Source organism: Pseudonocardia aurantiaca (assembly GCF_039526725.1).
GTDB classification, from domain to species: Bacteria; Actinomycetota; Actinomycetes; order Mycobacteriales; family Pseudonocardiaceae; genus Pseudonocardia; species Pseudonocardia aurantiaca.
This window is the reverse complement of record NZ_BAAAJG010000015.1, coordinates 400034-457704: the sequence shown is the minus strand read 5'-3', so window position 1 is coordinate 457704 and position 57671 is coordinate 400034. Positions and strand designations below refer to the sequence as shown.

Here is a 57671-nt window from a genome sequence, read left to right as displayed (position 1 = left end):
GGAACCAGCTTGAGCGTCACTCCGGGGAGCGGGACGCCGATGCAACCGCAGCGGGCGCCTCCCCAGTGGGCCGAGGTGGCGGCGGGAGCGGTCTCGGTGGTCCCCCATGAGGAGGTGCACGGCACCTCGTGGTCGGCGTGGCGCTCTGCGAGCCGTTCCAGCCGGTCCCACAACGCTTCCGGCAGGGCTGCCGCGGCGTAGAACAGCAGCCGCAGCCTGGAGAAGAAGTGGCGGGCGAGACCAGGGTCGGCCTCCAGGCGCGGGACGAGCATGGCGTAGCCCGCCGGCACGTTGACGTAGATCGTCGGTGCGATCTCCCGGAGCGCGGCTATGGTGTGTTCGAACAGTTCCGGGGCGGGTCGGCCGGAGTCGACGTGAATCGTTCCGCCGTTGGTCAGCGCCATGCCCACGTTGTGGCTGCCGCCGAAGGTGTGGCTCCACGGCAGCCAGTCGACGAGCACCGGCGGCTCCCCTGCCAGGAAGGGCCAGGCCTGCCGCATCATCTGCTGGTTGCTGGTCAGCATCCGCTGGGTCGTCAGCACCCCCTTGGGCCGCCCGGTCGAGCCCGAGGTGAACAGAATCTTCGCGACGGTGTCGGGGGTGATCGCGGCATAGGCCGATGCCGCCTCGGCACCTGCCACAGTGCGCGCCAGCTCCTCGAAGGTCGTCGCACCGGGTCGCCCACCGCGCACGACCGTCTCGTGCACGTCGGGTGTCGTGTCGCGTACGGCGTCGAGTGCCGGTCCGAACTGCCGTGGGTCGGCGGCGAAGACGACGCCCGGCCGGACCAGTTCGGCCATCGCGCGCAGCTGCGCGTGGTCGGACGTGGCGCGTGAGTACGCCACGCTGGCCGGCACCGCCGGGACACCGGCCAGGTAGCAGGCGAGGGTGAGCTGCAGGTGCTCGAGAGAGTTCCCCGACAGCAGCATGACCGGCCGATCGGGTCGCGCACCCCGTTCGAGCAGCCCTTGTGCGAGCGCCTCGGCAGTGGCCCAGGCATCACCGTAGGTCAGCGCCCGTCGTCCGTCCGGCGACGGTTCGGTCACGAGGACCGCGTCCGGCGTCTGCTCGGCGTAGCGGCGCAGCTCCTGACCGAGGTGCTCGGCGTGGGCGCCGAGGGGTTCGGTGGGTCGGAGCAGGACGCTCCCGTCCGCGCGCTGCTCACCGACGATCCGGGGTGGCGCGAAGGTGTCGCGGGTCATGTCAGTCCGCCACCTCGACCACGAGCGCGGCGCCGGTGTCGCCTGCGGCGCACCCGGTGAACAGCCCGACGCCGCCGCCGCGCAGGCGCAGCGTCTCGATCAGCTCGGTGATCGACCGCAGACCGGTCGGGGCCTGCGGGTGCCCGAAGACGAGGCTGCAGCCGTAGGCGTTCATCCTCTCGACGGGGAAGCCGGTCTCGGCGGCGAAGTAGAGGTCGTTGACCGCGAACGGGTTGTGGGTGGTGACCGCCGCGACGTCGGCGATCTCCTTGCCCGCCGAGGCGAGGGCGGCGCGGGCGGCCGGGACGGGAGCCTGCGGCATCCGGCTCTTGCCGACCCGGGCGAACCCGCTGCCGAGCAGGCGCGCCACCCCTTGCCCGCCGGAGATCTCGCGCGCGACCTCGACAGTCGTCACGACGGCCCCCGCGCACCCGTCTGCGGGATGGGTCTGGCTGGCGAAGGTGTGCACGCTGTCGGGGGTGGCCGGGGGCAGCTTGCCGATCGTGTCCCGCTCCTTCGGGCGGACCCCTTCATCCGCATCGAGCGACACGCTGTTCTTCTTCCGCACGATCTCGACCGGCACCAGGTAGCGCTTCTGAAAAGCCCGGTCGTCGGCGAGGGCCGTGGTGTACTGCTGCCACCGCAGGGCGGTCAGGTCGTCGATCTCGTCCCGCGTCACGCCGAGCTCCTCCGCGGCGGCTTCGCCCGCGGCGATCATCGAGGCACCGGCCCAGGGGTCCTTCTCGAAGCTGTGCAGCACCCAGTGCTCCGTCAGCGGTGCGCCGCCCATGCCCGACGGGGAGGGCCAGGACAGTGACGGCCCGTTCGACGTCCGGTCGCTCGTCACGACGAGCTGCGTGCCCGCCCCCGCCGTGACGGCCCCCGCGGCGGCGTGCAGCGCCGCCACGCTGGTCGCGCAGGCCTGGGCGACCATCGGGCCGGAGATGCCCGCCCCGCCGATGCGGGCGGCCAGCGTCGGAGCGCCGTAGAAGATCTCTGGTTGCGGAACCGTCCAGCCCAGGACGATGCCGTCGAGCTGGCCGGGGTGGACATTGCGGTCGGCCAGGGCACGGGTGGTGACCGCGACAGCGAGGTCGAGGCTGGACACCTCGCTCAGCGAACCCTGCCACCGCGCGAACGGCGAGGACCAGGCGTGGCCAAGCGGGATGGCGACATCGGTGTACTGCATGGTGGCATGACCTTCGTTCGTGGAGTCGCGGCGCGGGCTCAGCCGCGGACGCGGGTGACCCAGTCCTGCACCAGAGGCACGCCCGCGCCCGCGGGCACCTCGCCGTCCGTCAGCACCAGGCCCGACTTGGCAACGGGGGCGTCCAGCGGGACCGTCTCGGCGCCGGGCAGCCCCGAGCTGTCGGCACCGAGGACGTGCGCCATGGCGCGGTGAAACCGGGTGATGTTGCCGATCGTGCGGGCCTCCCCAGCCGGGAGCCGACCATCGAGGACGACACCGTCGAGACCGGCGTCGAGGAAGGCCCGTACGGTGTCGACCAGTCCGGGACCGGGCGCCAGGACGGCGACGAGCACCGCGTCATCGCGGACGGTGGCCCGGAGCCTGCGGGTGGCCTCGAGCGCGGCCTCGAGGCGCGCGCCGGCGTCGTCGGCGAGGACTTCCGGCAGCGTGACGACGACGCCGTCGGGCTGCACGGCCTGGAGCAGATCTCCGAGACCGTTGGCCAGCTGAGTGGGGTCGGTGAGGAACGCCTCCCACGGGCGTTCCCCGATCTTGGCGGCGAGGCGCAGGGCGAGCGGGACGGCCAGCGTGTGCTGGCCGCCCCGCCGCGCCGCTATCGCCTGCGCACGAGCACGGGGCGCGAGGCTCATGACGGCGACATCACCGCGGTCACATCCGCATCAGCGGGGTGACGACGGCACCGTCCGGCCAGGAGCCGTAGAGGCCGAGGACCTCCTCGGGCGGCTTCCGCTGCGACCAGCCCTCGTGGAACTCGTCCCAGTTCTTGCCGCGGGCCTTGCGCTCCTCGAGGGTCTGACGCCGGAGCTCGGCCGTGGCCTCCTTGTCGACGCGGCCGGTCCGCTCGTTGAACCGGACCGCGTAGACGTTCGCGGCCGACCAGTCGGAGATGAGGCCGTCGACGACGTCCTTCTCCACGGCATCGGGGTCGCGGTCGAGCGGGTCGCCGTAGCCGGCCCCGCCGGTGGAGATGCCAAGGGTGATGACCTGGTCGGCCATCACCGGCCGCGCGGTGCGGGCGTAGGTGTCGGAGACGATCCGGCCCCCGTACTTGCCCGCGAGCAGGCTGGCCAGGTCGAGGGCGCCCTCGTCGCCCGCGCGCAGCAGCTCCGGGATGTCGACGCCCTCCAGGGACAGCCCGGGGCACGTGCACATGGTGTAGCCGCCGAAGAGCGGCTGCGGGGTCTGCACGATCGAGTTGTCGGCGATGGACATGAAGATGACGTAGGGCACGTGGTGGGTGACCCACAGCTGCGCGGTGCCCACCCCGCCGCGGTGCTTGCCGGCACCGCCGGAGTCCGGCCAGTGCTGGGAGAAGGGCACGAGCATGGGCAGCTCGTTCTCCATGTTCTCCACGTCCGGGGCGCGGCCGAAGGCGCACCACGGGAAGCCGTAGGCGTTGATTCCGTCGGAGTGCGAGCGCGCGCCCTGCCCCTCGGTGTTGATCGTGTACGCGAGCATGTCCGCGAAGGGCATGCCCCACTGCGAGACGCCGGCGAGGACGGAGGCGTTGCCGCCGTTGCCGAGGGAGGCGGTGACCTGGCGCCACTCGGTCGTGCCGAACCGAGCCCGGCCCACGCAGTTGGCGATGGAGCTCATCGCGCCGGTGGCGGCCATGACGGCGCAGCTCGTGGCCGCGTTCGGAGCCGGCGAGAGCATCGAGTTCGGCGGGAACGTGAAGTCGATCGGCTGGAAGGTCGCCGACGAGATCGGCAGGTCGTGGAAGACGTACTCGTAGATGTAGTTGGCCAGGTGCCCGATGACGGCCTGGGGGTGGGCGTTGTAGGAGGAGCCGTTCTCCGGGCTGGTGCCGGTGAAGTCGAGGTGGAGGGTGTCGTCCTTTTTCGTCATGGTCATGAAGCAGTTGCGCATCAGACCGTGCTCGGTGCCGGCCGAGTCCGAGAAGGTCGCGCACCGGTAGACGCCGTCCGGCCAGGATGCGAGGCGCTTGCGGGCGCCCTGCTCGGCCTCGGTGAGCATCCGGCGGAAGAGCCCGGTGACGAAGTCCTTGCCCTCGCGTTCGAACATCTCCAGCAGCCGGACCCGCACCCGGTCGGCCGTGGTGCACCGCGCGCGCAGGTCGACGGTGACGCTGGTCTCCGAGCGGAGGCCGAACGCCGCGAACATCTCGATCACGTCATGCCGCAGGACGTGGTTGTGGCCGATCTTCATCGGGGGCAGGTTCATGCCTTCGTCGAAGCGCGACTTGGCCGACACCGGCATCCCGCCGGGCTCGCACGCACCCGTCTCGGTGGTGTGCGACAGCGCCGCGGTCCACGCCACCAGCTCGCCCTCGAAGTAGACGGGCATGATCGCGACCTGGTCCGGGTTGTGGATACCGCCGTAGAGCGCGTCGTTGGTGTACCAGATGTCGCCGTCCGCGATGCCGGGGTTCTCGGCGAAGTTCTTCAGGATGTACTTGATCACGATCGGCGGGATGACCGCGTGCAGGTAGGTGCCGGCCGAGGCGTTGACCAGGTCGCCCTGGGCGGTGAATATCGCGACGATCGAGTCCCCCGCGACTCCCATCTGGGAGCGCGAGCTGCGCATGAACACCTCGTAGCCCTCATCGAGGATGTCCGCGGTGCGTTGCACGCCGATCTCGTAGGCGCCGGTCCCGACCTTGTCGAGGCAGGCCGTCTCGTACTCAGTGGGCTCGCAGACCTTGAGGGCTGCGAGCTTCTCTTCGAGGCTGGGGTAGCTCATGCGCTCGCTCCTCCGAGAGCCGCCTGCGGCGTGTCCGCCCCGGCGGCGTCCGCGTTCTGCAGCAGCCCGAGGCCGTGCCTGTCGATGGACAGGCTCTTGCCGGGTGGGATGACGATGGTGGTGAAGTGGGCCTCGACGAGCGCCGGGCCCTCGATCCGGTTGCCGGGGGTCAGCTGGTCGAACGCGAACACCGGGGTGTCGGTGCGCTCGCCGAGCTCGGGCCAGTAGGCGTTGCGGCTGCCCGTCCGCGCGGCCGACGGATCCGCAGCCCCGAGCTCGTACACCGGCAGCTCGAGCTTCTCGGTCGGCACCGTGGCCTTGACGACGATGTTCTCGATGTAGGCCCCGCCGGGCTTGTTGACCACGTGCGGGCTGAACGCCTCGGAGTACTCCTTCTCGAAATCGTCGTACACGCGTTGGGCGTCCTCGACCGAGTTGATCTGCAGGAGCGGGGAGGCGACCCGCTTCACCTGCACCTGGCCGCCGTAGAGCATGTCCAGCTCGACGGTGAACACCGCGGTCTCGGCGTCGAGTCCCTCGGAGGTCAGGTCGGCCTTGGCCTGGGCGACCATCTCGCGGATCGGCGCGTTGTAGGCCTCGTAGTCCTCGGTGAACTGCTGGGTCATGCCGTTGAGGAACAGCAGGCGCCTGGACTGCTCGTACACGTGCATGATGTCCATGACCGAGCTGCCCAAGGCCGAGAACACCGGCGCCTGCGGGAAGATCACCGAGGTCGGGATGTCCGCGCCGTAGCCGGCGACGTGCGTCGGGCCGCCCCCGCCGAAGGCGAAGAGCACGAAGTCCTCGGGGTGGTAGCCGCGCAGGTGGACCTCGCGTTTGATCGCCGAGGCCATGTTCTGCTCCACGATCCGGCGGATCAGGGCCGCGGCCTCGTCTGTGGTCAGCCCGAGGGGCTTGGCGATCTTGGTCTCGATCGCGTCGACCGCCTTCTTGCTGTTCAGCGGCATCCGGCCGTCGAAGTAGCCGTCCGGGGAGATGTAGCCGAGGACGACGTCGGCGTCGGTCGTGGTGGGCTCGCTGCCGCCGAGGTCGTAGCAGACCGGACCGGGGTACGAGCCCGCCGACCGGGGGCCGACCTCGAGGCGGCCGCCCAACAGCTCGTTGATCCAGGCGATGGACCCCCCGCCGGCACCCATCGTCGTGGACTGCAGCATCGAGATCCCGACCATCCACTTGTCGATGATGGGACGGAACTCGTAGGAGCGGACCGACGCGTCGACGACCATTCCGAGGTCGAAGCTGGTGCCGCCGACGTCAGAGGCGATGACGTTGCGGTACCCGAGCGCCTTGCCGATGTGGTAGCTGCCCATCAGCCCCGAGATGGGGCCACCGTTGTAGGTGCGCGACGCGGTGGTCTTGAAGATCTCGGCAGAACCGCCGGTGTTGTGCGTGAGCAGAAAACTGCCGCGGTAGCCGTGCTCGCGCAGCTGATCCCAGGTCGTCTCCATCTCGGCCTTGATGGAACTCTGCAGGTAGGCGTCGAGGATCGCGGTCATGGTGCGCTCGTACTCGCCGACCTTGCCGACCACCTCGTGGGAGAGAACGACGGGCAGGTAGCCCACGTGGTAGCTGCGGTACTCCTCGCGGATGATCTCGCGGATGCGGCGCTCGTGTGCGGGGTTGGCGAAGCTCCACAGCAGGGACACCGCGATCGCGCGCGCCCCGCCGTCGACCAGCTTGCGCAGCTTGCGACGGACGTCGTCATCGTCGAGCGGACGCAGTACCTGCCCGAACGAGTCGACCCGCTCCCGCACCCCGGCAATCATGTCCCTGGTGACCAGCGGGGCCGGCTTGTTCTGCACCGCGACGTTGCGTCGCTCGGAGATCCGGGTGCCGTCCGTCCACTGAGCGCCGCGGCCGATCAGGATCGCGTCCTCGTGGCCCTCGGTGGTGAGCAGGCCCAGTCGCGGCCCCTTGCGCTCGATGAGCCGGTTCATCGCAACCGTCGTCGAGTAGCGGACCAGCTCGATCTGCGGCAGCAGCTCGTCGATGCTCATCGCCAGCTGCTCGGCGCCGTCGCCGAGCACGTCGAGGAACCCGACCGACAGATCGTAGGGAGTGGTGGGCGCCTTTGCGGTGATCCGCCGGTCGCTCCAGGTCAGGACCAGGTCGGTGAAGGTCCCACCCACGTCGATGTCGATCGACTTCCGTCTCGCGGCGCTCACGTGGTCACCTCCAGCTTGCCGTGCTCGTCGACGCGCAGCTCACCGGCGGCGAGCTTCTGCTTGAGGCTGTCCAGATCGATCTCGGTGTCGTGAGTGACAGGGTGGCCGGGCGGCAGGTACTCGGTCTCGACCTGGCGGCCGCACCCGGGGCAGTAGAACTCGAGAATCCGGATCCACTCCGGATTGGGCGCGAAGGTGTACTCCCCCTCGATCAGGGGCGGATGGACCTCACCGGGGTCGCGCTCGTAGATGAGCAGGCCCTTCTTGTAGTTGTCCCGGGCGTCGCCGATGTCGTGCCCGCAGGAGTGGCAGGACCAGCGCTCTGACTCGACGTCGAGGTCCAGGTACTCCGCCAGGTGGATCTTCGCCATCAACGTTCTCCTCTGGTCGCGACGGCGTCGCCGTGCGGGTCGACCTCCAGTGACCAGCCTTCTCCGACGAGCCAGGTGAAGCTGCCGCCGTCGACGAGCGCAGGGCCGGGCACCGTCGAGCCCGCCACCGAAGCCCAGCTGTGGGTCGGGATACCGCCACGCTCTCCCGTCTCCGCACGCTCAGCGGGGGACCCGGCCTCGACCTTGGCCAGGCTGGGTAGGGGTGAGCGCGCGGTGAGCCGCACGAGGCTGCTGTGGCCGCGGAGTGCGGCGTCGACCGCACCCTCGGCGGTGGCGCGCGAGCCGTCTGACCCGCGGACCTCCCAGTGCAGGATGGCGGTGTCGGGGTCGAAGCCCTCGCCGCGCAGGTCCCGGCGGGCCTCCTCGGTCAGCCGTTCCGCCGCGGCCCGTGCCGCGTCGTCGGAGTTCACCGCCGACTCGTAGACGTGCACGACGTCGGAGATCGCCGAGCCGTAGGCGGACAGCACGTGCCCGAAGCCGAACAACCGCACGGTCCGGGCGCCGATGCGGTCCGCCACCCCGGTGGCGAACAGCGGGCCGTTGCCGCCGAAGGCGTATAGCGCGGTGTCGGCCGGATCCCAACCCATCTCGGCCGCGGTCTCCCGGGCGAGCTCGGCCGTCATGTCGAATGCGGCGTCGACGATGCGCCTCGCGGCGTCCTCCACCGAGATGCCGAGTGGGTCGCCGACGGCGCGGGCGATCGCGTCGCGGGCCGCGTCGAGGTCGAGCGTGCGGCGCCCGTCGAGGAAGGCGGTCGGCGACAGGTAGCCGAGCAGGACGAACGCGTCGGTGGTGGTGGCGCCCCGCCCGCCAAGGCCGTAGCAGGCCGGGCCGGGTGCCGCACCCATCGAGTCCGGGCCCAGGGTGACCGTGCCGTCCTTGGCGCGGGCGACCGACCCGCCGCCGAGGGCGATCGAGCGGAGCAGCGGAAGGTTGGTGCGGACGGGGATGCCGAACAGATGTCCCTCGTCCCGGTCGACGACCCGTCCCGCGTCGACGGCCGAGGCCTTCGCGGTGGTGCCGCCGACGTCGATCGCAAGGACGCGGGCGTCGCCCAACCGGCTCGCCTCGTGCGCGCTGGCGTGCGTACCGAACAGCGGTCCGGACTCGATGGTGTCGAACGCGGTGGTCTTGCCGATCCGTGCCACACCGCCGTTGATGTGACCGACCAGGACGTTGCCCCGCCACGAATGCTCCTGCCTGAGCGACTCCTCGGCCCGGTAGAGCGTGGTGGCCAGCGACGGGTGCACGTAGGCGTTGATCAGGGAGACGAACGTCCGGGTGGCGTCGTCCGGGCGCAGCAGGATCTCACTGGCCGGCAGGGCGGGGATCGAGCCCAGGTAGTGGTCCGGGTACTGGGCGTCGATCATCGAGACGATCTTGTGTTCGCGGGAGTTGTCCTCGAACGCTCCCTGCAGCGAGATGTTGATACGCCGGATGCCCTTGTCGAACAGGCCCTTGACCGCGACCCGGACCTCATCGTCGTCGGCGTCGGCGCTGATCCCGGTGATGTTCTCCCGGTCGATCAGCGGGCCGACGACCGTGGCCGCCTCGTCGGCCGTCGTGTATAGGTCGTCCTCGTGGCCGGCGCTGACCAGCAGCCCCAGCTTGGGGCCGCTCTTCTGCGCGAGCACGTTCGAGGTGATAGTCGAGGACCACCGGATCAGCGCCACCTCGTCGAGGAGGTCGCGCAGGGTCGCCGCGCCGACCCGTTCGCGCGCGGCCTCGAGCACGTTCATGAACGCGATCGTCACGTCATGCGGGGTGGTCTCCACCTTGACCGAGAACACCATGCCGTCGCCGCTCACCAGGCCGTCGGTCATGGTTCCGCCGGTGTCGATGTCGAAGTTCAGCACGTCCTCATCACCTCCTTCAGCACGCCGACCTCCTTCTCCTGACCAACTGGGCCTTCATCTCCCATCGAGGGAGGGCGTTGGGTGGCACGAGTTCCACCGCGGCCTTGACGACCAACTTGTCCCGCAGCGCCTGCTCGACCGCGGTCCGCAGGCCGTCGAGGTCCTCCTCGTCGGGCCCGTACTCGACCTGCACCCGCAGCGGCGGACGGACCAGGGGCCCGGCGTCGGGCAGCAGGATCTGCATGGCCCCGGTCGTCCGGGGCTGCATGGACGTCACGACGTCCTTGATCGCGCTCGGCCAGACGTTCACGCCGGCGACGAACAGCAGGTCGTCGGTCCGGCCGACGCAGTACAGGCGCGGACTCGACCGGCCACACGGGCACGGATCGGTCCGTACCAGCACCCGGTCACGCACGCGGAAGCGGACCAGGGGCACGCACTCGCGGTGCAGGTGAGTGACGACGAGTTCGCCCTCCGCACCGTCGAGCCATTCGAGCCGCTCGCCCGTCTCCGGGTCCACGATCTCGGTGAGCAACTGGTCTTCGGCGCAGATGTGCAGGCCGTCCTGCTCCGGACAGGACGCGAGGTAGATGGGGAACACGTCCGCGTTGCCCATCCCGTCACCGACCTTGGCCCCGAAGTCGGACTCGAGCTGCGCGCGGACGCCCGGGATCGACGCCCCGGGCTCGGCCCCGAGCAACAGCTTGCGCAAGCCGAGAGAGCGTGGGTCCAGGTGGAGCCGGTTGCGGCAGTACTCCGCCAGGTAGGTCGCGTACGAGGGGGTCGACATCAGCACCGTCGCGCCCAGGTCGCGGATGCTCTGCACCACCCGGTCGCTGCCGCTCGTGCCGATGGGCACGAAGGTGGCCCCGATGCGCTCGGTGGCGTCCTTCAGCGGGAGGCCTCCGACGAAGAAGCCCAGGCCGAAGGCGTGGATGACGACATCGTCGGAGCGCATCCCCTCGGAGTACAGGGCGCGGGCCACGACCTCGGTCCAGTCCTCCAGATCCCGGTGGGTGATACCGACGTAGCTGGGCCGGCCGGTCGTGCCGCTCGACGCGTGGATCCGGACGACCTCGTACATCGGCACGCCCGCGTGCCGGCCGAGCGCTGGCGCGTCGAGCTGACTGTCGCGCAGCATCTCCTTCGTCGTGAAAGGGGCGTCGAAGTCGGCGAGGGAGGCGACCGCCGCGGGATCGAACCCGCTCGCCGACCACAGCTCGGCGTAGAACGGGGACCTGGCGGCGACGTACGCCAGTTGCGCCCGCAGCCGCTCGAACTGCAGCGCGCGCACCCGCTCCCGCGGCAGCGACTCGACCACAGGGTTGAACAGGCGGCCGTCGGGCGCGCCGCCGACCAACTGGAGGGACGTGTCCGTCATCAGTCCTCCTGCTGCTTGCGGTCGTCCTCGAAGTCCAGGAGGTAGCGGCGGACGGCCCGCTCGGCCGCCCCGGGCTCGCCGTCGTCGAGCAGTCGCATGATGTGGGCCAGCGGATCGCGCACCGACTGGCACCACGCCCGGTCCCGGACCCGCTCGCCCAAGGTCAGCGTCAGGGGGCTGCGCAAGCTCTCGAAGACCGCGACGAAGACCGGATTGGCCGAGGCCTCCACCAGCGACACATGGAAGTGCACCAGCGCATCAACCACGCGCCCGGGCCGCGATCCGGCCGCGCCCAGCTTGCGCAGGGCACGGCCAAGGTCCCCGGCGTCGTAGGCCTGCGCCGCCAACCGGGCGGCCATGGGCTCGATCGCCAGCCGCACGTCCATCACGTGCCGCGGTTCCACGTCCATCGTGGACAGGGGCGCGGCGGTGATCGCGTGGAACTCCTCGGCCTCCGGCTCCGCCACGAAACGGCCGCCGCCGTAGCCCCGCCGCACCTCCAGGTATCCCGAGAGCTCGAGCGCCTTCAACGCCTCGCGCAGCATCGGCCTCGAGACGCCGAGCTGGGCGGCCAGGTCGGGTTCGGCCGGGAGTCGCCGTCCCACCGGGAGATCACCGCGGACGATGGCGCCACGCAGGCTGCTCACGACCCGCTCAAAGCCGCGGCCGGCCCCGACCGGCTCGAAGGTGTAGTCCGGCTCCTGCGCAGTCATCACGCGCTCCTTCCGGCCACATGGACGCCGCGAATCATGCCGTCGGGCCTGGCGTGCCGACCGCACGCTCTTTCGTCCGCGCGGCCGGACCCGAGAACGCGCGGGCCCGGCAGGCAGGGCGCAGCGGGCGTGGAGCGGGGTGGCCATGACCGGTTCTCCTCGTCGAGACCAGAGCGGCACGCTGACGTCTGACGTCAGCTTGTGGTCGCGCTCACCGTAAGTGCGCGGGTCGAGGAGCGTCAATAGCTCCCCAGAAAGTTGACGTTGCGGCGAAGCCAGTGTAGAACGTAAGCCTCCCACCAGCGACGATGATTGATCCAGTAGATGTCGCTCGGTTCCTCCGGCTCGTCGGTCAGTGACGCACGTCGCACCTGTTGTCTGACGACAGTTCAGGAGCGGCGGACATGGCCGACGGGCGGATCGCCGTCACCGGCGGAGCCGGCACCCTACGGAGACAGCACCATCTGCTCGACGTCCGGGAGTTCGGCAGCCAGTCGCGGCTCGGGCACAGGCTCTTGTACATCGCGCAGCCGCCCGCTGCGGCTCCGCCACGGGCTGCGCGCCGGGCCGCAAGCACCGTCGCTGTGGTGGTCCCAGATCATGGGCATACCGCCCGCCGCTCACTCACCCGCCCGCGGCGGTGGTGGTGCGCCGCGGGCGGAATGAGCGGTCTACCAGGCGTAGTCCTCCGGGGCCGGCTGGTGGCCGGGAAAGATCTCGTCCAGGCGCGCCAGGGCCTTCTCGTCGAGATGGACGTTCAGCGAGTCCAGGGCACTCTCCAGGTGAGCCATGGTGCGAGGCCCGATGATGGGGGCCGTGACCTGGGGCCGGGTGAGCAGCCAGCCCAAGGCGACCGAGGCAGGCTCTGCGCCGAGTTCCGTGCAGAACGCCTCATAGGCCTCGATCTGCGGCCGCTTGCTTTCCAGTAGTTCCCTGTTCTTGTCCTGAAACCGGCGCTGGCCTTCGCTTTCCTTCTTCAGCACGCCGCCGAGCAGGCCGACCTGCAGCGGCGACCATGTCATCACGCCGAGGCCGTAGTCCTCCGCTGCAGGGAGGACCTCGAGCTCGACAGTGCGCTCGAGGAGGTTGTAAAGCGACTGCTCGCTGACCAGGCCGAGGAAGTGACGCGCCTTCGCGGCCTCCTGCGCCTTGGCGATGTGCCATCCGGCGAAGTTGGACGATCCCGCATAGAGAATCTTTCCCTGCGACCGCAGGGTCTCCATGCTCTCCCAGATCTCATCCCACGGGGCCTCCCGGTCCACGTGATGCATCTGGTAAAGGTCGATGTAGTCGGTCTGCAGCCGGCGCAGCGAGGCCTCACACGCCCGCCGGATGCTGAGAGCCGACAGCCGCCCCTCATTCGGCCAGTCACCCATCGGGTGATACAGCTTCGTCGCCAGCACGGTCCGCTCCCTGCGGCCACCGCCCTGCGCAAACCAGTTGCCGATGATCGTCTCACTCACGCCCTTCCCCGCGGCCCCGCCGTACACATTGGCCGTGTCGAAGAAGTTGACGCCGAGCTCATGAGCCCGATCCATGATCGCAAAGGAGTCGGCCTCACTGGTGTACGGGCCGAAATTTACCGACCCCAGGCACAGCCGGCTTACCTGCAGGCCCGTGCGGCCTAGGTGCGTGTACTCCATGTCCTCTCCTTCATGTATTGGGTGGGCCGCCCCAACCGGCGCGCCATGCCGGAGCGCCGCTTGGGGCGGGGCGTTTCGGGCCACGTCATCCGTTCAGCGGGCCCCCTTGATGCGGTAGATGAAGACGGCACCGAGAACTGCGACCCCCGCGCCGACGAGATAGAGCAGGGAGTAACCGCTGATCGCCGTGGTGCCCAAGGCGATGATTCCCGGCGCGATGGCGGGCGCGATGGACTGCGGGAGCGCGTTGGTGATCGCCCACACTCCGAGGTCCTTGCCGGTGTCGCTGCTCTCCGGGAGAAGTTCGGTGGCGAGGGCGAAGTCGACCGCGAAGAAGCCCCCGGTACCGAAGCCGAGGATGGTGCTGGCGGCGATGATCATCGCCGTGTCGGGAGCGAAGGCGATCATCGCGAGGGCCAGCGCGATGATGAGGGAGCCGCCGGCGGCGAACACCTTCCGGCGACGGAAGCGGTCGGACAGCGCGCCGATGAAGAAGCTGGAGGCGATCATGGCGATCGCGGAGCCGAGGTTGGCGAGCACGATCGTGCCGGTGAGCTCGCCGCCCTCCAGGCCGAGTCGGCTACTGAGCAAGAAGACCAGGTAGGTCTGGATCCCGCTGTAGCTGAACATGATCGCGAACCGGCCGATCCACAGCCAGCCGAAGTCGGGGTTCCGGCGCGGGTTGAACACGAACGAGAGCGCGAACTCCTTCAGGCTGAGCTTCGCCGGGCGCTGGTCCAGCCTGCGGTCCCGCAGGGTCAGGACGAACAACGACGCGAAGATGACCAAGAGCACGGCGGGGACGCCGAATCGGAGGACATAGCCGCTGAATGCGTTGACGGCGACCGATCCGACCAGCAGCGCCAGCGGAAGGCCGGTTCCGACGACCCCGGAGACGAGTCCCCGCCGTTCGGGCGGGACCTGGTCCGCCACTGTCGCGTTGGCGGCCGACCACGCGGTGTTGAAGAAGATCTCGGTGAGGACCCAGCCCAGTATCACCATCCACAGCGAGTCCGCCACGGCGATCAGCAGCAGGCTCAGCAGACCGCCGATCGCCCCCCCGATGATCCAGGGCCGCCGCATGCCGAACCGGGAGGTGGTGCGGTCCGACAGACGTCCCCCCAGCGGGGTGCAGATCATCGCGACGACGGCGCCTATCGCGGTGACCAACCCGAAGGCGCCCGCCGCGTCTTCGCTGCCGACCAGGTCCTGGACCTTCAGCGGCAGCGTGAGCATGACAGGCGTGAGGATCGCCATGGCCCAGCCGAAGTTGTATAGGGCCAAGCCCGGGGTGAAGAGTCTGCCAGGGCCCGCGAGTGAGCGGGCTCCCGTGCTCCCTGCCAGGGTTCCGGTCTCCTGGCGCGGGGGGTTCTCAGCGGTCATATTTACGACCTCCTTGTCGTTCTACCGGGTAGATTCCGGCACCGTTTGAATCGCAGCGAATCAGGCAAGATACGAATGGATCGGCCGGGTGCTCGGGCCGCAGAAACGAGGCCGTATGAGCCTTGGCGATCGCGAGCGTCCGCTCGGCGAGCGAGGAGATCGAGAGGTCCCGGCACCCGAAGACCCCGCTGCCGGTTCCATGTCGTTCCCGGCTACATAGGCGCGCGGCGGAACGAGCTAAAGTGCCGCGTAAAGCGCCGTCTCGTAGTCCAGGTAAAGCTGGAGCGCCGCCGGGGTGATGAAGGGCAGCGAGTTGCTGTAGATCGAGGCGCAGATTCCACTGGTGCGGTCGATCCAGAAGTGCGTGTTGAACAGCCCGGCCCACGCGCCGGTGCAGGCCCGGCGGCGACCGGGCAGGTCGGCGGTGTTGAGCAGGAGCCCGTAGCCCCATTTGTAGCCGGGGCCGAGGTTGAGCGGGCCGCTGGAAACCGGGTCGGCGGTCGGGATTTCGGCCGGGAAGTCGAGCTCGCCGATCTGGTTGCAGAACACCTCGTCGACCGTCTTGCCGTTGAGGATCCGGGTGCCATTCAACTCGCCGCCGCGCAGCAGGGCCTGCTCGAACCTGGCGAAGTCGCGCGGCGTCGAGTACAGGCCGTGGCCGTCGGCCCACCAGTCCGGGTCGGTGCGGTTGATGATGTCGCCGGCGTCGGACCAGTTGCCGCTGTCGTCCTTGACGTGCACAGGGGCGAAGGTGTCCGTCTGCTCGGCTGTCAGTGCGACCGACGTGTTGTCCATGCCGAGCGGCCCGGTGACGCCGTCCTTGACCACAACGTCGAGTCCCTTGCCGGCGACGGCCTCGACCACGCGTCCGAGCCAGTCGGTGTTGACGCCGTAGACGAACCTGCTGCCTGGGTCGGCGACCATCGGCACCTTGAACGCCTCGAGCCGGCCGGGCACGACGTCGGGCCGGCCGCCGACCTTCTCGTACTTGGCGATGTCCTCGTTCCAGAACCAGTAGGCGAGACCGGAGGTGTGGGTGACCAGGTGCCGGACAGTGGCCCGGCTTGCCGGCGCGCGCAGTCGCGGTGTGTCCCCTTCGAAGCCTTCCAGCACCTTGACCTCGGCGAACTCGGGACAGTAGGTGTCGACCGGAGCGTCGAGGTCGAGGCTGCCCTGATCCGCCAGCTGCAGCGCGGCCACGGTGACGACCATCTTGGTCATCGACATGAGTGCGAACTCGGTGCCGGCCGTGACCTCACCGCCTTGACCGGCCACACGCGGTCCGAAGCCGGCCTCGTAGAAGACGCCATCGGCGTCCGCGGCGATCGCGGCGACGTGCGGTACCGCGCCGGCATCCACAGCGCCCTTGAGCACCCGATCAATCGCTGCACGATCTATGGACCGGCTCACCGGACCACCTCCCTCGCATCATCGGCTAGGTACATCCAGGACGCGTCCCGCGCGTCGCACCGGCGGTCGGCCGGTTCAGACCCCCGGCAGGTGGGCGGCGACCACCGCGGAGCGACCGTCGTGCACCACGGCGAGCGCGTCCTTCAACGCCTGGGGAAGCTCCGCCGGGTCCGAGACGTTCACGGCGTACGCGCCGCCGGCCGCATGCGCTATGCCGGGAAGGTCGGCTGCGGGCTCGAAGCTGACGTTGAAGTCGTCCGCCTGCGCCGCCGCGCCCTTCGGGTGGACCGCCAGCGCCGACTGCTTCGGCGCATTCCAGCCCCGGTTGTTGAAGATCACCGTCAGCGCCGGAGTGCCGTAGCGCCGCGCCACCCACTGCGCCGACGAGGGCACCCCGAAGAGATAGCTGCCGTCACCGACCAGGCACACCACCGTGCGTTCCGGCGCGGCGAGCTTCGCGCCGATCGCCCCGCCGCCGGCCCAGCCGAGCGAGCCTCCGCCGCTGCCGATCAGCGACCCGGGGCGGCTGGCCCGCAGGTGCTCGGCGACCACCGGGTAGTTGGTGATGGCCTCGGTCAGGAACAGAGCATCGTCACCGGCGAGCGCGTCGCGCACGCAGGCGGTCAGGTACTGCGGGGTGATCATGCCGCTGCCCTGCCGCTCGCGCTGGTCCCGGGCGGCCCGCTGCGCGTCATGTACCGCCGTTACGTCGGCCCGGCGCTGCGTCACCACCGCCGCATCGACCAGATCATTGTCCTGAACGAAGGCGGCGATCTGTCCCAGGGCCAGGCGCGAGCCGGCCGCGGCGAAACGGCGGGCCGGGATGTGCCACATCGGCATCTGCGACTTCAGCGGGTCGATGTCCACGCAGTAGATCTCGGCGTCTGGTGATGGCTTGCTGGTGACGTGGATCCATGGCACGTCACAGTCGACCACCAGGATCACGTCGGCTTCGGCGAGCAGCGGGTTCTGGTCTGTGGTGGTCCACTGGTAGCCGCAGTGCATCGGATGATCGGCGGGGAAGTTGACGTGGCTGGGCGCCGACTCGATGACCGGGATGGCCAGCAGCTCGCACAGAGCCACGAGCTCGGCGACGGCGGCGGTGTCCCGGCCGAGATAGCCGGTGACGATCAGCGGATGGCGGGCCCGGGCCATGGCCCGGGCGATTTCGGCGGTGACGTCGGGGCTCAGCGCCCCGGGCGCGACCGGCGTGTACTGACCGGGATCAGGCGTACACGGCTCGATCTGCTCTTCCATCACCTCGCGCGGGCCGACGAGGTAGACGGGCCCGGCCGGCTCGCTGCGCGCGATCTGCAGGGCGCGGTACACGAGCTGCTTGACGTTGCGGCCAGTGCGGATCTCGTTGTCGTACTTGGTGTAGTTGCGCAGGATGCCGCGCTGGTCATGCACGTCCTGGATCCAGTGGATGAACTCGTTCCTGCTGCCGGGCAGCTCGCCCTCGATCGTGTACGGGGCCGAGCCGGCGAAGATCAGGACGGGAGCACGTCCGCGCGACGCGTTGCCGACCGCCCCGCCGAGGTTCTGCGTCCCCGAGTCGACGTGCACGAGCACCGCCTGCGGCTCGCCGGAGACGGCGGCGTAGGCGTGCGCCGCACTGAGCGCCACGGTCTCGTGCGGGCACACGATCAGCTCCGGAAGCTCCGCCTGACGGCCCTCGGCACGAGCCTGTGCCAGCGCCTCGATCAGGCCGGGATGATCGCTGCCGAGATTCGCGAACATGTAGCGAACGCCGGCTTCGGCCAGTGCTTCGAGGAATGCCGTGCTCGTGCTGTAGTAGCGGTCCCCCATCGGTCAGGCCCCTCCGTTCCGGGTGTACGTGCCAGCGGCACCCGGCTAGCCGATGCCGCGGCTGCCCCGGGCCGGGGGCTGACGCACCGCAGCTGGCTGCGGCAGATCATCGCTGAGCATCGTATATGATTTGATATACGTGTCAAGGACTTGTCGAGTACGCCTCAAGGCCTCGCCGCCGACGGCCAGGAAGACCCGGCGGGGCCCGGCTCGCAGCGCTCGCACGCCCCGCGGGAACACCGAAGCCCGGCTTGCGAGGTACGCGAATCCCGCGGCCCGGAAGATCCGCCTCACCGGCACAAGGAGGCGGATGTCCCCTACAGCGACCGGTGTCGCCTTACCGATATCGGGGTCACGCTATGGCCGGCGCTGGATGAACGCGTCGAGCGTGGCGAGCTTGTGGGCGCGTGCCGCCCGCTCGATCTTCTGCTCCGAAGCATGGGACTCGATGAGATCGAGGAGCTGGTCATGCTCGGCCACGGACGTGTGGGCCCGTCGGGGGACGAAGACGAACGCGGACCGGCGGATCAGCGCCATCTGGCTCCATTCCCGCTCCACCAGCCCGCACAGGCGCGGGTTGGGGCAGGCGCTGCACAGCAACTTGTGGAACTCCTCATTGAGTTGCGTGAACGCGACGGGATCGAACGCCTCGATGCTGGCCCGCATCCGCTCGTTGACCCGGCGCGCGTCGCGCAGCGTCCGCGCCGTCAGGTGCGGCGCAGCAAGCGCGGTCGCGGCTGCCTCGACGATCGCCAGCACCTGCATGGTGTGCCGGTACTGATCCGGGTCGATGCTGGCCACACTGGCGCCGAGGTTGCGGGTGAAGACGACGTATCCTTCGGACTCCAAGCGGCGGACCGCCTCGCGCACCGGCACCGCGCTGACCGACAGCTCACGGGCGAGTTGGTCGAGGACGAGACGGAACCCGGGCCCGTAAGTGCCGTCCTCGATGCGCTCCTTGATCAGCCGGTACGCCCGCTCGGACTTCGACGGGGCGGCCGGGCCCGCCGCTTCGCCGGTCTCCGCGAGAGGGTCCCGGGCCTTGGCTGTCTGTTCTCGTGCCACACATCCATCATATATGTTGCCGTTGACGGTACAGCCCGCTTCGGGTCCTGCAGAACCATCGTGCTGCCTCGCCTGAACGGCGACTGCCCCGGGCGGCGCGGGCCGGCCGGGCACCGCACGCCCCAAGCATCCGGTGCGATGGTGCGTAACATCGTATATGTTTTCGTTCATGACCATGGTTCTACCCACGGCGCCAAGTAAGATCATCGCGGTTCATCTCAACTACCGGTCCCGTGCCGAGCAGCGCGGGCGCGTGCCGGAGTTCCCGTCGTACTTCCTCAAGCCACCGTCATCGCTGGCGGGGTCCGGCGATCAGGTGGTCCGGCCGGCGGGGTGCGAACTGCTGGCGTTCGAGGGAGAGATCGCCCTGGTGATCGGCGAGCGCACCCGGAGTGTGTCGCCGGAGCAGGGCTGGGGCCGGGTCCGCTGGGTGACGGCAGCCAACGATCTCGGCCTCTACGATCTGCGGTATGCCGACCGCGGCTCCAATCTGCGGTCCAAGGGGGCGGACGGCTTCACCCCGGTCGGTCCGGAACTGATCGATGCGCGTGACCTCGACCCGGCAGCGCTGCGGCTGCGCACCTGGGTGAACGGCGAGCTGGCCCAGCAGGATGACACCGCCAACCTGCTGTTCCCCTTCGGGCAGCTCGTGGCCGACCTGTCCCGGCTGATGACGCTGTACCCCGGGGACCTCATCCTCACCGGAACGCCGGCGGGCTCGTCGGTGCTGCAGCCCGGCGACATCGTCGAGGTAGAGGTGGACGGCAGTGGCCGGTCGACCGGCCGGCTGCGCACCGCCGTGGCCGCCGCCGATGGTGAGCTGCCTGGCTACGGCGCGATGCCTCGGGCTGACGAGCAGACCGCCGCCGAAGCCTACGGCCGGCCACCGACGCCCGCGGTCGGTCTGCTGACCGAGGAACTGCGCACCGTCGCGACCGCGACGCTGGCCAGCCAGCTCCGCGCCCGCGGCCTGCCGAGCACGGTGATCGACGGGGTGCACCCGGTGCGGCCTGGATCGCGGCTCGCAGGGGTGGCCCGCACCCTGCGTTACGTCCCGCTACGCGAGGACCTGTTCGCCGCCCACGGCACCGGGATGAACGCGCAGAAGCGCGCTATCGAGCAGGTCGGCCCGGACGAGGTACTGATCATCGAGGCGCGCGGCGCCCGCGACGCGGGCACGATCGGCGACATCCTGGCGCTGCGCGCTCAGGTCCGCGGCGCGGCCGGGATCGTCACCGACGGCGCTGCACGGGACAGCGCCGCCCTGCGGGAACTGGACATCCCTGTCTTCTGCGCGGCCAGCCACCCGGCGGTGCTCGGCCGACGGCATGTGCCGTGGGAGATCGACGCGGTGGTCGCGTGCGGCGGCGCGACCGTGGTTCCCGGCGACCTGGTGATCGGCGACGACGACGGGGTGGTCGTGCTGCCGGCCGACATCGCCGCGGAGGTGGTCGCCGCGGCGGTGGAGCAGGAGCGTCAGGAAAGGTTCATCGCCGAACAGGTCAAGGCCGGCGAAGCCATTGGCGGGCTGTACCCGCTGGGGGACCGATGGCGGGCCGCGTACCAGCGCTGGCTCGCGGGCCAGGGAACGCACGGGACGCGAACAGCGGAAGGCACCGGGGACCAGTGATCGGACGGAAGGAGCAGCACGGATGAAGTACCGATCGGATCCGGCGCAGATCAGGGGGTCAATCGCCCCCGTCATCACGCCGTTCACCGCTGACGGCGCGGTCGATCATGACTCGCTGCGCGGCCTTGTCCGGTTTCAGCTGGAGTCCGGGTCGCACGGAATCTCTCTCGGCGGCTCCACCGGCGAACCCAGCGCGCAGTCGACTGCCGAACGCATCGCCGCCATGCGCACAGTTGCGGCCGAGATCGCCGACCGGGTGCCGTTCCTGCCCGGCACCGGTTCACACAAGCTGGACGAGACGCTGGAGATCACCGCTGCCGCGCGGGACCTGGGCGCGGACGCTGCGCTGGTGATCACCCCGTACTATGCGCGGCCGACGCAGGAGGCTCTGTACCGCTGGTACGCGACGGTCGCCATGGAGTTCCCGGACCTGCCGATCGTCGCCTACAACGTCCCGTCGCGCACCGCCGTCGACCTCGACCCCGACACCGTCCGGCGGCTGTTCGCCGACTTCGACAACTTCGTCGGAGTCAAGGAGACCACCAGGGACTTCGAGCACTTCTCCCGCGTGCTGCACGCCTGCGGGCGCGACCTGCTGGTGTGGTCCGGGATCGAGCTGCTGTGCCTGCCGCTGCTGGCACTGGGCGGGGCCGGGTTCGTCTCCGCGGTGGCGAACCTCGCACCCGGCGCGGTGGCCCGGATGTATGAGTTGTGGCAGGCGGGCGAGTTCGACGCGGCCCGCGACATTCATTACGCGCTGCACCCGCTGGTGGACTTGCTGTTCGTGGAGACCAACCCGGCGCCCGTCAAGTGGGTCCTCGCCCAGCAGGGCCGGATCTCGTCGCCTTCCGTGAGACCACCGCTCACCGAGCCGACCCCGGCCGGGCTGGACCGCATCCGTCAGTTGCTCAGCCTGGGCGGCGAACTGACCGAGCAGATAGGAGCCGCCAGGTGAGCACGTCGGAAACCGCTGTCGCCTCGACCGCACTGGAGGGCCTTCCGGATCGCATCCCGCACTGGATCGGCGGGGAGTACGCCGACGCCTCTGACGGCCGCACCTTCGACGTCGCAGACCCGGTCAGCAACATCCCTTACGCGCGCGCCGCGCGCGGCAACGCGGCCGACATCGACCGTGCCGTCGCCGCGGCGAGCGCTGCCTTTCCCGCCTGGGCGGCGGTCGGCAACCGGGCCCGTGCCACCATCCTGAATCGCGTCGCCGACGCCATCGAGACGCGGCATGACCGCCTCGCCGCGTTCGAGACCTTCGACACCGGCCTGCCGGTTACGCAGGCGCGTGGCCAGGCCCGCCGCGCAGCGGAGAACTTTCGCTACTTCGCCGATGTGATCGTCACGTTGGGCGAGGAGGCCTTCCGGCAGGGCAGCGAGCAGATCAGCTACGTTGTCCGCCAGCCTGTGGGGGTCGCCGGGCTCATCACCCCGTGGAACACCCCGTTCATGCTGGAGAGCTGGAAACTGGCTCCGGCCATAGCGGCCGGCTGCACCGTCGTCCTCAAGCCCGCGGAGTGGACGCCGCTGTCGGCGTCGCTGTGGCCGGAGATCTTCACCGAAGCCGGGGTGCCCGCCGGAGTCGTCAACATCGTGCACGGGATCGGCGAGGAGGCCGGGCAGGCGCTGGTCGAGCACCCGAACGCGCCGCTGATCTCCTTCACCGGCTCCACCGGGACCGGCAGTCACATCATCCGTTCCTCCGCATCGAACCTGAAGACCACCTCGATGGAACTGGGAGGCAAGTCGCCCGTCGTCGTCTTCGCCGACGCCGACCTGGATGCGGCGCTGGACTCCGTCGTCTTCGGCGTCTTCTCTCTCAACGGCGAACGCTGCACCGCAGGCTCTCGCGTCCTGGTCGAGCGTCCCGTCTACGAGGAGTTCTCCGCGCGGCTGGCGCAGCGCGCTGCCGCTACCGTGGTCGGGCCGCCCGCCGACCCCGCTACCGAGGTCGGCGCGCTGGTCCATCCCGAGCACTACGCCCGCGTCCTGGACTACGTGGAGACCGGCCGCATGGAGGCAACGCTGCTCGCAGGCGGGTGCGCACCTGCCCACCTGTCCGAGGGCAATTACCTGCAGCCCACGGTGTTCGCCGACGTGCCACGCGACGCCCGCATCTTCCAGGAAGAGATCTTCGGCCCGGTCGTCGCGGTTGCCCCGTTCGACACCGAGGAGGAAGCGGTGGAGCTTGCAAACGCCACCCGGTACGGCCTGGCGGCCTACGTCTGGACCAGCAACCTGACCCGCGGCCATCGCATCGCGCACGCCGTCCAGTCGGGCATGGTCTGGATCAATTCCCACAACATACGTGATCTGCGCACCCCGTTCGGCGGCGTGAAAGCCTCAGGGATCGGCCGCGAGGGCGGTGCCCGCAGCATCGACTTCTACACCGACTTCAAGATCGTCCATCTTGCCCTCGGCCCGGTTCACACCCCGGCGTTCGGGAAGGGCGGGCAGAAATGAACCGCGCTGTCGGCCCCGAGCCGCCCGATGTCGTCCGGTCCGCCTACGCCCAGCTGGTCGTCACCGACCTGGCGCGTGCCCGCGGGTTCTGGGTGGACCTGCTGGGCCTGCACGTCGAGCAGGAGGATGCCGGAACCCTCTGCCTGCGCGGCTACGACGAGCTCACCCACCACAACCTGGTCCTGGTGCAGGGCCGGCAGGCGGCCCTGCACCACCTCGCCTACCGGGTGCGTACCCCGGCGGACGTTGACAAGGCAGAGGCGTACTTCAGGTTCCACGGCCACTCGGTCCGGCGCGTCACGGCCGGTAAGGGCACCCCCGGCGTGGGTGATGCCGTGCGGGTGCTGGACCCGCTCGGCTTCCCCGTCGAGTTCTTCCACTCCATCGAGCGCGGCGAGCGGCTCATCCAGCGCTACGACCTGCACCGTGGCGCGCACATAGCGCGCCTCGACCACTTCAACATCTGCACCCCAGACATCCCCGCCGCCTACGCCCACTACACCGCGCTCGGCTTCGGCTGTTCCGAGACCATCGAGGGCGACGAGCACGAGCTGTACGCAGCCTGGATGTACCGCAAGCAGACCGTCCACGACGTCGCCTTCACCAGCGGCGCCGGTCCCCGGCTACACCACCTCGGCATGGCGACCCACGATTCCCACCAGGTGCTCCACGTCGCCGATGTCCTCGGCGCGCTCAACCTCCAGCAGCACATCGAGCGCGGTCCCGGCCGCCACGGCGTCTCCAACGCCTTCTACGTCTACCTCCGTGACCCCGACGGGCACCGCGTCGAGATCTACACCTCCGATTACTACACCGGCGACCCCGACCACCAGACCTACCGCTGGAGCGTCCACGACGACCGGCGCCGCGACTTCTGGGGAAACGCGGTCATCGAGTCCTGGTACAAGGAAGCCACCCCTGTCCTCGACCTCGACGGGGCCGTGCAGCCCACCGCTGACACCGTGCTCGATGAGTCGGCCGTCGCGGCGGTTCCCACGGTCGGCGCCGACGGCCTGGGTTGACGCGTACGGGTCTGAGGTCGGGTGGCCCGGGGGATCCACCCCCCGGGCCACCCGACCCTTCCCGGCACGCTGGCCCAGCGGGGTGGCGCAATTCGGCAAGGTCACGCTGATCGAGCCCGGTGGGTTCGCCACCGACTGCGCCGGCTCCTCGTCGAGCACGTCCCAGCAGTTGCCGGCGTACCTCGACTACCACGCACAGGTGCAGCAGCAGCGCCGCAAGAGGATCGGAACCCCCGGTGACCCGCGGGCGTCCGCCGCAGCCGTGCTGACGCTCGTGGATACCGATGAACCGCCGCTGCGATGCTTCTTCGGCACGACGCCGCCTGATCGAGATGGCCATCGCGTTCGTCCTGCGCCACCCATCCATCACCACCGCGATCATCGGCCCGCGCACCATGGACCATCTCGAGTCGCAGCTCACCGCGGCCGACGTCGTCCTGTCCGGCGACGTCCTGGACCGCATCGACGCGATCGTGCCGCCCGGCCTCACCCTCAACCCGGCCGACGACGGCTGGGTCAGCCCTTCGCTGCACCCGTCCGCCCGCCGCCGCTGAAACCCTCCCGGGCACAGGTCGACGGCAGGCACAGGACAGGGACGGTCATCCATCCCCGACGTACTTCTGGAGCCATGGCAACATCAGCCCTCGCGTGGCCTTCGTGCCGATGTTGAGGGAGGTCCCGTCGTACGCGTGCTCCAGGAAGGGAAGCTCGACATAGCGGTTGGTGACGCCGGCTGCGGTCAGCTCGTCGGCGAACGCCTTCGTGTGGTCGGCGAAGACGAGGTGGTCCCGGCCGCCCTGGAGGATCAGGGTCGGCGGGGCGGCCGGGGTGATCTGGTTGGCGGAGTCGATGGCCTGGTAGCGCTGCGGGTACTGGGCCGGGGTGCCGCCGACGTACCAGTCACTGACCTGCTCGCCGAACGCGGTCTCGCCCACGGAGACCGTCATGTCGACCACAGGGTACGAGGCGATCACGGCCTTCACCCGCGGCAGTTGTGCCGCGGAGCCGCAACTGGGCGTCAGGGTGCCCGCGTCGATCTTGTAGGCGACGTTGATGGCCAGGTTGCCGCCCGCTGACCCGCCGAAGGTGGCGACCTTGTCCAGGTCCCAGCGGTACTCGGAGGCGTGTGCGGTGGCCCAGGTCATGGCGCAGGCGACGTCGGCGTCGGCGGTGTTCCAGGTGTGCTCGGTCGCGGTGCCCAGCCGATAGTCGACGTCGAGGACCGCGTATCCGTTGTCCGCCAGCCAACTCAGGTACGGCGTCGGACCGCGGCTGCCCGCGATGAAGCCGCCGCCGTGGATGCTGACGACCAGCGGGGCCGTCGACGACGTCTTCGGCAGGTACAGGTCCGCCCGCAACTGCTGTCCGCCCAGCGTGGCGTACGCGACGGTCTTGTCTGGTCCCCGGCCGACGGAGCTCGCCGGGGTGGTCGGCGAGAACACGTACCACTGGCCGGTCGCGCCGTGTACCGAGAGGATCTGCACGGTGGTGGTGATCAGAACCAGCACCATGGCAAGTCCGCTCAGCGCCGAGACGGTGGCGGGCAGCCGCCGCCGGCCGCGACGGCGCAGCTCAACCAGTCCAACGACCAGGGCCAGGGCCGCCAGCACGATGAGCCACGAGCCGTAAACGTCCCGGATCACGGAGAGGCTGAGCACGGGCTGCTGGAGCGCCAGGGTGGACAGGACAGGCGACCACCAGCCGACGGGCAGGATCGCCGAGAGCTGTCCGAACAGGACGAAGATGGCGACGCACGCAGCCGCCACCAGGAGCGCGCCGCGAGCGATGCGCCCGAGACGGGTACCCCGCGACCTCGTCCCGCCTGCTTCCGGTGCTTCGGGCGTCGGGGAACGGTCAAGATCGTTTCTCACCGGGGTCAGCGTGGGTGCGGACCGGCGCCACGGCAACACCTCACCTGCATGTGCCCCCCGAATGGGGGGCGCATGCGGCGCAACGGGTTTCCTGGCAGAGAGCGGCGGCCACCAGGGCAGCACGGTTGGACACGCCGAGCTTGCGCATGCTCGACGTGAGGCTCGACTTCACGGTCTCGGCGCCGATCCCGAGCTTCGCGGCGATCTCCTGGTTCGTCGCGCCGTGTGCGACCTCGCCGATGACCTCCCGTTCCCGCGCGGTGAGTCCGACCCGCGCTGCGTCCCCCAGTGCCTCGTCGGTCAGGCGCCGGACGAGGGCGTCGATCTGCTGCCGTTGGTGTCCGTCCGTCGTGGACGCGATGTGCACGAGTTCCGAGCAGATGCCGACGAGCCGGCGGCGCTCGGCCACGCTCGCCACCGGGTCCCCGGCCGCACGACCGTCGCCCCTGGTCCCTCCGGCAGCGGCCCGCAGGTATTCCAGGCGCCGGTTCAAGGCCAGGTCTTCGGCCAGGTCCCGCTCGAGGGCGCGCACGACGGTCATGACGTCGCCGATGACGCGGTCGCCGAAGACGTGCTCGTGGCGTAGCGCGCCCCAGATCACGCCCCGAGGACCCTGGGGCACCCGGACCGGGACTGCGAAGGCGGCGCGGATCTGCTCGCGGCGCACGGCAGCGTCGTAGTCGTGGGTGATCCCTCCCGCGTGGCAGTAGTCCTGGACCTGCACCGGCTTGGCCAGGAGCATCGCCTTGCCGCCCAGCCCCGCGCCGACGGCGACGCGCAGGTTGCGTAGGCCCTCGGTGGTGACGCCCACGAGCCGGTCGATGACGAAGTGGTCGGTGTCGGCGGCCATGAGAGTGCCCACGGTGAGGTCCACGCCCGCCACGCGTCGCACGTCGTGGAGCAGCATGGTGAGCGACGACGACTGCGCAGCGGTGAGGGCGGCTTGGCGCAAGACGTCACCGTCCCTCGGCTAGCAGAGGAAGCACGTCGAAGGTGTGGTGCTGCCACAAGCGATGTGAGGCTTCCTCCGGGTAGGCCGTGGTCGATACCTCGGTGTCCAGGAGCTGGACCAGGCGCTGGTCGGGGTCGTAGGCGGGCCAGCCCGGGGAGTCCTCAACGGCGAAGGCCGTCCAGGCTGAACGTATCCGCGCGGAGAGGGTTTCGACCTCGGGCGAGGGCTCGGGTTCGAACAGGTCGAGGCTGATTCCGCCGAAATCGCCGAACTCGCCGAAGGTGAGGGGTACGTCCAGTGCGTGGCAGGCACCCAGAAGGCCCCCGTTCGCCGGGGCAGGCCAGGTGAGCTCGTACACGTGGGCGCGCCCGCCGCCGGCGATCTGGGCGTGCGCGAGGTGGAGTGCGGGCATGCGGAAGGTCCAGTCGGACTGGACGAGTTCCCACAGCTGCTCGTCGGACGCGCCGGGGAATGCGGCCCGGTAGGCCGATTCCGGCTCCGGCCCTGGCCCGAACACACGCAACGCCGTGGCGGCCTGCTCGGCTGTGATCCGGCCCAGCCGTCCGCTGGCCGCGAGGAACAACCGGAACTCGTCGCGATTGTGGCCGACGATCAGAGGCACCTCGCGCGCGGCGCCGCTCGCCAAGGCACTCCAGGGTGCCTGCGGCAGCACCTCGCCGTCCACGACCGGGGAGAAAGGCGTGACGGTGTGCGCAACCGGCCCCCACCGGTCCTCATGCCGCGGCATCGAGAGCCGCAACGCCGCAGGGGCACCAGCGAGCTTGTGCGGGTCGACGGCGGAGAGGTCGGCAGCCGTCGGACGCAGGCCGAGGTCCTGCACAAGGGCGGCCGCGATGTCCGTCGCCAGTGCGTCGGAGAAGAAGGTGCCGGGCATGCTCTGCAGGATGGCTCGCCGGAACAGGCCCTTGGCGCTGGGCATGGCCAGGAGCGCCGCGATGGATCCGGCACCGGCGGACTCGCCGAAAACCGTGACCTGGTCCGGGTCGCCGCCGAACGCGCCGATGTTCTCCTGGACCCAGCGCAGGGCAGCGACCTGGTCGAGCAGGCCGCGGTTGGCCGGGGCATCCTGGAGCCGGGCGAACCCCTCCATGCCGACGCGGTAGTTGAACGTCACGACGACCACGTCCCGCTCATTGACGAGCCGGCGACCGTTGTAGACGGGAGCTGCCGAGAAGCCGGATTGGTAGCCACCGCCGTAGATCCACACCATCACCGGGCGCCGCGCAGCCGGATCGGGCGCGTGCGTCCACACGTTCACCGTCAGCCACTCCGGTGAGTCCTCCGCACCTTCCGGGCCCACGGGGGTGCCCGGTCGCATGGGCGTCTGCGGAGGTGGCGGGCCGAACTCGAGGGTGTCTCGCACGCCGTTCCAAGGCAAGGCGGGGCGGGGCGCCGCGAAGCGGGCCTCGCCGACCGGCGCCTGGGCGAACGGGATGCCGCGGAAGACGGAGAGGCCGTCCTCGTTGCGGCCGCGCACCGCGCCCGCTGACGTCATGGCCACCGGCGGCGTGCTGGTGTTCATGGAGGCTCCTGGGATGGTCGTGGTTGTGGCGGGTCGAAGGGGACGGGCTCGGCCCGCAAGATCGGCGCCGAGGGGTGATCGTCCTAGATGTGGCACCGGCCGGTCAGCGAACACCCTTGATGCGGTAGACGCAGGCCGCTCCGAGCACCGCGCTCATCGCACCGAGGATGTAGAGCAGGGAGTAACCGCTGATCGACGCGGTGCCCAGGGCGATGACGGCCGGCGCGATGACCGGCACGATGGACTGCGGGAGTCCGTTGGTGATCACCAGCACGCCGAGGTCCTTGGCGGTGTTGCCGCGGTCCGGGAGGACCTGGGTGGCCAGCGCGAGATCGACTGCGAGGAAGCCGGCGGCGCCGAAGCCGACGACCGGTCCGGCGGCGATCACCAGCGACGGATCGGGCGCGAAGGCGATCATGGCGAGCCCCAGCGCGATGAACACAGAACCCGCCGCGACGAACGGCTTCCTGCGACCGAGGCGGTCGGAGAGCGTGCCCATGAGGTAGCTGGACACGATCATGGCGATCGCGGCTCCCGTGTTCGCCAGCACGATGACGCCCGTGAGGGCCGAGCCGGTCAGTCCGAACCGGTCAACGAGCAGATAGACCTGATAGGTCTGGACTCCGCTGCTGCCGAACATGACCGCGAACCGGCCGATCCACAGCCAGCCGAAGTCCGGGTTGCGCCGCGGGTTGAACACGAAGGAGGTCGCGAACTCCTTCAGGTCGAGCCTCGCCGGGCGCTCCTGGAGCCTGCGGTCGGACAGGCTCAGGACGAGGAACACCGCGAACACCAGCATCAGAGCACCGGGAACGACGAACCGGGCGATGCTGCTCGTGAACGTGTTCACGATGACCGAGCCGGTCAGTACCGCAGCCGGCAGGCCGAATCCGACGATCCCGGAGACGCGCCCACGGCGTTCGGGTGCGACCTGGTCGGCGACGGTCGCGGTGGCGGCGGCCGTTGCGGAGTTGATGAAGACCTCCGCGAGGCACCAGCCCAACACCACCATCCACAGCGAGTCTGCCGCGCCGATCAGCAGCAGGCACAGCACGCCGCCGGTCGCACCACCGATGATCCACGGCCGGCGCATGCCGAACCGCGAGGTCGTGCGGTCCGACAGGCGCCCCGCGAGCGGGCTGCAGATGATCGCGAGCACCGCGCCGACGGCCGTGACCAGCCCCAAGGCGCCCGCCTTCGCCTGGTCTCCGACGATCTCCTGGACCTTCAGCGCCAGCGTGAGCCGGACGGGCGTGAGGACCGCCACGGAGGCGCCGAAGTTGAACAGGGCAAGGCTGGGAGTGAAGAGCTTGCCGGGCCGCACGGGCGCGGCGCCGGCGGCGGTGCCCGAGGGGGTCTCTGCGTTGAGGGGCAGGGGTACGTCCTGGCTCATCTGGTGACTTCCTTGTCTTCTACCCGGGTAGATTCCAGATTCGGCGAGAACCGCCGGAATGGGTGGATGACCGGTACGCCCTATGCCGGGTGGGCCTCGACGATCGCGAGGGTCCGCTCGGCGAGCGACGAGATGGCGAGGTCGGCGAAGCCGAAGACCGCGCTGCGGCAGCGGGCTTCGAGGGGGTCCACGAGGGCGTCGGGCAGACCGGACAGGCCCAGGAACGCTCCGGCCCACGCTCCTGCTGTGGCGCCGATCGAGTCGGTGTCCAGCCCGGTCTGCACTGCCAGCCCCGACCGTCTCGCCGAACCTCCCCTCACCCCACAGCAGGGCCGCGGTGAGTGCGCCGGCGTTGTTGATGGTGTGCACCCAACTCATGCCGGAGTGCCGCGCGTGCAGGTCGTCCAGGCACTTCTCCCAGGCCATGCCGCCGCGGAACTGCTCCAGCACGGTCTGGATCTCGATGCCAAGGCGGGAGGTGGCGGGCACGTGCCGCAGAGACTCCGCAACGGATTCCGCCGGGGTGGCGGCGATGAACGATGAAAAGATCAGGGCAGCGGCCCATATCGCACCGTAGATCCCGATGGCCCGATGGCTCAACGCGGCGTCCTAGTAGGACAGCAGAGCGGCCTTGCGTGGCTGCCCGGGTGCGGCGAAACCGAAGATGTCGGCGCGGATCAGCGCGCCGATCCACTCCCGGTACGGGTTGTGGTGCTCCCCCGCCTCTGCCAGCGACACTTCGCGGACCAGGTTCTGGCAGGTCGCGCGTTCGGCGGTGAAGAGCTGGTGCACGGGGAAGCGGGACAGCCACTCGGCCGCGACGTCGCGGGCGGTGTAGGTGGTGCCGTAGGTCTCCAGCAGGTGCAGGCCCAGCACCGTGTAGTCGACGCAACTCGTTGCGGGCCAACGCCCACGGTTCCTGGCCGACAGGGCTGGACTTCTCGCCTTCGGGCAGGTACTCCACGGCGGCTCCTCGTCGATTTCGGGCGGCCAGGCTAACACATTGACACCGAGTCACCTAGTGTCTTGGTTACCAGTTGACAGCGGCTCCCTGGTGACCTAGCGTCGAGCGACGTGTCGCACGAGTCATCAAGCAGCGGGGCCGACCACAGGATCGGGCGCAGCCGGATCGCCGACCGGATCGTCGACAATCTGCGGGAACGCATTTTCAGCGGCGAATTGCCGAACGGCTCGCGGCTGCCGGCGGAGCGGGAACTGGCCGAGCAGTACGGCGTCAGCGGCGCGACGATCCGAGAGTCGGTTCGCGTCCTGGCCACCATCGGGCTTATCGACGTCCGTCACGGTGCCGGCTCGTTCGTCACCGCCGAACCCGACACCATGATCGGCATGTCCATCGCCTCCGTGGTGCGGCTGGAACGCGTCGGTGCGCGCGAAGTACTCGGCCTGCTCGGCGCCCTGAACAGATACGCCGCCCAACTGGCCGCCCAGGAGGCGACCGACGCCGAGATCGCCTCGCTTCGGGAGGCGGCCGAGAAGCTGGCGGTGATCGACGACATCAACCGCACGATCGAGGACCTCGGGGCCTTCATGCGGCGGCTGCCGGAGATCTCCCATAACGCGTTGCTCATCCCGTTGTGCCGCCTACTCGCCGACGTCCAGGTCGAGTTGGCCGCCAAGTTGAGCGGCGGGCGCGTGTCCGAATTGCGGCGGGTCGCCGGAGGCCTGCACGCGGACCGGCTCGCGATCGTCGAGGCCGTGGAGAGCCGCTCCCCGCAGCGGGCGGCCGAGGCCGTCGACGCGCACTCCGCGCACGCGGCACGCCTGGTCCTGTCGACCCCGCAGGCGAAGAAGATCCAGATCACGGACCCCGGTTACGCGCATCTGCTGGCCGGCCTGCTCAACGCCAGGCTCAGCTCGACCGCGAACTGACCGATCACTGGAGGAACCGATGAAGATCGTCCACTTCGACAAGGACAACTGGATCAAGGACCACCCCAGCGGCACCCTGTACTTCCAGCACCTCCTCAAGGGCGAGCCCGGCCCACCGGACAACTTCATGTACGTACTCGCCAAGCAGCAGGACGAGTGGTCGATGCCGCGCCACCGGCACAACTTCGACCAGATCCGGCTGCCGCTGGTCGGCGACAACACGACCTACGGACGCGGCGTAGTACTCAAGGAGGGCCAGGTCGGCTACTTCCCCGAGGGACTGTCCTACGGACCCCAGGAATCGCCGATGAAAGGCATGGCGCCCGGCGAGCCACTCGGCCTGACCCTGCAGTTCGGCGGCTCGTCCGGCTACGGCTTCATGAGCATCGAGCAACGCCGCCAGGCGAGGCAAGAACTGATCGAGGCCGGGGGCAGCTTCGACGGCCCGTTCTACGTCCGCCCGGACGGCACCCGGCAATGGGGCCTGACCACCATCTGGGAGCACGTCTTCGGCGAGCACCTGAAGTATGCCCGCCCGCGGTACACGCATCCCGTCGTCGCGGACCCGAAGCGGTTCAACTGGCTTCCCGTCGAGGGAACCAAGGGCGTGGATCACAAGTGGCTGGGCGCGTTCTCGGAGCGCGCCGTGTGGGTCGAGATGATCAAGCTCCAGCCCGGGGCCCGATGGTCGTCCGCCGACCCGAAGGCCCGCCGCCTGCTCACCGTGCTCTCCGGCGACGGCGAATGCGATTGCGACCAGATCGGCTACCTGACCGCGATCCAGGCCGACGCGGGCGAGACGCTGGACCTGGCCGCCGGGTCCTCGCCCCTGGAGTTGTTCCTGATCGGCCTTCCCCCGGTGGTGCTGCCCACGACCGAGTCGCAGGAATACGACCTGGACGAGTTTCCCGCGGAGGACCGTGAGCCGGCCGGGCAGTCGAGCTGAGATGCTGTCACTCGGGCAAGCCTCGACGATGGTCGACGACGCGCTCCGCCAGGGCGCCGCGCTCGGATGCGCACCGCTGACGGTGGCCGCGCTCGACCCGGGCGGGCACCTGTTGGTGCTCAAACGGCAGGACGGCAGCGCGATCCTGCGCCCACAGATCGCGCAGGCGAAGGCATGGGGAGCCCTGGGCATGGGACTCGGCAGCCGCGCGCTGGCCGAACGCGCGGCCACCGCGCCGGCGTTCTACACCGCACTCGCCGCCCTGTCCGAAGGTCGTGTCGTGCCGGTGCCGGGCGGGGTGCTCGTCCGCGACAGCGAGGGTGCCGTCCTTGCCGCGGTCGGCATCAGCGGCGACAACCCCGCCAACGACGAAGCCTGCGCGGTCTTCGCCATCGAACACGGTGGTTTCGTCGCCGACCCGGGGCAGACGCCATGACTCGAATCCGTGTCGAACAAGGCGTCCTCGAAGGCAACCAGCGGCGGGGGGTGTTCCGGTTCCTGGGCGTGCCCTACGCCGCCCCGCCCGTGGGGAACCTGCGCTGGGCCGCACCGCGGCCGCCCGCGGCGTGGGACGGTGTGCGTGACGCGACGTCCTTCGGCAACGCCGCGATCCAGACCGCGGACAACGGCGCGATTCTCGGGGCGCAACAGAGCGAGGACTGTCTCTACCTCAACGTCTGGACCCCGAGCCTCGACCCACAGGCGCGGCGGCCGGTCATGGTCTGGATCCATGGCGGCGGCTTCCTCAACGGGGCCGGGTCGATGCCGGATTACCACGGCACGTCCATCGCCCAACGTGGTGTGACCTATGTGTCGTTCAACTACCGGCTCGGTGCGTTCGGCTTCCTGGACCACCCCGATGCTGGCGGGAACGCCGCCGTCCGGGACTGGGTCGCGGCGCTCGACTGGGTGTCCCGCAACATCACCGCCTTCGGCGGCGACCCCGACAACGTCACCATCTTCGGCCAGTCCGCCGGCGCAAGCGCGGTGCGCACCCTTCTCGCCACGCCCACCGCCCGGGGCTTGTTTCACCGCGCCATCCTGCAAAGCGCGGGCTTCGAACCGCCCGCGGCCCTGCCCCATTCGGCGCGCGAGCGCGTCGTCGAGGCCAGTACCCGGTTGTTCGAGCAGCTGGGTGGCAGCGCCATCGAGCATCTGCGCCAGGTGCCGGCGGACCAGGTGCGACAGGCGTCCCGCCTGCTGTCAGGCACCACGCCACCGCCCGGCGAGGTGCACACGCCGGGCAACCTGGTCTGGTGCCCCACCGAGGACAACCAGGTCGTCGGCCCGGATCTGTCCTGCTGGGATGCGGATGTTCCGGTGCTGTTCGGCCACACCGGGGACGAGGCACGATTCTTCATCACGCCCCGTGGCCCCTACGGAGCGCCGCCCGGCACGGTGAATCCAGCCGAGCTCTACACGCCCGCCACGCTGGCGAGAATGGCCACCGTCCTCGGCGGACAGCGGGCCGACGACATCCTGGGCCGGCTCACGGGCAGTCCGTACGAAGCATTGGCGGAGTTGTTCACCGGTGCCATGTGGACGGAGCCGGCACTGGCCTCCTACCTGCGCTTCACCAATCTGGGCCGCACGACCTACGCCTACCGTTTCGTCCACGTCTCCCCCGGCAACCGCCGGACGGGCATGCTCGCGTTCCACAGTTCCGAGCTCCCCTACGTGTTCGGCCGCCTCCTCCCGGCCGAGGACTACGACGAGGTGGACGCCCACGTGTCCGCCACACTCGCGCACGCCTGGACGGAGTTCGCCCGGACCGGTGTGCCCAGCAGCCCCGACGGCACACTCTGGCCGGCAGCCGTCCGGACGGCGCCACGGCTGACCGTTATCGACGACAAGGCGCACAGTTGTCCTCTGGACATCAGCCCGACCACCGAGGTGATCAACTCCCTTCGAGTCGGCGCAAGCAACCATTGAGCATCGATCTCGGCTCATGGGAACGCCGTGGCAGGCGTGGTGCGCGCGAAGCAGGCGGTGACGCTCCAGGAGGCTTCCGGCGGCCGCTTCGAGCTGGGGCTCGGCTCGGGTTCGGTGATGGATCTGCGCAGACCAGGCTCGTACTACTCCCTGCAGGACAAGGTGCCCACGCGGCGATCGCCTGCGGCGCGAGATTCAGCTGTCGGCATGACAGCGGAAGCAGCGGACGGCAGCCTTGGCGTCCTCGACCTGCCCGGGGAAGCGGCACTCGTTGCTAGTACGTCGGGACTCGACTCGGGTGCTGAGCGCCAGGCCCACTGCGCCAGGCTGCGGCGGCAGGCTGCGGCGGCAGGCTGCGGCGGCAGTGCGCTGCGTGACCACGTCTTGACCGTTGGACAGGTGCGCCCCTAGCATCCCCACACGTCTGAAACGATTCAAGACGCAGCCACGTCTGACAAAGAGGTCAAACGATGCGCAAGCCCACGTCCCATCGCACGCGGGCGCTCGTCGCCCTCGCGACGGCTGCCGTCGTCGCCACCGGCTGCAGTGCCGGCAGTCTCGGCTCCAGCGGGGGCAACGGAGAGGGCGTCACGCTGTCGTTCCTCACCGGCAACGGCCCCGAGGACATCGCAATCGCCGAGGGCCTGGCCAAAGCCTTCATGGCCGACAACGCTGGCGTGACCGTCCAGGTCGAGCAGCGCCCTCAAGGCACCGAGGGCGACAACCTCGTGAAGACGCGACTCGCGACCGGGGACATGGCGGACGTCTTCGTGTACAACTCCGGGTCACTCCTGCAGGCCCTCAACCCGGCGCAGACCCTCGTGCCGGTCACCGACCAGCCGTGGACCAAGGACCTCGACAAGACGTTCGTCGACGCAGTGTCGGGGAACGGCCAGGTCTTCGGCACCCCGGTCGGCACCGTCCAGGCCGGCGCAGTCATGTACAACAAGAGCGTCTACGCGCAGCTCGGTCTCAAGGTCCCTCAGACCTGGGACGAGTTCATGGCCAACAACGCGGTGATCGCCGAGCGTACCGACGCCGCGCCGGTGATCCAGACCTACCGGGAGACCTGGACCTCGCAGCTGTTCGTCCTCGGCGACTTCCGCAACGTCCTGCAGAGCGAGCCGAGCTTCCCCGAGCAGTACACGGCCGGCCGGGTGAAGTACGCGACGTCCGCGGCGGCATTGCGGGGCTTCCAGCACCAGCAGGCGGTGCACGACGCCGGTTACATGAACGAGGACTTCGCGTCCGCCACCTACAACGACGGGCTGCGGATGCTGGCCGAGGGCACGGGCGTGCACTACCCGATCCTCACCAGCGCGATCGGCGAGCTTGTCGCCAGCCACGCGGACGCGGTCGACAACATCGGCGTCTTCGCGCTGCCGGGCCCCGACGCGGCGACGAACGGCCTCACCGTCTGGACGCCCAACGCGGCGTACACACCGCAGACGACGCAGGGCCCGGTGCGCGACGCGGCGCTGCGTTTCCTGGCCTTCATCGCCAGCCCCGCCGGCTGCCAGGCGATGACCGAGGCTGCAACGCCGACGGGCCCGTACGTGGTGCAGGGCTGCGACCTCCCCGCTGATGTGCCGCCGGCTGTGCAGGACATCCAGGGATACCTCAGCCGCGGCGCCGCGAGCCCGGCGCTGGAGTTCCTCTCACCCGTGAAGGGGCCGAACCTCGAGAACCTGACGGTGGAGGTCGGCTCGGGCATCCGCTCCGCGGAGGACGCCGCGGCTCTCTACGACCAGGACGTCGCTCAGCAGGCCCAGCAGCTCGGCCTCGAGGGCTGGTGACCGGGCCGCGCTGAAAGCCGGCAGACCCCGCCGAGCCGCTCGCCCGACGAGCCGGCTCGGCGCCCGGACCCGCGCAGGGAGGCGCACGATGGCGACGAACACGATGGTCGAACCTGCGGCGCCGCCCGGCCGCAGCGCCCGACCCGTCAAGGCGGGCGGCAAGCGGAAGAGCCCCTACCCGCACTGGTTCTATCTCCCGGCGGCGATCGTCTACTCGGTGCTGTTCCTGGTGCCCACGTTCGCGTCTCTCTACTTCAGCCTCACGCGATGGACGCTTTTCGACACCGAGTTCATCGGCTTCGACAACTTCGTCACGTTCTTCGAGCAGCCACAGCTCGTCACCGGCCTGGTGAACACGATGATCTACGCCTTCGTCACGTCCGGGGCGAAGGTGGTGCTGGGCCTGCTCCTCGCGGTGTTCCTGACGTCGCAGATCATCGCCCGCGGATTCCTGCGGTCGGTGATCTTCTTCCCTGTGCTCGTGAGCACCGTCGGTGTCGGTATCGCGTTCCAGGTCCTCATGGATCCGCAGGAAGGGCTCATCAACGACTCCCTTGCCCTGCTGGGAATCGACGGGCCGGGCTGGCTCACCGATCCCGACCTCGCGCTGCTTTCGATCGCCGGGGTCGACGTCTGGAAGGGTGTCGGCCTGGCGACCGTCATCTACATCGCCGGCATCGTCTCGATCCCGCAGGAGTACCACGAGGCCGCGAGGGTCGACGGGGCCGGGCCGTGGCAGAACTTCCGGCACATCATTCTCCCGCTGGCTCAGCCCGCCACCGCCACGGTGATCATCCTGTCGCTCATCGGAGGACTGCGATCCTTCGAGCTCATCTGGGCGATGACGCGCGGTGGGCCGGGCTACACCTCCGACGTGATCGCGTCCGTGATCTACAAGCAGTACCAGGCCGGCTTCTACGGAATCTCCACCGCGGGCAACGTGGTGCTGTTCGTGGTCGTCACGGCGATCGTCCTGCCGCTGACTCTCTTCCTCAACCGGCGAGAGGTGGAGATGTGAACCGCACCTACCGCTATTGGGCCAGCACGCTCGGCCTCGTCCTCACCGGCGTCATCTTCGTCGTCCCGTTCGCGTTCATCCTGCTCACGTCGCTGAAGACGCGGCAGGAGGCCAACCTCCTCGAGTTCTCCTGGCCCACCGAGATCGCCTTCGTCGACAACCTCGTCGAAGTGATTCAGGCGCGCGATCTGATGCTCGTGATCGCCTTCATCAACAGCACCGTCCTGACGGTCGCCAGCGTGGCCGGCATCGTGGTGCTCTCCGCGATGGTGGCGTTCGTGCTGCAGCGGCGGAAGACGCGCTGGAACCCGTTCATCAACTTCCTCGTGCTCTCCGGGCTCATCATCCCACCGGCAGTGGTCCCGACGATCTGGGTGCTCCAGGGGATCAGCCTGTTCGACACCATGCTCGGGCTCATTCTCGTCGAGGTGGCGTTCGGTCTGTCGTTCTCGATCCTGCTCTTCCGGGCCTTCATCTCGACGATTCCGCGGGAGATCGACGAGGCCGCCATCATCGACGGCGCGGGCCCCCTGCGGGTGTTCTTCCGGATCATCCTGCCGCTGCTGAAGCCGGTGGTCGTCACGGTGATCGTCGTGCAGGCGGTGCAGGTCTTCAACGACTTCGTCAACCCCCTCTACTTCCTCCCCGGCAATCCCACCGTGCAACTCACGCTCTACAACTTCCAGAGCCAGTTCCAGACGAGCTACAACCTGCTCTTCATGGACATCCTGCTCATCACGATTCCACCGCTCGTCATGTTCATCTTCTTCAACCGCCAGATCGTCGCCGGGATGACCTCCGGCGCCGTGAAGGGCTGAGCAAAGCAGCCCACTCCCCTCCGTTGATCCGTCCAGGAAGGACGTCCGTGACCGCTGCGCCGTCGACCCGCGTCATCCGCACCACCGCCGAGCACGCCACCGACCGCAGCACGGTCCCCACACCGACGCCGCGCCTGTCCTGGGTGATCGAGACCGACGTGCCGGACTGGCGGCAGGCGTCCGCCGAGGTGGAGCTCACGCCCACCGATGGCGGGGACGCGACGACCGTCCGGCTCGACGGCCCCGACTCGGTGCTCGTCGACTGGCCCTTCGAGCCGCTGGCTGACGGCGACGAGGTCGCCGTCCGGGTGCGGGTCACCGGCGCCGACGGTGGGACGTCCGCGTGGAGCGAGCCACAGCCCGTCGTCGCCGGCTTCCTCGCCGACGGTCAGTGGAGCGCGCGGATGGTCGGCCTCGCCGACCCGCAGCACACGGCGCAACCGGTACTCGTGCGGCACGCCTTCACCGTCGACCGCCCGGTACGGCGGGCGCGCCTGTTCGCGACCGCGCGCGGCGTCTACCAGGTCGCGGTCAACGGGCGCGACGTCGACGACGAGGTGCTGAAGCCGGGCTGGACCGCGTACCAGTGGCGCCTGGTGCACGAGACGACCGACGTCACCGATCTCCTCGTCGACGGGGAGAACGCCGTCGGCGTCCGCCTGGCAGGCGGGTGGTGGACCGAACGCTTCGGCTTCCGGGACACTGCCGCGCGCGTCTACGGCGAGCAGCCCGCGGTCGCGGCGCAGATCATCCTGGACTACACCGACGGCACGAGCGAGACGATCGCCAGCGGCGAGGGCTGGCGGGCGAGCGGCGACGGGCCGACGACGCGCAGCGGGATCTATCTCGGCGAGCGCTTCGACGCGCGGCGCGAGCCCGCGGGCTGGTCGAGCCCTGGCTTCGACGACCACGCCTGGTCGCCGGTGCGGGTCGACGGGGTCTTCCCGGTGCCGCAGGCGCGCCGCTCTCCGGGCGCCCGCCGCGTCGCCGAGCTACCGGTCCGGGAGGTCATCACGACACCGAGTGGCAAGACGGTGCTCGACTTCGGTCAGAACCTCGTCGGTTGGCTGCGCCTCACCGCGCGCGGCGAGGCCGGAACCACGATCACACTGAAGCACGCCGAGGTCCTCGAGAACGGTGAGCTCGGCACGCGACCGCTGCGCGCGGCCGAGGCCACCGACACGTTCACACTCGCCGGTACGGGCGAGGAGACGTGGGAGCCGTGGTCGACGTTCCACGGGTTCCGCTACGCGCAGATCGACGGCTGGCCCGGCGAGCTCGACCCGTCCGACGTCGTCGCCGTCGCCGTGAGCAGCGACATGCGCCGCTCCGGCGAGTTCGAGTGCTCCCACGAACAGCTGCAGCAGCTACACGCGAACATCGTCTGGGGGATGCGCGGCAACTTCCTGCACGTCCCCACCGACTGCCCGCAACGCGACGAGCGGCTCGGCTGGACCGGCGACATCCAGGTCTTCGCGCCGACCGCCACCGACCTCTTCGACTGCAACGGCTTCCTGGCGAGCTGGCTGCAGGACCTCGCACTCGAGCAGGAAGCGGCGGGCGGCATCGTGCCGTTCGTCGTGCCGCACGTCCTCGGCAGGCCCATCCCCGCGGCCGCCTGGGGAGACGCCGCCACGGTGGTCCCGGCGGTGCTCCACGAGCGCTACGGCGACCGGCAGGTGCTCGTCGACCAGTACCCGAGCATGCGCTCGTGGGTGGAGACGATCCTCGGGCTCGCGGGCGAACGCCGGCTCTGGGAGGGGAAGTTCCAGTTCGGCGACTGGCTCGACCCGGCCGCGCCGCCCCAGCGGCCGGGAGAGGCGAAGACCGACCCCGACGTCGTCGCGAGCGCCCACGTCTTCCGGTCCACCGACATCCTCGCCCGCACCGCGGCGCTGCTCGGGTACACCGACGACGCCGAGCGTTACCGGCACATCGCCGAGGAGGTGCGCACCGCCTTCCTGCGCGAGTACGTCACGGGCGCCGGGCGGATGCTCTCGGACACCCAGACCGCGTACGCGATGGCCCTCGAGTACGGCATCGCCACCGACCCGCAGATGCGCGGGCAGATGGGAGACCGGCTTGCCGACCTGGTGCGCGCGGCCGGGTACCGGGTGGCCACCGGCTTCGTCGGCACCCCGATCGTCTGCGACGCGCTGACGAGCACGGGGCACGTCGACGTCGCGGGCCGGCTGCTGCTGCAGACCGAGAACCCGTCGTGGCTCTACCCCGTGACGATGGGGGCGACCACGGTGTGGGAGCGCTGGGACAGCATGCTCGGGGACGGTTCGATCAACCCGGGCCAGATGACGTCGTTCAACCACTACGCGTTCGGCGCGATCGCCGACTGGATGCACCGCACGGTCGCCGGCCTGGCACCCGCCGCGCCCGGGTACCGGGAGCTGCGGATCGCGCCGCATCCGATCGCCGGGCTCGACTTCGCCCGGGTCGCGCACGAGACGCCGTACGGGCGCGCGGCCGCCGGCTGGGAGCGAACCGCCGGCGGCGTCGTCGTGACCGCGGTGGTGCCGGCCGGCACCATCGCCACCGTGCACCTGCCCGACGGGTCGGACCCGCTGGTCGTCGGCTCGGGATCGCACTCCTGGACGGTCGCCGTGAACGGCCGGTCCGCGCCCGACGGCGCCGTCTCGCTCGACTCCGAGCTCGCCGACATCGTCGACGACCCGGCCGCGTACGCGGCCGTCATGGGCACCCTGCGCGAGTACGACGAGGAGCAGGCGCGCGAGTTCCGCGACACCACCCGGTGGGTGCGCGGCAGCCGGCTCGTCGACGTGATGCGGCGGATTCCCCCGGTCGTCCAGACCGAGGTCGCCGAGGCCCTCGCCGGCGTGACCCGGGGCCGCCGTGCGGGATGAAACGTTCCATCCGGTGATCGCGAGCCCCCGGGGAGGCAACCCCCGATCCTCGGGATACACCGGCAGGTGGAGCACCCCTGTCCACCGCGCGCCCCGGCGCCTCGTCGAGGCCTGAGGGTGCGCCACCACGAGGAGACACTCGCGGCGTTCGTCGCCGACGTCCGCGGCGAGCCGGACGCCGCGGGTGTCGTCGTCGTGGGGTCGGTCGCCCGGGGCACCGAGCGCGCGGACTCCGACGTCGACGTGTACCTCGTCGCCACCGACGAGGCGTTCGCCCGCGCGGGCGAGCGGAACCGGCTGAGCTACGTCCGTCGGGACGTCGCCACGTACCCAGGCGGGTACGTCGACGTGAAGGTCGCCACGGAGCACTACCTCGCGGTGGCTGCCGAGCGCGGTGACGACCCGGTGCGAGCGTCCTTCGCCGGAGCACGCGTGGCCTGGTCGTGCAGCGACAACCTCGATGATCTCGTCGCGCGCGTCCCCGTCGTCCCGGACGGCGCGTGGGAGGCGCGGGTGGTCTCGTTCATCGCCCAGGCCCGGCTGTACGGGGAGTACTTCCTGCCGCAGGGCGCGAAACTCGGCAACACCTTCCTGCGCCACCACGCCGCCGTCCATCTGGTGACGGCCGCGGGCCGAGCCCTGCTGGCGCAACACCGCGTGCTGTTCCGGGGGCCGAAGTACCTCGAGGAGACCCTCCGGACGCTCGACCGGCTCCCGGAGGACTACCTCGACCTCATGTCCCGCGTGCTGACCGATCCCACACCGGAGACCGGGGCCGCGCTGCTGGCGGCCCTGGAGGCCTTCCACCCCTGGCCGTTGCCGGCCGCGGACACGCTGTCGGTGTTCGTCCGCGACAACGAGCTCGCGTGGCTGACCGGCACCCCGCCGCCCGAGTTCTCCTGACGCGGCCCAGCTCTACCGCTGCCGGAACCGCAGCGACGGCACCGCCCGTAGCCCCGACGTCGTCGGCCGCTGCGCGAGCTCCAGGTCCTGCATCGTGAACCGCTTACCGTCGATGGAGGTCACCGCGTCGACGGTGGCGGCGAGCTCGGTGTTAGTCCGCAGCGCGCCGAGCCCGGTGCCGAAGACACGCACGACGACGGTGTTCTCGCCTGCGCGCAGCGCGTCGGTGACGTCGACGGCGTAGGGCGGCGCCCACGCCCAGCCGCAGTCGACGTCGTTCACGATCACCTGGGCGACCTCGCCCACCGGTGCGGCGACTTCCGCCCGGTACGACGCTCCGCGCAGTGCCGGCTCGCCGGGGACGTCGCGTGCCTCGGCGCTCACCGGACCGAGGTCGAGCAGCACGCGCCTGCCGAGCCCGTCGCCGTCGACGATCACGGTCGTCTCGTAGGAGGCGCCGCCCGAGTAGTCGGCCCGCCCAGGGTCGTCCTCCCACCGGTGCGGCAGCACCACGTCGGCCCGCTCATCGGGAGCGTCGGCGTACGCGACGGTCCACGGCCCAGTGAGCTCGACGGCGTCGGCAGCGCCGTCCGCCGATGCGGCCGGGACGTCCGGGTCGGGTGCGGGCAGTGCGACGAGGACGGCGGCCTCGTAGGGCTGCAGGTCGAGCGGCACCCCGCCGTCGACGACGTCGACCCGCTGCGCCCGTCCGGTGCGCGCGTCCCACCGCTCGACCGCCGCGGCGCCGTCGCGGGTGCGCAGCGCGAAGGACTGCGGGTGCGGGCCGGTGTTCACCACGAGGTAGACGTCGACCTCCCCGGCACGGCGGTGCACGACGCCGACGTCCGGCGTCGCGGGGCTCGTCGGGGCGTCCGGAGGCACCACCGTGGCGAGCGCAGGCAGCAACGCGGCGACGTCGTCCACGGCGACCCAGCCGTCCCGCTTGACAGCGCCACCCACGGTGACGACGGCACCGCCCGCCGCGGCGTGCTTCTCGAGCAGCCGCGCCGTGTCCGCCGGCAGGTCCCGGGCGAACGGGAGGACGACGACGCGGTACCGGCTCCAGTCGGCCTCACGCAGCGCGGTGTCGTCGACGAGGTCGTAGTCGTACCCGGCCTCACGCAACGCCGCAGGAAGCTCGTCGCCGATGTGCCCGCGGGTCGCGCGCCACAGGTCGAGGTAGCCGCGCGTGCCGGGTTCGAAGCGCAGCGCGGCGTCGCGGCTGGGCGCGTAGAGCGCGACGTCGACGACCGGGTGACCCTGCTGCAGCAGCCAGCACAGGCGGTGCAGGTAGCTCGCGAGCGCGGGCATGGCCGGCCACCACGGGTTCACGTCGCTGAGCGCACCGGCCGCGTAGAAGATCCAGCCGGGCGGCTGCGCACCGGGCGGCGAGTACGGCCAGCCGTGCCCGATGAGCTGGTTGACGCCCAGGAGCAGGTGTTCGTGCGCCTCACCGACCAGATCGAGCGGCGTCGCGGCCAGCGACGGCGAGTGCACCCAGGTCCAGGTCTCCGACGAGACGACCGGCCGCTGGTACAGGTGCGCCGCCGACGTGGCCCACTTCGTCTGCGTGACCGACCGCCACCCCCAGCCCTCCCCCTCGGGCAGGTCCGCGTGCCGGTACGCGCTCAGCGCGCCGGGCGGCTGGCCGTAGCTCTGGATGCGGAACAGGACGCCGTGCCGCCGCGCCCATTCACGCACCACGGCGACGAAGTTCTCCTCGTAGAGCTCGCCGAGCGTTGTCACGACGTCGGCGCGGACCCGCTCCGAACCCTCGCCGTGGGTGTGCAGCAGCGGTAGCTCGGGCAGGAGGTCGTAGCCCCGGCGGGCACGGAACTCCTCCGGCAGCGCCGGCGTCCAGTCCGCGCCGTACACCTCGAGGCTGTCGCAGAAGACCGCGGTCACGAGCTCGCTCGGGACCGCGGCGAGGATGGGGTCGGCGACGGCGCGCAGGTGCGTTTCGGTCGCCGTCCGGCTGAGGTGGTCGAGCACCGGGCCCTCCGCGCCGAGGGCCGCCCGCTTGACGTTCTGGCCGGTCGGGCTCGACAGAGCGAGAAGGACGACGCGCGGCCCGGACCCGTCCGGAATCTCGACGGCGCCGTCCCTGACCGGCAACTGCCGCCACCGCCCGGGCGGTTCCTGCACGGAGCCGTCGCCGATGTATGCGGCGACGATCTGGTCACCGGGCCACGGCTGTGCGACGGGGATCCGGGCGGCGCGTGGCGGCACCTCGCGCATGTCCCACCGCAGCTGCCGCGCGGCCGTCTCGTCCGTGATGTGCGGGCCGCCGAACGACCACCCGCTGCCGATCGTGACGTCGAAGCGCAGGCCGAGCCGCGATGCCGTCTCGGCGGCGAACCGCAGCCGGGACAGGAACCGCTCGGACAGGAAGCCGCCCGCCGCCCGGTCCGCCTCGGACGTCGACAGCGGGTACGTCGAGCAGACCTCGACGCCGCCGATCCCGGCCGCCGCCATGACCTCCAGCTCGCGGGCGAGCTCGGCCTCCTCGACGAAGGGTCCGAACCACCACCAGCGCATCATCACGCGGCTGTCCGGCGGCGGGGCGGCGAAGCGCTCTCGCAGCGTCCGGGCGGTCGGCTCGGCAGACGGCATCGTCGCGGCTCCCTCGGGTCAGCGTGTGTGAAACGTATCAAGCCCCAACGGCGGGTGGCCGGGTTCGATCGCCGAGTTGTTGTCGGTGATCACCGCTACCGTGCCGCCGTGACTTCCCCTAACCCCGCGCGCTGCGACCCGTCGGGGCAGCGGTCCTTGGAGGCCTGATCAACGAGCACGGACGAGCAGCCTAAAACCGCAGATCAGCACCAGTGGCCGAGTTCTGGAACCCGACACTCTGTGCCCGGGAGATCTCCCGGATGATCGCCATCAGCAGGCCAGCCGCGATCAGCGTGACGGCGGCCTCGATCGTGAAGGCCACCGCGGCGACCTTCGTGTAGACGCCACTGACCGTGCCGTACACGTCGAGCGCCCAGGCGCCAAGCACCGCCGTCCACCACGCGCCCACCAGACCGCTCGACCGCCCACTGCTGGCTCTCCAAACATCGGCAACGACCAGCGGAGGCAACACGATGTTGCCAATCGGGACGAACCACGCGCCGACCGTCCATCCGCGGCCGAGCCGCTGCGGTCGCACGGCGAGCATCTCGGCATTCACCCTGGCCCGGTACAGCCAGAGGAGGAACACCACCCCGGCCACAAGCAGCACGATGGCCGCGAGCCCCATGCCGATGATGCTGGCCTTGATGGCCCGGATGGAATCGGCATATCCCCCCAACCCGACCCCGCCCTCGACGCGCTGCATGGCGCCGTAGCGGGTCCAGCCAGCGTTCGTGACGGTCGCCGCGCGCGCGATCGCGGCCACCGCGATCAGCGCGGCCGCCGCGCCGCCGAGGCCGTGTACGGGCAGCAGCCGGCGGGTCTCGGAATGCGTGGTCATCGTGGGCTCCTCCGTCTCGTCAAGGATTACGGAAGTGATGACCGCGCAGACGGCGAGGCGGTTGGGGTCGTTCTCGGTCTCGCGCATCATGCAGTCCGAGAGCGATCTGATGCGAAACCTCACCCACCCGCTCCACCCGACGGCCCTCTTCGTCAGCGGGACGGACGGGTGAACATCTCGGCGCGTTCGGCGACGAACCCCTCGACCGACTGGGCAGGAGCCCCGGTGATCTCCTCGACGGTGCGGGTCGACCGGTCATAGCGGTTCTCGCGTTGCAGACGGGTCATGGTGATGAGGTGCTCCATCACGTGCGGGGAGAGCCCGCCGTGGGCCGCGACGTGCTCGGCCCAGAGATCAGCCGGCACATCCTCGTAGGTCACCTCCCGGCCGAGTGCGCGGGAGTACTCCTGCGCAATGCCGTTCATGTCCTGCGACCGTGGCCCCGTGAGTTCGTGCACCTGCCCGATATGGCGAGCCGGATCGAGCAGGACAGCGGTAACCACCCGGGCGACATCACCGGCAGCGACCGGCGACGTGCGTCCGCTACCGAAGGGGAGCCGGAGGGTTCCGTTCTCGGCGATCGTCGGGATGGCAAGCGTGGTGAAAAACGGGTTGTCCAGGAAGACCGTGGGCCGGATGTGTACGACCGGAAGGCCGGACCAGTTCAGGACCTGTTCGGACAAGTAGTGCAGGCGCTGCTGGTGGGACTCCTCGGTGCTCACCGGGGTCATCTGCGACACCGTCATCTGGGAGATGTTCACCAGCGCCTCGAGGGCGCCCTTGGCGCGGGCAACCGTGGCGACCGTCGCCGTCGCCTCCAGGAAGGACAGCGACACGCTCATGCTGAACAGCATTCGGCCGACATCCTCTATGGCCCGTACGACATCGCCGGGCATGGTGAGGTCGCCGACCACTACCTGGGCACCCAGCGAACGCAGCGCGTCGGCGCGCTCGTCGTCGTGGTGGACCATCGCCCGCACCGGCATGTCACGCTCTCTGAGCATCGCCACGACCGAACGGCCCACGCCACCGACACCGCCGCCGGCTCCGGTCACCAGGACGAGTGCATCCGGCATCGCACATGTCCCTCACGCTCGTGTCAGATTCTGATCCGAGCGATGTTACCGAGGCTGGTGGCCGGACAAGGTGATGTCAACCCGACCTTCACAACGGCGTCAACGCTGGATCCATCATGCCCGCACCCTGATCACCCGCCACGACCTCGCCCGCGGCGGTCCAGGATGCCGGGCCGAACTTCGTCCGCATCGGCGCCGACACCCGTTCCCGCGGCCCAGCTCGTGCGTGCCCTCCGGCTGGTCTCCCGAATCTTGCGTTGCGCAACGTCCCGCTACCGGCCCGCCACACCCGTGTCACGGGGCGGTCCGTGTCACGAGTGGCAGACCGTCCAGCGCTCGCCCTCGCGGCGCAGATGGATCGTGACCGGGGACCGGCCGGGCAGCGCGGCCCGCGCCGTGGCGGTCTCACCCTCGTCGTCGACCAGCACGTCGGTGACGACGGGTTCGCCCGGCGCGCTCGGCGCGACCGGCTCGGCGGTGGGGTCGTAGTCGTCGTCCTCGACAATGCCGGCGGCCTCCTGCACGCAGAGCACACCGAGCAGGCTCGGGTAGTCCTCCCGGTCGACGGCGGTGGCGAAGGCGCCGGCAACCGTGCGGATCTCGGTCTCCGGGGAGCCGGCGACGGTCAGGTAGAGGCCGGCGCCAACCGTCGTGACGAGCACGAACCCGGCCACGGCGGCGAGCGCGCGCCGCTTCCTCGCCGCAGCGCGCGGCGCGCGAGGGGCCGGTGCATGGACGGTCATAGGGGGTGCCTCCCGGGGCGTCATTCGGCGTCGAGCCGTTCGGTCATCAGCCGGTCGAGCGCGTCGGCGAGGTCGTCCTCGACTTGCACGTCCCCCTCGTAGACCAGCGCGACGGAGCCGGGCGGCAGGGCCGCGGACACGCAGTAGTGCAGCAGGCCGCTGTCCCTCGTGAGGAACGTCAGCTCGGCCTCTGTCTCCCTCCGTGTGCCCACGTGCGGTCATCTGTGATGAGCCGCGGAGGAGCGCGGAGGTTGGGGTCAGTCCCGGGACTGGTCACCGAGGTGCACGAGCCCAACGCATTGCTGCCTGCCGCACTCGCGAAGGCACAGCGAATCGCCACTCGTGCGCTGCTGTCCGTCAAGGCCGCGAAGGCAGCCGTCACCCAGGCCTGCGAGCTGAACTTCGAACAGGGCCAGTCGCTCCAGACGACCAAGTTCATCGAGATGTACCGAACCGAAGATCACCAGAAAGCATTGCGCGCGTTCTTCGAGAAGCGCGACGGCACCTACTCTCGGCGCTGAATCGGCGACCTCCGACAAAGGACACGCTGAGGACAGAAGCTTCCCCTGAGCAGATAAGCGGCGATCATCTCACCGACCGCATATCGGTCGACCCGCAGGCGCTTGCCCGGCACCGCCAGTCCGTCGGGGATCGCGTGCCAGAACTGCCCGTGGCTGACGTCGACGGCTCAGCGCGGCCGGGATCGCCCGGCGAGGAACCGCAGCACCGCTGCGCTCGCCTCGGGGCGGTGCTCCAGGAAGTAGGCATGCCGGGCGCCGTACAGCAAGCTCCAGCCCCGCGTCGGGCATCCGGCCGGCGAGTCGTGCGCCATACTCGGGTGGGGTGATGCGGTCGACCAGTTCCGCCGGGTGGGGGCTGCTGTTGTTCGCGATCCCCTGGTTCGTGGTGACCTACGGGTTGATCGTGTACAACGTGGCGCACATCAGTTTCTGGCGGAGCATCTGCCCACCTGGAATGATGTCCCGAATGAATGTCACCGTGCGGTTCCTCATCTGGGGCATCATCCCAGCCGGCGGCCTTCCGCCGACCGCTCGGCGTGCGGGCCGACCCGGCCAGAGGGCACGAATGCCCCGTTCACCGCCAGCCGCGTTTCGCGTCTATTCCGTACAAGCCGTTCCATAGCAGTCCACTATGGCTCCCACCCACGGCGAGAGGCTCGCTATGTCGTTGAGCAGGACGAAAGCCCTGGCTACCGCCGGCGTCACCGCGGTACTCGGACTCGCCACCGTCGGCGTCGGCACCGCCGCAGCGGTCCCGAAACCGGACACGGCGACCCCGATCCAGCATCTGGTGGTCATCTACCAGGAGAACGTGTCCTTCGACCACTACTTCGGCACCTACCCCACGGCGGCGAACACCTCCGGCCAGCGACTCACCGCCAACGACGGCACCCCGAAGGTCGACGGGCTGACCGACCGGCTCCTCACCGCCAACCCGAACGGCACAAACCCTCGCCGGTACGACCCCACCGCCATCGGCGACGTCCTCACCTGCGGTCAGGATCATGACTACACCGACGAACAGAAGGCCTTCGACAACGGGAAGATGGACCGCTTCCCGCAGACGGTCGGCACCGCGGAGGGCACCAGCCCGACCGGCGCGCCGTGCCTGGCGAGCGATGTCATGAACTACTACGACGGCAACACCGTCACCGCGCTGTGGAACTACGCCCAGCACTACGCGATGAGCGACAGCTCCTACGGCACGACCTTCGGGCCGTCCTCGCCCGGCGCCCTCAACCTGGTCGCGGGCAGCACCGGCGGCGTCGACATGGCCCACACTTCGCACAACCCCTCGATCGCCAGCGCCACCGCCCCGAACGCCGACCTCACTCCCGACGGCGCCGGTGGCTACTCGTTGACCGGCGACGCCCAGCCCTACTGGGACGACTGCTCGACCCGCCGCGCCGTCGCGATGACCGGGCGCAACATCGGTGACGAGCTCAACGCAGCAGGCCTGTCGTGGGGCTGGTTCGAGGGCGGGTTCCGCCCCACGACCAGCTTCGCCGACGCCGCAGCCGCCACCGGCCACGCACAACAACAGACATCGACGTTCCTGCCCGACGAGTTCGCGACGGCGAACCTCAACGCCGCGGTGCCGCACTCGTCGAACCAGGGAATCTGCAACGCCGTGCACCCGGTCGGCGCAGGGCTGACCGCTCCGCTGGCTCCCGGCACCGGTCAGTACGGCTACAAGGACGACTACATCCCGCACCACCAGCCGTTCCAGTACTACGCCTCGACCGCCAACCCACACCACCTGACGCTGCCCACCAGCCCGGACGGCACCGTCCCCACGCAGGCACTGCGGGCGATCGGCACGGACACCCAGCACACCGCGAACGGCACACCGCAGTTCGACACCCCCAACCACCAGTACGACATGACCGACTTCGACCAGCTCGTCGGGGCCATCGGGAAGGGCGACCTCCCGCCCACGGCGCTGCCCGCAGTCAGCTTCCTCAAGGCCGGCAGCTATCAGGACGGCCACCCCGACTACTCCGACCCGATCGACGAGCAGCGGTTCATCGTCGACACGATCAACGCCCTCCAGAAGACCCCGGCCTGGTCGAGCACCGCGGTCGTCATCACCTACGACGACTCGGACGGCTGGTACGACCACGCCTACAGCGGCGTGCGCAACCCGTCGGCCTCCATCGCGGACGCCCTGACCGGGCCCGGCGCGTGCGGCTCGGGTGCTCCCGTGGCCGGCCAGCAAGGCCGCTGCGGCTACGGACCGCGCCTGCCCTTGATCGTGATCTCGCCGTGGACGAGGTCCAACACCGTCGACCACACCCTGACCGACCAGTCCTCGGCTGTCCGGTTCGTCGAGGACAACTGGCACCTCCCCCGCATCCCCGGCAGCACGGACGCCAAGGCCGGCAGCCTCGACGGCTTGTTCGACTTCACACCCACCCACGGGTCCGGCAACGGCCGCGGTGATGCCCCCAACAAGGGGACCTACGTCCTCGACCCCGCAACCGGACAACCCAGCCCGAGCTGACCCTTTGGGTGCCGAGAACCCTGTCACGGCGTCTGATCAGCGCTTTCGCAACCAGCCACTCCTGCAGCCGCAGCCCGAATTCCGGCCGGCATGACCACCGCGCCACCCGTCCCCATGTGACCCGAACCGACCCGAACCGACCCAAAGTGACGCAAACCACGCCGGAACCCTGGAGCAGATCCTGACCCCATTTCGCGCCCGCGGACGCGAACGCGATGTCGCCCGCAGCAGGCGCCATCGTGTGGACGCGAAGCGGCGAGGCCGTCGGCGACGAGCTCGATCTGCACATCTCGGCGACTCACCTCGCCGACCCGAGCATCAGCCCGACGGGGGGAGCGATCGTGCTCGCGACCGCCGTCACGCAGCCCGACGATGGGCCGGGCCGCGCTGGAGGCGCACCCGGCGATCGCGGAGATCAGCCTGCGCGCGCGCAGGCGCCGAACAAGCACCACTTCGTGGTGGACCTCTCCCCGTTCGGCCTGGAGAACCCGAACGAGGTGTTCTACGCCGCCGACCGTCCTTACGGCCTGATCGAGGCCACGGTGACCCGGAGCTGAGGCGCCGACCCCGGCTGCGCCGAGCGTCCCGTTGATCGCGACCTGTGCGGCCAGTCCCGGTCCGTCGTCCAGGTGTACCGCCCGCGGCGCGACTCGGGGGCACCCAGAGCGCGACTCGCGGGCATTCAGGGTGCGACTCGCGGGGGTTCCCGGAACGCGCTCGCATCGTGCCTCTGATCGAGGAGATCCGGCCTCTCGTCCTGCGCCGTATCGAGGCTGCCAACGGCCGCAGGGATGCCCGCCTCTTTACCGGCCCCCGGGTGGTCGGATCACGACCGCGGTCCTGCGCGACGCACCTACTGGGACGACGTGGAGCTCCAGGCGCTGTAGATCATGCTGAGCGGGGACGAACGCCCACCCCACGAGCATCCGCGGATTGTTTCCGCAGCTAGAAACGCCGAAGGGCGGCTCCCCATCATCAGGGAACCGCCCATCGTGCCGTCGGGACGACAGGATTTGAACCTGCGACCCCCTTGACCCCCAGTACGGTCACGGCAACGCATTGACCTGCAGAAACCGAGAATCGCCTGCATAACCCGGTGCAGTTCACGGCAGTTCAGGTATGTCCAGCGCGGTCTGGCTCGATGGTGTGCTCCAGGATTGCTCCACCCATAACGGGTCAATGTCTGCGCGCTCGCGACGAAGGATCCCGCGTCGATCCCAACTTCGGCGCCGCTCCTCGGGCCTGGGCTGGAGCCCTCGTCTGTTGCCTGCCGATTCATGCAGGTCGTTCCGGGCAGCCCCGGTTGGCCGCCGCTGAGCCTGAGTCTCGCCCGCGTCGGCGGACCAGACGACTCAGCCGTCCAAGCAGCTGGAAGCTGCTGAACCCGGCTGGTCGATCACGGAGATGATCTCGCCTGTGCGACCCGACACGAGCCCCTCCGACCGCAATTCGTGCGCTCACTCGAACGCTTCGCCACCAAGGCCGAAGCCCGGGACCCGGGTCGCGGCCTGGATCGACTACTACAACCGCGAACGGCGGCACTCGGCCTGCCGGATGCTCTCGCCGATCAACTACGAGCTGGCTACCGCGACGGTGGAGCTGGCTACCGCGACGGTGGCCTGAGATGTTCCCGGTTCTTGGTTTCTCCTGTATCGCCCGGTGCTCGGGCTCGGCCAGGTCGTTCCTCGCCGGGCCTGGCGGCCCGACGGGGGGCTCCACCTGGACAACCCCTGCGCTCCGGCGCTGTCATAGAAACGGAGAACCGGAAGGAACAAGATCACAACAACCAAAGTCTCCACGGTTCGAGGCGAACCTCAAAGATCACAGCACGAGCGTTACGAAAGATCGAGACCAAGACTTTGATGGACCGCGGAGGCAGGTCTCGGTAGAATTCAAACCCATGGCGGATCGCTGGAGCGCAGGGGTCATTCCTTATGCCGAGATGGGTTTCTGGGAGCCAGACTACCTGCCGAAGGACTCAGACGTTCTGTGCGCTTTTCGGATCACTCCCCAGGAGGGGGTGGCATCGGAGGAAGCGGGGGCGGCCGTCGCGGGCGAGTCGTCCACGGCCACTTGGACGGTGGTGTGGACCGATCGGTTGACTGCGCACGAGCACTATCAGGCCAAGTGCTACCGCGTGGATGCCGTACCCAACACCCCGGGCCAGTACATCGCCCACATCGCCTACGACCTCGACCTGTTCGAGGAAGGCTCGATCGCCAACCTCACGTCGTCGATCATCGGCAACGTGTTCGGGTTCAAGGCGCTCAAGGCTTTGCGGCTGGAGGACATGCGGATCCCCCCGCACTACGTCAAGACGTTCCAGGGCCCAGCGCACGGCATCGTGATGGAGCGGGAGTGGCTCAACAAGTTCGGCCGGCCGCTGCTCGGCGCCACCACCAAGCCGAAGCTCGGGCTGTCGGCGCGCAACTACGGTCGGGTGGTCTACGAGGCGCTGCGCGGTGGGCTGGACTTCACCAAGGACGATGAGAACATCAACTCCCAGCCGTTCATGCGCTGGCGGGATCGCTTCCTGTTCTGCATGGAGGGGGTCAACCGGGCGCAGGCGGAGACGGGGGAGATCAAGGGCCACTACCTCAACGTCACCGCCGCGACGATGGAGGAGATGTACGAGCGGGCCGATTTCGCCAGGGAGATCGGCAGCATCATCGTTATGATGGACTTGACGATCGGCTACACCGCGATCCAGTCGATGGCCAACTGGGCCAGGGCGAACAGCATGATCCTGCACCTGCACCGGGCCGGACACGGCACCTACACCCGGCAGAAGAACCATGGCGTGAGTTTCCGGGTGATCGCCAAGTGGATGCGGCTGGCCGGGGTGGACCACATCCATGCTGGCACCGTGGTCGGCAAGCTGGAGGGCGATCCCAATACCACCGCAGGCTTCTACGACACGCTGCGGCTGGGCCACGTGGCCGCCGACCCGGCGAAGGGGTTGTATTTCGACCAGGACTGGGCTTCCCTGCCTGGGGTCATGCCGGTCGCCTCCGGTGGTATCCACGCCGGCCAGATGCCTCAGCTGCTGCATTACCTCGGCGAGGACGTGGTGCTTCAGTTCGGTGGTGGCACGATCGGGCACCCGATGGGTATCGCGGCCGGGGCCGCGGCGAACCGGATCGCTACCGAGGCGATGATCAAGGCGAGGAACGAGGGCCGGGACTACCTGGCCGAGGGTGACGACATCCTCAAGGCGGCGGCGAAGAAGAGCCGCGAACTGGAGGTCGCGCTGGCGACCTGGGGCGACATCTCCTTCAACTACGAGTCGACCGACGTCCCCGACGTCGTCGTGACGCCGACCAGCGTCTGAGGAGGGCAACCCGCATGCGCATCACTCAGGGCACGTTCTCCTACCTGCCCGATTTCACCGACGACGAGATCACCAAGCAGATCGAGTACTGCCTGGAGAACGGCTGGCCGCTGTCGATCGAGTTCACCGACGACCCGCACCCGCGCAACATCTACTGGGAGATGTGGGGCCTTCCGATGTTCGACCTGGCCGACGCGGCCGGGGTACTGATGGAGGTCAATGCCTGCCGCAAGGCGCACCCGGACTGCTACGTCAAGCTCAACGCGTACGACGCGAGCCTCGGTCGGCAGACCACCGCGCTGTCCTTCATCGTCCAACGCCCGGAGCCCGAGCCCGGATTCCGGCTGGACCGCCAGGAGGACCACGACCGGGTGATCCGGTACACCACCCGCGCGTACGTGGTGGACCGTCCGACCGGCGAGCGGTATCGCGGGGAGTCGAACGGGAGTTGAGGGTGTCGGACCCGAAGAAGTCAGACCCGAACGGGCCGTACTCCGATAGCTCGGACGCACCCGCGCGTCCGAGCTTCGCCATGGGCCGCTCAGGGGCGGAGTCCGTCCCGACGAAGCCCGACCCGATGACGTCCGACGCAGGCACGTCGAAAGCCAGAGACAAGGGCCGGCAGAGTTCTTCCACGGCCCGGCCCACCGGGGCAGGCATTGCGAGCGCCCCGGCCGCCGGGACCTCCGGCGGCAGCGAGGAAGCCGAACAGCTGCCGCCGGGGGCACAGGTGGACTTGTCCGCCGCGCAGGCCGACTCGGGCATCGAGGAGGTGCTCACCGGGCTGGACAACGAGCTCGTCGGGTTGGACATGGTCAAGACCCGGATCCGGGAGTTGGCCGCTCTGCTGCTGATCGACATGCAACGCCGGAGGTTCGGCTTGGAGGGCAACCGGCCGTCGCTGCACATGAGCTTCACCGGCAGCCCGGGCACCGGTAAGACGACCGTCGCGTTGAGGATGGCCGATCTGCTGCACCGGTTGGGCTACTCCCGCAAGGGGCACCTGGTCACCGTCACCCGGGACGACCTGGTCGGCCAATATGTGGGGCACACCGCGCCCAAGACCAAGGACGTGCTCAAACGGGCGATGGGCGGGGTGCTCTTCATCGACGAGGCCTACTACCTCTACAAGGTCGAGAACGAGCGGGACTACGGGCAGGAATCGATCGAGATCCTGCTCCAGGTGATGGAGAACAACCGCGACGACCTGGTCGTGGTGCTTGCCGGTTATGCCGACCGGATGGATACCTTCTTCGCTGCCAACCCGGGATTCGGATCGCGGATTGCGCATCACATCGATTTCCCGGACTACACGATCGACGAGCTGTTCGTGATCGCGGAGAAAATGCTGGAACGCGACGGTTACCGGTTCGACGAGGAAGCCGTGCCAGTGTTCCGGGAGTACCTGGAGAGGCGGATGGCCCGCCCGCGCTTCGCCAACGCCCGCAGTGTGCGCAACGCCCTCGAACGGGCCCGACTGCGGCACGCCAACCGGCTGATCGCCGCGGGCGGGCAGGTGGGCCTCGACGACCTGGTGACGCTGAAGCCGGCGGACTTTCTCGGCAGCCGGGTGTTCGCCGGTGAAGGCCCGGAACCAGACGAGGAGGAGGACTAATGAGCGAGCGCAGCGAGACAGCCCAAGGGCAGAGCGATGCGACGAGCCGATGCAGGCAGGTCGCTGCCGCCATGGTCGCGCCTGGGAAAGGCATTCTGGCGGCCGACGAGAGCATCGGCACGATGAACAAGCGGCTGGACAAGGTGGGCGCCGCGCAGACCGAGGAGAATCGGCGAGACTACCGCGAGCTGCTGGTCAGCACGGCAGGGCTTTCGGATGGAATCAGCGGTGTGATCCTGTGCGACGAGACGCTCCGCCAGCGCTTCGCGGACGGCCGCGGGTTTCCCGAGGCGTTATGTGAGCTGGGCCTGCTGCCCGGTATCAAGGTCGACACCGGATCGAAGCCCTGTCCCGGGCTGCCCGGTGAGCAGGTGACCGAGGGGCTGGACAACCTGCCCGCCCGGCTCGCCGAGTACGCCCAGATGGGCGCCGCGTTCGCCAAATGGCGCGCGGTCTACACGATCACATCGGACCTGCCGACGGAGACCGGTATCCGGGCGAACGCGCACGCGCTGGCCCGCTATGCGGCCGCCTGCCAGGAGGCCGGGATCGTGCCGATCGTGGAGCCCGAGGTGATGATGGACGGGGATCACTCCATCGAGAAGGACGCCGAGGTGACCAGCGCGGTGAGCGCAGCGGTGCTCGCCGAACTGGCGGATTTCGGCGTGGACTTTGCCGGCATCGTGCTGAAGCCGAACATGGTGATCGAAGGAACCGACCATGCCGAGCGGTCCAGCCCGAAGCAGGTAGCGGAGGCGACTGCGGCCGGGCTCCGTGCGCTGCCCGACGACCTCGCAGGAGTGGCGTTCCTCTCCGGCGGGCAGTCGCCGGAGCGGGCGACCGCGAACCTCGCCGCCATGCAGGCCCACCAGACCAGGTGGCCACTCACGTTCTCCTTCGGGCGCGCACTCGTCGACCCGGCATTGCAGGCCTGGCGGGGCGATTCGGGCAAGCTGTCGGCCGCCCAGGACGCGCTGGCGCAGCGGGTAGCGGCGAACGCCGCAGCGGTCCGTGGCGAGCGGACCGACCAGGAGCTACATCCCGTCTAGCCTGTCTGTACCACGAGCGTGAGGGGGCGCGACATGCTCACCGACCGCACGACGCTCACCCAGTTCCTGATCGAGGAGCGGCGCCGCCATCCGGGCGCGAGCGGGGAACTGAACTCGCTCATCCTCGATGTTGCGCTCGCCTGCAAGGCGATCGCCAAGCGGGTCGCCTACGGGGCGCTCGGCGATGTGCTCGGCGCCGTGTCGACGATCAACGTCCAGGGAGAGACCCAACAGAAGCTCGACCTGATCGCGAACGAGCTGTTCCTGCGCGCCAACGAATGGGGCGGCCTCGTCGCCGGGATGGTCTCCGAGGAGCTGGAGGCGCCCTATCCCATCCCGGACCGCTACCCGCGGGGAAAGTATTTGCTGTTGTTCGATCCGCTCGACGGCTCGTCGAACATCGACGTCAACGTCGCGGTTGGCAGCATCTTCTCGATCCTGCGTGCGCCGAAACCGGGCGCGAGCGCTACTGCGGGTCATTTCCTGCAGCCCGGGTCGCAGCAGGTCTGCGCCGGATATGCGATCTACGGCCCTTCCACGATGATCGTCATGACCGTCGGAACCGGCGTGCACGGCTTCACGCTGGAGCCCCAGCTCGGTGAGTTCATCCTGACCCATCCGGCGATCCAGCTCCCGGCCGCCGCCAGCGAGTTCGCGATCAACGCCTCGAACAGCCGCTTCTGGGAGCCGGCGGTGACGCGCTATGTCGACGAGTGCCTTGCCGGTAGCACGGGCCCGCGGGGCAAGGACTTCAACATGCGCTGGGTCGCCTCACTTGTCGCGGAGACGCACCGCATCCTGACGCGCGGCGGTGTGTTCCTCTATCCGCTCGACACGAAGGACTCGGCGAAGCCGGGTCGGCTGCGCCTGCTCTATGAGGCCAATCCAGTGGCTTTCCTCATCGAGGAGGCGGGCGGCCTCGCGAGCACCGGGCGCGAGCGGATTCTTGACGTCACCCCGGACGAGCTGCACCAGCGGATCGCGTTCATCTTCGGTGCGCGCGACGAGGTCGAGCGCATCGAGGAATACCACCGCGACTACAACGTGGTCGAGCGCTACGCGCCGCTCTACGGCGCGCGCGGCCTGTTCCGCACCAACGGTTGAGCGAAGGGGGCCAGGCCATGTCGGCTCAGCATCCGATCATCGCCATCACTGGCTCGTCGGGTGCCGGGACGACGTCGGTGATGCGCACCTTCGAGCAGATCTTCCGGCGCGAGCATGTGAACGCGGCGCTCATCGAGGGTGACAGCTTCCACCGCTACGACCGCACCGAGATGAAGGCCAGGATGGCCGAGGCGTTCGACCACGGTGACCACAGCTTCAGCCACTTCGGCCCCGAGGCGAACCTGTTCGAGGAGCTCGAGGAC

The 57671-nt window shown here is 69.6% G+C and carries 49 protein-coding genes and 1 pseudogene (2 of these 50 running past the window's edge); 24 read left to right on the top strand and 26 right to left on the bottom strand.

Translation table 11 applies throughout. From position 1 onward, the window contains the following. From ABD143_RS24425 to ABD143_RS24360, 14 genes are all read right to left on the bottom strand, one after another. Positions 1-1202, bottom strand: the 5' portion of a protein-coding gene (locus ABD143_RS24425; RefSeq protein WP_343982789.1) for a feruloyl-CoA synthase. 625 nt of this gene lie to the left of the window's left edge; only the first 1202 of its 1827 coding nucleotides appear in the window; its start codon is at positions 1200-1202; its stop codon lies off the left edge, out of view. A gap of 1 nt (position 1203) precedes the next feature. After that, entirely contained in the window at positions 1204-2391 is a 1188-nt protein-coding gene (locus ABD143_RS24420; RefSeq protein WP_343982786.1) for a thiolase family protein, read from the bottom strand. A gap of 38 nt (positions 2392-2429) precedes the next feature. Further along, positions 2430-3041 (bottom strand): hypothetical protein, encoded by a 612-nt coding sequence (locus ABD143_RS24415; protein ID WP_343982783.1) that lies wholly within the window; start codon positions 3039-3041, stop codon positions 2430-2432. A 19-nt stretch (positions 3042-3060) separates the two neighbouring features. Further along, positions 3061-5115, bottom strand: a complete 2055-nt coding sequence (locus ABD143_RS24410; protein WP_343982780.1) for a hydantoinase B/oxoprolinase family protein — start codon at positions 5113-5115, stop codon at positions 3061-3063. Next, positions 5112-7301 carry a hydantoinase/oxoprolinase family protein gene (locus ABD143_RS24405; protein ID WP_343982777.1) on the bottom strand — a complete coding sequence of 730 codons (2190 nt, stop codon included), beginning with the start codon at positions 7299-7301 and terminating at the stop codon, positions 5112-5114. The genes ABD143_RS24410 and ABD143_RS24405 overlap by 4 nt, the downstream gene beginning before the upstream one ends. Then, entirely contained in the window at positions 7298-7672 is a 375-nt protein-coding gene (locus tag ABD143_RS24400; protein WP_343982774.1) for an acetone carboxylase subunit gamma, read from the bottom strand. Before ABD143_RS24400 ends, ABD143_RS24405 begins: the two co-directional genes overlap by 4 nt. Beyond that, positions 7672-9549 (bottom strand): hydantoinase/oxoprolinase family protein, encoded by a 1878-nt coding sequence (locus ABD143_RS24395; protein WP_343982771.1) that lies wholly within the window; start codon positions 9547-9549, stop codon positions 7672-7674. The genes ABD143_RS24400 and ABD143_RS24395 overlap by 1 nt, the downstream gene beginning before the upstream one ends. 16 nt (positions 9550-9565) lie before the next feature. Continuing rightward, complete coding sequence (locus ABD143_RS24390; protein ID WP_343982769.1) at positions 9566-10930, bottom strand: phenylacetate--CoA ligase family protein; 1365 nt, start codon at positions 10928-10930, stop codon at positions 9566-9568. After that, positions 10930-11643 carry a FadR/GntR family transcriptional regulator gene (locus ABD143_RS24385; protein WP_343982767.1) on the bottom strand — a complete coding sequence of 238 codons (714 nt, stop codon included), beginning with the start codon at positions 11641-11643 and terminating at the stop codon, positions 10930-10932. The genes ABD143_RS24390 and ABD143_RS24385 overlap by 1 nt, the downstream gene beginning before the upstream one ends. A gap of 671 nt (positions 11644-12314) precedes the next feature. Continuing rightward, positions 12315-13286 (bottom strand): aldo/keto reductase, encoded by a 972-nt coding sequence (locus ABD143_RS24380; protein ID WP_343982764.1) that lies wholly within the window; start codon positions 13284-13286, stop codon positions 12315-12317. A 93-nt stretch (positions 13287-13379) separates the two neighbouring features. Further along, entirely contained in the window at positions 13380-14669 is a 1290-nt protein-coding gene (locus ABD143_RS24375) for an MFS transporter (RefSeq protein ID WP_343982760.1), read from the bottom strand. 237 nt (positions 14670-14906) lie between these two features. Then, entirely contained in the window at positions 14907-16079 is a 1173-nt protein-coding gene (locus tag ABD143_RS24370; protein ID WP_343982757.1) for a serine hydrolase domain-containing protein, read from the bottom strand. 75 nt (positions 16080-16154) lie between these two features. Further along, positions 16155-17888, bottom strand: coding sequence for a thiamine pyrophosphate-requiring protein (locus ABD143_RS24365; RefSeq protein WP_343982755.1), 1734 nt, complete (start codon positions 17886-17888; stop codon positions 16155-16157). 357 nt (positions 17889-18245) lie between these two features. After that, positions 18246-18953: a GntR family transcriptional regulator gene (locus ABD143_RS24360; protein WP_343982751.1), complete on the bottom strand. Its 708-nt coding sequence runs from the start codon at positions 18951-18953 to the stop codon at positions 18246-18248. Positions 18954-19122: 169 nt separating this feature from the next. Here ABD143_RS24360 and ABD143_RS24355 point away from each other — a divergent pair, with 169 nt between their 5' ends. From ABD143_RS24355 to ABD143_RS24335, 5 genes are all read left to right on the top strand, one after another. Beyond that, positions 19123-20583: a fumarylacetoacetate hydrolase family protein gene (locus ABD143_RS24355; RefSeq protein ID WP_343982748.1), complete on the top strand. Its 1461-nt coding sequence runs from the start codon at positions 19123-19125 to the stop codon at positions 20581-20583. Between the two features lie 22 nt (positions 20584-20605). Beyond that, positions 20606-21538, top strand: a complete 933-nt coding sequence (gene dapA, locus ABD143_RS24350; RefSeq protein WP_343982745.1) for a 4-hydroxy-tetrahydrodipicolinate synthase — start codon at positions 20606-20608, stop codon at positions 21536-21538. Next, positions 21535-23052: a 5-carboxymethyl-2-hydroxymuconate semialdehyde dehydrogenase gene (gene hpaE, locus ABD143_RS24345; RefSeq protein ID WP_343982742.1), complete on the top strand. Its 1518-nt coding sequence runs from the start codon at positions 21535-21537 to the stop codon at positions 23050-23052. The genes dapA and hpaE overlap by 4 nt, the downstream gene beginning before the upstream one ends. After that, positions 23049-24074: a 3,4-dihydroxyphenylacetate 2,3-dioxygenase gene (gene hpaD / locus ABD143_RS24340; protein WP_343982739.1), complete on the top strand. Its 1026-nt coding sequence runs from the start codon at positions 23049-23051 to the stop codon at positions 24072-24074. Before hpaE ends, hpaD begins: the two co-directional genes overlap by 4 nt. Before the next feature lie 332 nt (positions 24075-24406). Beyond that, the gene (locus ABD143_RS24335; protein ID WP_343982736.1) at positions 24407-24628 is read left to right on the top strand and encodes an aldo/keto reductase; all 222 of its coding nucleotides are present in this window, start codon (positions 24407-24409) and stop codon (positions 24626-24628) included. A 45-nt stretch (positions 24629-24673) separates the two neighbouring features. Here ABD143_RS24335 and ABD143_RS24330 read toward each other — a convergent pair whose 3' ends face one another. From ABD143_RS24330 to ABD143_RS24305, 6 genes are all read right to left on the bottom strand, one after another. Continuing rightward, the gene (locus ABD143_RS24330) at positions 24674-25945 is read right to left on the bottom strand and encodes an alpha/beta hydrolase (protein ID WP_343982733.1); all 1272 of its coding nucleotides are present in this window, start codon (positions 25943-25945) and stop codon (positions 24674-24676) included. Between the two features lie 40 nt (positions 25946-25985). Next, complete coding sequence (locus ABD143_RS24325; RefSeq protein WP_343982730.1) at positions 25986-26897, bottom strand: LuxR C-terminal-related transcriptional regulator; 912 nt, start codon at positions 26895-26897, stop codon at positions 25986-25988. A 4-nt stretch (positions 26898-26901) separates the two neighbouring features. Beyond that, complete coding sequence (locus ABD143_RS24320; protein ID WP_343982728.1) at positions 26902-28440, bottom strand: carboxylesterase/lipase family protein; 1539 nt, start codon at positions 28438-28440, stop codon at positions 26902-26904. Between the two features lie 103 nt (positions 28441-28543). After that, positions 28544-29833 carry an MFS transporter gene (locus ABD143_RS24315; protein ID WP_343982725.1) on the bottom strand — a complete coding sequence of 430 codons (1290 nt, stop codon included), beginning with the start codon at positions 29831-29833 and terminating at the stop codon, positions 28544-28546. An 80-nt stretch (positions 29834-29913) separates the two neighbouring features. Then, positions 29914-30117 carry an ADP-ribosylglycohydrolase family protein gene (locus tag ABD143_RS24310; RefSeq protein WP_343982722.1) on the bottom strand — a complete coding sequence of 68 codons (204 nt, stop codon included), beginning with the start codon at positions 30115-30117 and terminating at the stop codon, positions 29914-29916. A 325-nt stretch (positions 30118-30442) separates the two neighbouring features. After that, entirely contained in the window at positions 30443-30835 is a 393-nt protein-coding gene (locus ABD143_RS24305) for an ADP-ribosylglycohydrolase family protein (protein ID WP_343982719.1), read from the bottom strand. Between the two features lie 72 nt (positions 30836-30907). Between ABD143_RS24305 and ABD143_RS24300 the strand changes: the two genes are divergently transcribed. The 10 genes from ABD143_RS24300 (at position 30908) to ABD143_RS24255 (ending at position 42012) form a co-directional block, all read left to right on the top strand. Continuing rightward, on the top strand, positions 30908-31723 hold the full coding sequence (locus tag ABD143_RS24300; RefSeq protein ID WP_343982717.1) for a FadR/GntR family transcriptional regulator: 816 nt from the start codon (positions 30908-30910) through the stop codon (positions 31721-31723). Between the two features lie 19 nt (positions 31724-31742). Continuing rightward, positions 31743-32669, top strand: a complete 927-nt coding sequence (locus ABD143_RS24295; RefSeq protein WP_343982714.1) for a hypothetical protein — start codon at positions 31743-31745, stop codon at positions 32667-32669. 1 nt (position 32670) lies between these two features. Further along, entirely contained in the window at positions 32671-33105 is a 435-nt protein-coding gene (locus tag ABD143_RS24290; RefSeq protein ID WP_343982711.1) for a GlcG/HbpS family heme-binding protein, read from the top strand. After that, on the top strand, positions 33102-34601 hold the full coding sequence (locus tag ABD143_RS24285) for a carboxylesterase/lipase family protein (protein ID WP_343982709.1): 1500 nt from the start codon (positions 33102-33104) through the stop codon (positions 34599-34601). Before ABD143_RS24290 ends, ABD143_RS24285 begins: the two co-directional genes overlap by 4 nt. A gap of 27 nt (positions 34602-34628) precedes the next feature. Continuing rightward, positions 34629-35012 carry a hypothetical protein gene (locus tag ABD143_RS24280; RefSeq protein ID WP_343982706.1) on the top strand — a complete coding sequence of 128 codons (384 nt, stop codon included), beginning with the start codon at positions 34629-34631 and terminating at the stop codon, positions 35010-35012. A gap of 59 nt (positions 35013-35071) precedes the next feature. Beyond that, positions 35072-36397, top strand: coding sequence for an ABC transporter substrate-binding protein (locus ABD143_RS24275; protein ID WP_343982703.1), 1326 nt, complete (start codon positions 35072-35074; stop codon positions 36395-36397). Positions 36398-36485: 88 nt separating this feature from the next. Next, positions 36486-37415, top strand: coding sequence for a carbohydrate ABC transporter permease (locus ABD143_RS24270; protein WP_343982699.1), 930 nt, complete (start codon positions 36486-36488; stop codon positions 37413-37415). After that, on the top strand, positions 37412-38233 hold the full coding sequence (locus ABD143_RS24265) for a carbohydrate ABC transporter permease (protein ID WP_343982696.1): 822 nt from the start codon (positions 37412-37414) through the stop codon (positions 38231-38233). The genes ABD143_RS24270 and ABD143_RS24265 overlap by 4 nt, the downstream gene beginning before the upstream one ends. 47 nt (positions 38234-38280) lie before the next feature. Beyond that, positions 38281-41109 carry a family 78 glycoside hydrolase catalytic domain gene (locus tag ABD143_RS24260; RefSeq protein WP_343982692.1) on the top strand — a complete coding sequence of 943 codons (2829 nt, stop codon included), beginning with the start codon at positions 38281-38283 and terminating at the stop codon, positions 41107-41109. Positions 41110-41226: 117 nt separating this feature from the next. Beyond that, complete coding sequence (locus ABD143_RS24255; RefSeq protein ID WP_343982689.1) at positions 41227-42012, top strand: nucleotidyltransferase domain-containing protein; 786 nt, start codon at positions 41227-41229, stop codon at positions 42010-42012. 12 nt (positions 42013-42024) lie between these two features. On the opposite strand, the gene ABD143_RS24250 is transcribed toward ABD143_RS24255, so the two are convergent. The 5 genes from ABD143_RS24250 to ABD143_RS24230 all read right to left on the bottom strand — a co-directional run bounded on the left by ABD143_RS24250 (position 42025) and on the right by ABD143_RS24230 (position 47497). Then, positions 42025-44625 (bottom strand): glycosyl hydrolase, encoded by a 2601-nt coding sequence (locus ABD143_RS24250; RefSeq protein ID WP_343982686.1) that lies wholly within the window; start codon positions 44623-44625, stop codon positions 42025-42027. A gap of 190 nt (positions 44626-44815) precedes the next feature. Beyond that, on the bottom strand, positions 44816-45553 hold the full coding sequence (locus ABD143_RS24245) for a DUF4328 domain-containing protein (protein ID WP_343982683.1): 738 nt from the start codon (positions 45551-45553) through the stop codon (positions 44816-44818). A 65-nt stretch (positions 45554-45618) separates the two neighbouring features. Next, positions 45619-46542 carry an NAD(P)H-binding protein gene (locus ABD143_RS24240; protein ID WP_343982680.1) on the bottom strand — a complete coding sequence of 308 codons (924 nt, stop codon included), beginning with the start codon at positions 46540-46542 and terminating at the stop codon, positions 45619-45621. Between the two features lie 311 nt (positions 46543-46853). Further along, on the bottom strand, positions 46854-47285 hold the full coding sequence (locus ABD143_RS24235; RefSeq protein WP_343982677.1) for an Rv0361 family membrane protein: 432 nt from the start codon (positions 47283-47285) through the stop codon (positions 46854-46856). Positions 47286-47305: 20 nt separating this feature from the next. Continuing rightward, positions 47306-47497, bottom strand: a complete 192-nt coding sequence (locus ABD143_RS24230) for a hypothetical protein (protein WP_343982674.1) — start codon at positions 47495-47497, stop codon at positions 47306-47308. 15 nt (positions 47498-47512) lie between these two features. On the opposite strand from ABD143_RS24230, the gene ABD143_RS24225 reads away from it, so the two are divergent. Further along, positions 47513-47806, top strand: coding sequence for an enoyl-CoA hydratase/isomerase family protein (locus tag ABD143_RS24225; RefSeq protein WP_343982671.1), 294 nt, complete (start codon positions 47513-47515; stop codon positions 47804-47806). A gap of 167 nt (positions 47807-47973) precedes the next feature. Here the strand turns inward: ABD143_RS24225 and ABD143_RS24220 are convergent, their stop codons facing one another. Next, entirely contained in the window at positions 47974-48117 is a 144-nt protein-coding gene (locus ABD143_RS24220; protein WP_343982669.1) for a hypothetical protein, read from the bottom strand. Positions 48118-48473: 356 nt separating this feature from the next. Between ABD143_RS24220 and ABD143_RS24215 the strand changes: the two genes are divergently transcribed. The 8 genes and pseudogenes from ABD143_RS24215 to ABD143_RS24180 all read left to right on the top strand — a co-directional run. Continuing rightward, complete coding sequence (locus tag ABD143_RS24215; protein ID WP_343982666.1) at positions 48474-50309, top strand: phospholipase C; 1836 nt, start codon at positions 48474-48476, stop codon at positions 50307-50309. Between the two features lie 372 nt (positions 50310-50681). Continuing rightward, a pseudogene (locus ABD143_RS24210) lies at positions 50682-50866 on the top strand (factor-independent urate hydroxylase); the annotation flags it as partial. 1343 nt (positions 50867-52209) lie between these two features. After that, positions 52210-53640, top strand: a complete 1431-nt coding sequence (locus tag ABD143_RS24205; RefSeq protein ID WP_343982664.1) for a form I ribulose bisphosphate carboxylase large subunit — start codon at positions 52210-52212, stop codon at positions 53638-53640. Positions 53641-53654: 14 nt separating this feature from the next. Further along, the gene (locus ABD143_RS24200) at positions 53655-54092 is read left to right on the top strand and encodes a ribulose bisphosphate carboxylase small subunit (RefSeq protein ID WP_343982661.1); all 438 of its coding nucleotides are present in this window, start codon (positions 53655-53657) and stop codon (positions 54090-54092) included. Positions 54093-54094: 2 nt separating this feature from the next. Further along, positions 54095-55255, top strand: a complete 1161-nt coding sequence (gene cbbX / locus ABD143_RS24195; RefSeq protein ID WP_343982659.1) for a CbbX protein — start codon at positions 54095-54097, stop codon at positions 55253-55255. Beyond that, positions 55255-56304 (top strand): class I fructose-bisphosphate aldolase, encoded by a 1050-nt coding sequence (locus ABD143_RS24190; protein ID WP_343982656.1) that lies wholly within the window; start codon positions 55255-55257, stop codon positions 56302-56304. The genes cbbX and ABD143_RS24190 overlap by 1 nt, the downstream gene beginning before the upstream one ends. 33 nt (positions 56305-56337) lie before the next feature. Next, positions 56338-57408: a class 1 fructose-bisphosphatase gene (locus ABD143_RS24185; RefSeq protein ID WP_343982653.1), complete on the top strand. Its 1071-nt coding sequence runs from the start codon at positions 56338-56340 to the stop codon at positions 57406-57408. Positions 57409-57425: 17 nt separating this feature from the next. After that, positions 57426-57671, top strand: partial view of a phosphoribulokinase gene (locus tag ABD143_RS24180; protein WP_343982650.1) — the 5' portion only. The gene runs 636 nt beyond the window's last position; 246 of the gene's 882 nt are visible here — the first part of the coding sequence; the start codon lies at positions 57426-57428; its stop codon lies off the right edge, out of view.

Coding starts and splice junctions, on each gene's coding strand:
- ABD143_RS24420 (WP_343982786.1), bottom strand. CDS start 2,391: ATGCAGTACACCGATGTCGCCATCCCGCTTGGCCACGCCTGGTCCTCG.
- ABD143_RS24415 (WP_343982783.1), bottom strand. CDS start 3,041: ATGAGCCTCGCGCCCCGTGCTCGTGCGCAGGCGATAGCGGCGCGGCGG.
- ABD143_RS24410 (WP_343982780.1), bottom strand. CDS start 5,115: ATGAGCTACCCCAGCCTCGAAGAGAAGCTCGCAGCCCTCAAGGTCTGC.
- ABD143_RS24400 (WP_343982774.1), bottom strand. CDS start 7,672: ATGGCGAAGATCCACCTGGCGGAGTACCTGGACCTCGACGTCGAGTCA.
- ABD143_RS24390 (WP_343982769.1), bottom strand. CDS start 10,930: ATGACGGACACGTCCCTCCAGTTGGTCGGCGGCGCGCCCGACGGCCGC.
- ABD143_RS24385 (WP_343982767.1), bottom strand. CDS start 11,643: ATGACTGCGCAGGAGCCGGACTACACCTTCGAGCCGGTCGGGGCCGGC.
- ABD143_RS24380 (WP_343982764.1), bottom strand. CDS start 13,286: ATGGAGTACACGCACCTAGGCCGCACGGGCCTGCAGGTAAGCCGGCTG.
- ABD143_RS24375 (WP_343982760.1), bottom strand. CDS start 14,669: ATGACCGCTGAGAACCCCCCGCGCCAGGAGACCGGAACCCTGGCAGGG.
- ABD143_RS24365 (WP_343982755.1), bottom strand. CDS start 17,888: ATGGGGGACCGCTACTACAGCACGAGCACGGCATTCCTCGAAGCACTG.
- ABD143_RS24355 (WP_343982748.1), top strand. CDS start 19,123: ATGACCATGGTTCTACCCACGGCGCCAAGTAAGATCATCGCGGTTCAT.
- dapA (WP_343982745.1), top strand. CDS start 20,606: ATGAAGTACCGATCGGATCCGGCGCAGATCAGGGGGTCAATCGCCCCC.
- hpaD (WP_343982739.1), top strand. CDS start 23,049: ATGAACCGCGCTGTCGGCCCCGAGCCGCCCGATGTCGTCCGGTCCGCC.
- ABD143_RS24335 (WP_343982736.1), top strand. CDS start 24,407: ATGGCCATCGCGTTCGTCCTGCGCCACCCATCCATCACCACCGCGATC.
- ABD143_RS24320 (WP_343982728.1), bottom strand. CDS start 28,440: ATGAACACCAGCACGCCGCCGGTGGCCATGACGTCAGCGGGCGCGGTG.
- ABD143_RS24315 (WP_343982725.1), bottom strand. CDS start 29,833: ATGAGCCAGGACGTACCCCTGCCCCTCAACGCAGAGACCCCCTCGGGC.
- ABD143_RS24295 (WP_343982714.1), top strand. CDS start 31,743: ATGAAGATCGTCCACTTCGACAAGGACAACTGGATCAAGGACCACCCC.
- ABD143_RS24290 (WP_343982711.1), top strand. CDS start 32,671: ATGCTGTCACTCGGGCAAGCCTCGACGATGGTCGACGACGCGCTCCGC.
- ABD143_RS24285 (WP_343982709.1), top strand. CDS start 33,102: ATGACTCGAATCCGTGTCGAACAAGGCGTCCTCGAAGGCAACCAGCGG.
- ABD143_RS24275 (WP_343982703.1), top strand. CDS start 35,072: ATGCGCAAGCCCACGTCCCATCGCACGCGGGCGCTCGTCGCCCTCGCG.
- ABD143_RS24270 (WP_343982699.1), top strand. CDS start 36,486: ATGGCGACGAACACGATGGTCGAACCTGCGGCGCCGCCCGGCCGCAGC.
- ABD143_RS24250 (WP_343982686.1), bottom strand. CDS start 44,625: ATGCCGTCTGCCGAGCCGACCGCCCGGACGCTGCGAGAGCGCTTCGCC.
- ABD143_RS24245 (WP_343982683.1), bottom strand. CDS start 45,553: ATGCGCGAGACCGAGAACGACCCCAACCGCCTCGCCGTCTGCGCGGTC.
- ABD143_RS24240 (WP_343982680.1), bottom strand. CDS start 46,542: ATGCCGGATGCACTCGTCCTGGTGACCGGAGCCGGCGGCGGTGTCGGT.
- ABD143_RS24235 (WP_343982677.1), bottom strand. CDS start 47,285: ATGACCGTCCATGCACCGGCCCCTCGCGCGCCGCGCGCTGCGGCGAGG.
- ABD143_RS24225 (WP_343982671.1), top strand. CDS start 47,513: ATGAGCCGCGGAGGAGCGCGGAGGTTGGGGTCAGTCCCGGGACTGGTC.
- ABD143_RS24220 (WP_343982669.1), bottom strand. CDS start 48,117: ATGGCGCACGACTCGCCGGCCGGATGCCCGACGCGGGGCTGGAGCTTG.
- ABD143_RS24205 (WP_343982664.1), top strand. CDS start 52,210: ATGGCGGATCGCTGGAGCGCAGGGGTCATTCCTTATGCCGAGATGGGT.
- ABD143_RS24200 (WP_343982661.1), top strand. CDS start 53,655: ATGCGCATCACTCAGGGCACGTTCTCCTACCTGCCCGATTTCACCGAC.
- ABD143_RS24190 (WP_343982656.1), top strand. CDS start 55,255: ATGAGCGAGCGCAGCGAGACAGCCCAAGGGCAGAGCGATGCGACGAGC.
- ABD143_RS24185 (WP_343982653.1), top strand. CDS start 56,338: ATGCTCACCGACCGCACGACGCTCACCCAGTTCCTGATCGAGGAGCGG.